This window comes from Paraburkholderia megapolitana (assembly GCF_007556815.1).
Taxonomy (GTDB): Bacteria; Pseudomonadota; Gammaproteobacteria; order Burkholderiales; family Burkholderiaceae; genus Paraburkholderia; species Paraburkholderia megapolitana.
This window is the reverse complement of sequence record NZ_CP041745.1, coordinates 1382074-1439112: the sequence shown is the minus strand read 5'-3', so window position 1 is coordinate 1439112 and position 57039 is coordinate 1382074. Positions and strand designations below refer to the sequence as shown.

The 57039-nt window shown below is 62.5% G+C and carries 55 protein-coding genes and 1 tRNA gene (1 of these 56 only partly in view); 15 read left to right on the top strand and 41 right to left on the bottom strand.

What is annotated here, in order from left to right:
• The 26 genes from FNZ07_RS19870 to FNZ07_RS19745 form a co-directional block, all read right to left on the bottom strand.
• Positions 1–141, bottom strand: partial view of an acyl-CoA dehydrogenase family protein gene (locus tag FNZ07_RS19870; RefSeq protein WP_091018272.1) — the beginning only. 987 nt of this gene lie to the left of the window's left edge; the window shows 141 of its 1128 coding nt (coding positions 1–141); its start codon is at positions 139–141; its stop codon lies beyond the left edge, outside the window.
• 10 nt (positions 142–151) lie between these two features.
• Complete coding sequence (locus tag FNZ07_RS19865; protein ID WP_091018275.1) at positions 152–1348, bottom strand: acyl-CoA dehydrogenase family protein; 1197 nt, start codon at positions 1346–1348, stop codon at positions 152–154.
• Positions 1349–1397: 49 nt separating this feature from the next.
• On the bottom strand, positions 1398–1826 hold the full coding sequence (locus tag FNZ07_RS19860) for a DUF1178 family protein (protein ID WP_091018279.1): 429 nt from the start codon (positions 1824–1826) through the stop codon (positions 1398–1400).
• Between the two features lie 296 nt (positions 1827–2122).
• Positions 2123–2713 carry an NUDIX domain-containing protein gene (locus tag FNZ07_RS19855; protein ID WP_091018282.1) on the bottom strand — a complete coding sequence of 197 codons (591 nt, stop codon included), beginning with the start codon at positions 2711–2713 and terminating at the stop codon, positions 2123–2125.
• A gap of 41 nt (positions 2714–2754) precedes the next feature.
• Positions 2755–3051, bottom strand: coding sequence for a DUF2818 family protein (locus FNZ07_RS19850; protein WP_091018284.1), 297 nt, complete (start codon positions 3049–3051; stop codon positions 2755–2757).
• Positions 3052–3054: 3 nt separating this feature from the next.
• On the bottom strand, positions 3055–4527 hold the full coding sequence (nuoN, locus tag FNZ07_RS19845; RefSeq protein WP_091018287.1) for an NADH-quinone oxidoreductase subunit NuoN: 1473 nt from the start codon (positions 4525–4527) through the stop codon (positions 3055–3057).
• A gap of 25 nt (positions 4528–4552) precedes the next feature.
• Positions 4553–6043, bottom strand: coding sequence for an NADH-quinone oxidoreductase subunit M (locus FNZ07_RS19840; protein WP_091018289.1), 1491 nt, complete (start codon positions 6041–6043; stop codon positions 4553–4555).
• Positions 6044–6057: 14 nt separating this feature from the next.
• Entirely contained in the window at positions 6058–8136 is a 2079-nt protein-coding gene (gene nuoL, locus FNZ07_RS19835) for an NADH-quinone oxidoreductase subunit L (protein ID WP_091018291.1), read from the bottom strand.
• 17 nt (positions 8137–8153) lie between these two features.
• Positions 8154–8459 carry an NADH-quinone oxidoreductase subunit NuoK gene (gene nuoK, locus FNZ07_RS19830; RefSeq protein WP_091018293.1) on the bottom strand — a complete coding sequence of 102 codons (306 nt, stop codon included), beginning with the start codon at positions 8457–8459 and terminating at the stop codon, positions 8154–8156.
• A 17-nt stretch (positions 8460–8476) separates the two neighbouring features.
• Positions 8477–9160 (bottom strand): NADH-quinone oxidoreductase subunit J, encoded by a 684-nt coding sequence (locus FNZ07_RS19825; RefSeq protein WP_091018295.1) that lies wholly within the window; start codon positions 9158–9160, stop codon positions 8477–8479.
• A gap of 156 nt (positions 9161–9316) precedes the next feature.
• Positions 9317–9808: an NADH-quinone oxidoreductase subunit NuoI gene (gene nuoI, locus FNZ07_RS19820; protein WP_091018297.1), complete on the bottom strand. Its 492-nt coding sequence runs from the start codon at positions 9806–9808 to the stop codon at positions 9317–9319.
• 15 nt (positions 9809–9823) lie between these two features.
• The gene (nuoH, locus tag FNZ07_RS19815; RefSeq protein ID WP_091018298.1) at positions 9824–10888 is read right to left on the bottom strand and encodes an NADH-quinone oxidoreductase subunit NuoH; all 1065 of its coding nucleotides are present in this window, start codon (positions 10886–10888) and stop codon (positions 9824–9826) included.
• Positions 10889–13231, bottom strand: coding sequence for an NADH-quinone oxidoreductase subunit NuoG (nuoG, locus tag FNZ07_RS19810; RefSeq protein WP_091018300.1), 2343 nt, complete (start codon positions 13229–13231; stop codon positions 10889–10891).
• Positions 13232–13321: 90 nt separating this feature from the next.
• On the bottom strand, positions 13322–14650 hold the full coding sequence (gene nuoF / locus FNZ07_RS19805; RefSeq protein WP_091018302.1) for an NADH-quinone oxidoreductase subunit NuoF: 1329 nt from the start codon (positions 14648–14650) through the stop codon (positions 13322–13324).
• Positions 14647–15132, bottom strand: a complete 486-nt coding sequence (nuoE, locus tag FNZ07_RS19800; protein ID WP_091018304.1) for an NADH-quinone oxidoreductase subunit NuoE — start codon at positions 15130–15132, stop codon at positions 14647–14649. Before nuoE ends, nuoF begins: the two co-directional genes overlap by 4 nt.
• Before the next feature lie 144 nt (positions 15133–15276).
• Complete coding sequence (locus FNZ07_RS19795; RefSeq protein ID WP_091018306.1) at positions 15277–16530, bottom strand: NADH-quinone oxidoreductase subunit D; 1254 nt, start codon at positions 16528–16530, stop codon at positions 15277–15279.
• Between the two features lie 9 nt (positions 16531–16539).
• Complete coding sequence (locus FNZ07_RS19790; protein ID WP_091018308.1) at positions 16540–17142, bottom strand: NADH-quinone oxidoreductase subunit C; 603 nt, start codon at positions 17140–17142, stop codon at positions 16540–16542.
• 20 nt (positions 17143–17162) lie between these two features.
• The gene (locus FNZ07_RS19785) at positions 17163–17642 is read right to left on the bottom strand and encodes a NuoB/complex I 20 kDa subunit family protein (protein ID WP_006052903.1); all 480 of its coding nucleotides are present in this window, start codon (positions 17640–17642) and stop codon (positions 17163–17165) included.
• Between the two features lie 62 nt (positions 17643–17704).
• On the bottom strand, positions 17705–18064 hold the full coding sequence (locus FNZ07_RS19780) for an NADH-quinone oxidoreductase subunit A (protein ID WP_091018311.1): 360 nt from the start codon (positions 18062–18064) through the stop codon (positions 17705–17707).
• Between the two features lie 160 nt (positions 18065–18224).
• A tRNA-Leu gene (locus FNZ07_RS19775) sits at positions 18225–18309 on the bottom strand.
• Between the two features lie 113 nt (positions 18310–18422).
• A complete protein-coding gene (secG, locus tag FNZ07_RS19770) occupies positions 18423–18800 on the bottom strand; it encodes a preprotein translocase subunit SecG (protein WP_091018313.1) in 378 nt (125 codons plus the stop codon).
• An 83-nt stretch (positions 18801–18883) separates the two neighbouring features.
• Entirely contained in the window at positions 18884–19654 is a 771-nt protein-coding gene (gene tpiA, locus FNZ07_RS19765; protein ID WP_091018316.1) for a triose-phosphate isomerase, read from the bottom strand.
• Between the two features lie 99 nt (positions 19655–19753).
• Positions 19754–20767, bottom strand: coding sequence for an NAD(P)H-quinone oxidoreductase (locus tag FNZ07_RS19760; RefSeq protein WP_091018318.1), 1014 nt, complete (start codon positions 20765–20767; stop codon positions 19754–19756).
• A gap of 149 nt (positions 20768–20916) precedes the next feature.
• Positions 20917–23061 (bottom strand): polyribonucleotide nucleotidyltransferase, encoded by a 2145-nt coding sequence (gene pnp, locus FNZ07_RS19755; RefSeq protein WP_091018320.1) that lies wholly within the window; start codon positions 23059–23061, stop codon positions 20917–20919.
• Between the two features lie 350 nt (positions 23062–23411).
• Complete coding sequence (gene rpsO, locus FNZ07_RS19750; RefSeq protein ID WP_091018322.1) at positions 23412–23684, bottom strand: 30S ribosomal protein S15; 273 nt, start codon at positions 23682–23684, stop codon at positions 23412–23414.
• Positions 23685–23862: 178 nt separating this feature from the next.
• A complete protein-coding gene (locus FNZ07_RS19745; protein WP_245811713.1) occupies positions 23863–25257 on the bottom strand; it encodes a branched-chain amino acid ABC transporter substrate-binding protein in 1395 nt (464 codons plus the stop codon).
• A gap of 121 nt (positions 25258–25378) precedes the next feature.
• On the opposite strand from FNZ07_RS19745, the gene FNZ07_RS19740 reads away from it, so the two are divergent.
• From FNZ07_RS19740 to FNZ07_RS19725, 4 genes are all read left to right on the top strand, one after another.
• On the top strand, positions 25379–25909 hold the full coding sequence (locus tag FNZ07_RS19740; protein WP_091018686.1) for a hypothetical protein: 531 nt from the start codon (positions 25379–25381) through the stop codon (positions 25907–25909).
• A gap of 33 nt (positions 25910–25942) precedes the next feature.
• The gene (locus tag FNZ07_RS19735; RefSeq protein ID WP_091018688.1) at positions 25943–26773 is read left to right on the top strand and encodes an AraC family transcriptional regulator; all 831 of its coding nucleotides are present in this window, start codon (positions 25943–25945) and stop codon (positions 26771–26773) included.
• Positions 26774–26949: 176 nt separating this feature from the next.
• Complete coding sequence (locus tag FNZ07_RS19730) at positions 26950–27606, top strand: carbonic anhydrase (RefSeq protein WP_091018327.1); 657 nt, start codon at positions 26950–26952, stop codon at positions 27604–27606.
• A gap of 132 nt (positions 27607–27738) precedes the next feature.
• The gene (locus FNZ07_RS19725; protein WP_091018329.1) at positions 27739–29310 is read left to right on the top strand and encodes a SulP family inorganic anion transporter; all 1572 of its coding nucleotides are present in this window, start codon (positions 27739–27741) and stop codon (positions 29308–29310) included.
• A gap of 109 nt (positions 29311–29419) precedes the next feature.
• Here FNZ07_RS19725 and FNZ07_RS19720 read toward each other — a convergent pair whose 3' ends face one another.
• The 6 genes from FNZ07_RS19720 to FNZ07_RS19695 form a co-directional block, all read right to left on the bottom strand.
• Positions 29420–30964, bottom strand: a complete 1545-nt coding sequence (locus FNZ07_RS19720; RefSeq protein WP_091018331.1) for a 2-isopropylmalate synthase — start codon at positions 30962–30964, stop codon at positions 29420–29422.
• Positions 30965–31043: 79 nt separating this feature from the next.
• Positions 31044–31916: a CDP-diacylglycerol--serine O-phosphatidyltransferase gene (pssA, locus tag FNZ07_RS19715; RefSeq protein ID WP_091018334.1), complete on the bottom strand. Its 873-nt coding sequence runs from the start codon at positions 31914–31916 to the stop codon at positions 31044–31046.
• Between the two features lie 20 nt (positions 31917–31936).
• A complete protein-coding gene (locus FNZ07_RS19710) occupies positions 31937–32575 on the bottom strand; it encodes a phosphatidylserine decarboxylase (RefSeq protein WP_091018336.1) in 639 nt (212 codons plus the stop codon).
• Between the two features lie 130 nt (positions 32576–32705).
• On the bottom strand, positions 32706–33722 hold the full coding sequence (gene ilvC, locus FNZ07_RS19705; protein ID WP_091018338.1) for a ketol-acid reductoisomerase: 1017 nt from the start codon (positions 33720–33722) through the stop codon (positions 32706–32708).
• A 123-nt stretch (positions 33723–33845) separates the two neighbouring features.
• Positions 33846–34337 carry an acetolactate synthase small subunit gene (ilvN, locus tag FNZ07_RS19700; RefSeq protein WP_091018340.1) on the bottom strand — a complete coding sequence of 164 codons (492 nt, stop codon included), beginning with the start codon at positions 34335–34337 and terminating at the stop codon, positions 33846–33848.
• 130 nt (positions 34338–34467) lie between these two features.
• Complete coding sequence (locus FNZ07_RS19695; RefSeq protein WP_091018342.1) at positions 34468–36231, bottom strand: acetolactate synthase 3 catalytic subunit; 1764 nt, start codon at positions 36229–36231, stop codon at positions 34468–34470.
• A gap of 457 nt (positions 36232–36688) precedes the next feature.
• On the opposite strand from FNZ07_RS19695, the gene FNZ07_RS19690 reads away from it, so the two are divergent.
• From FNZ07_RS19690 to FNZ07_RS19645, 10 genes are all read left to right on the top strand, one after another.
• Positions 36689–37252 (top strand): RNA polymerase sigma factor, encoded by a 564-nt coding sequence (locus FNZ07_RS19690; protein WP_091018345.1) that lies wholly within the window; start codon positions 36689–36691, stop codon positions 37250–37252.
• Positions 37249–37671, top strand: a complete 423-nt coding sequence (locus tag FNZ07_RS19685) for a DUF3619 family protein (RefSeq protein WP_091018347.1) — start codon at positions 37249–37251, stop codon at positions 37669–37671. Before FNZ07_RS19690 ends, FNZ07_RS19685 begins: the two co-directional genes overlap by 4 nt.
• A gap of 16 nt (positions 37672–37687) precedes the next feature.
• Positions 37688–38434, top strand: coding sequence for a DUF3106 domain-containing protein (locus FNZ07_RS19680; protein ID WP_091018349.1), 747 nt, complete (start codon positions 37688–37690; stop codon positions 38432–38434).
• Positions 38435–38537: 103 nt separating this feature from the next.
• Positions 38538–38978, top strand: coding sequence for an RDD family protein (locus tag FNZ07_RS19675; RefSeq protein WP_091018691.1), 441 nt, complete (start codon positions 38538–38540; stop codon positions 38976–38978).
• Positions 38979–39135: 157 nt separating this feature from the next.
• Entirely contained in the window at positions 39136–40077 is a 942-nt protein-coding gene (locus FNZ07_RS19670; RefSeq protein WP_091018351.1) for a UDP-2,3-diacylglucosamine diphosphatase, read from the top strand.
• Between the two features lie 39 nt (positions 40078–40116).
• Positions 40117–41148, top strand: coding sequence for a glycosyltransferase family 4 protein (locus FNZ07_RS19665; RefSeq protein ID WP_091018354.1), 1032 nt, complete (start codon positions 40117–40119; stop codon positions 41146–41148).
• Positions 41149–41162: 14 nt separating this feature from the next.
• On the top strand, positions 41163–41831 hold the full coding sequence (locus FNZ07_RS19660; RefSeq protein ID WP_170275799.1) for a diacylglycerol kinase: 669 nt from the start codon (positions 41163–41165) through the stop codon (positions 41829–41831).
• Positions 41832–42052: 221 nt separating this feature from the next.
• Positions 42053–42778 (top strand): TetR/AcrR family transcriptional regulator, encoded by a 726-nt coding sequence (locus tag FNZ07_RS19655; protein WP_091018356.1) that lies wholly within the window; start codon positions 42053–42055, stop codon positions 42776–42778.
• A 3-nt stretch (positions 42779–42781) separates the two neighbouring features.
• A complete protein-coding gene (locus FNZ07_RS19650) occupies positions 42782–43366 on the top strand; it encodes an LOG family protein (RefSeq protein ID WP_091018358.1) in 585 nt (194 codons plus the stop codon).
• A gap of 86 nt (positions 43367–43452) precedes the next feature.
• On the top strand, positions 43453–44199 hold the full coding sequence (locus FNZ07_RS19645) for an SDR family oxidoreductase (protein ID WP_091018360.1): 747 nt from the start codon (positions 43453–43455) through the stop codon (positions 44197–44199).
• A gap of 142 nt (positions 44200–44341) precedes the next feature.
• Here the strand turns inward: FNZ07_RS19645 and FNZ07_RS19640 are convergent, their stop codons facing one another.
• From FNZ07_RS19640 to FNZ07_RS19600, 9 genes are all read right to left on the bottom strand, one after another.
• Positions 44342–44950 (bottom strand): DUF924 family protein, encoded by a 609-nt coding sequence (locus FNZ07_RS19640; RefSeq protein ID WP_091018362.1) that lies wholly within the window; start codon positions 44948–44950, stop codon positions 44342–44344.
• On the bottom strand, positions 44947–45678 hold the full coding sequence (locus tag FNZ07_RS19635) for an alanyl-tRNA editing protein (RefSeq protein ID WP_091018364.1): 732 nt from the start codon (positions 45676–45678) through the stop codon (positions 44947–44949). Before FNZ07_RS19635 ends, FNZ07_RS19640 begins: the two co-directional genes overlap by 4 nt.
• A 124-nt stretch (positions 45679–45802) precedes the next feature.
• Entirely contained in the window at positions 45803–47473 is a 1671-nt protein-coding gene (locus tag FNZ07_RS19630) for an FAD-dependent oxidoreductase (RefSeq protein WP_091018366.1), read from the bottom strand.
• A gap of 59 nt (positions 47474–47532) precedes the next feature.
• Positions 47533–47967 carry a group II truncated hemoglobin gene (locus FNZ07_RS19625; protein WP_091018369.1) on the bottom strand — a complete coding sequence of 145 codons (435 nt, stop codon included), beginning with the start codon at positions 47965–47967 and terminating at the stop codon, positions 47533–47535.
• Positions 47968–48010: 43 nt separating this feature from the next.
• The gene (locus FNZ07_RS19620) at positions 48011–50500 is read right to left on the bottom strand and encodes an ABC transporter permease (protein ID WP_177228331.1); all 2490 of its coding nucleotides are present in this window, start codon (positions 50498–50500) and stop codon (positions 48011–48013) included.
• 80 nt (positions 50501–50580) lie between these two features.
• Positions 50581–51198 (bottom strand): DUF4126 domain-containing protein, encoded by a 618-nt coding sequence (locus FNZ07_RS19615; RefSeq protein ID WP_091018696.1) that lies wholly within the window; start codon positions 51196–51198, stop codon positions 50581–50583.
• 484 nt (positions 51199–51682) lie between these two features.
• Positions 51683–52888, bottom strand: coding sequence for a glycosyltransferase family 4 protein (locus tag FNZ07_RS19610; protein ID WP_091018373.1), 1206 nt, complete (start codon positions 52886–52888; stop codon positions 51683–51685).
• Positions 52889–53246: 358 nt separating this feature from the next.
• Complete coding sequence (locus FNZ07_RS19605) at positions 53247–54191, bottom strand: AEC family transporter (protein ID WP_091018375.1); 945 nt, start codon at positions 54189–54191, stop codon at positions 53247–53249.
• 42 nt (positions 54192–54233) lie between these two features.
• Positions 54234–55952 carry an NAD-dependent malic enzyme gene (locus FNZ07_RS19600; protein WP_091018377.1) on the bottom strand — a complete coding sequence of 573 codons (1719 nt, stop codon included), beginning with the start codon at positions 55950–55952 and terminating at the stop codon, positions 54234–54236.
• Between the two features lie 328 nt (positions 55953–56280).
• Between FNZ07_RS19600 and FNZ07_RS19595 the strand changes: the two genes are divergently transcribed.
• Positions 56281–56706 carry a PRC-barrel domain-containing protein gene (locus tag FNZ07_RS19595; RefSeq protein ID WP_091018379.1) on the top strand — a complete coding sequence of 142 codons (426 nt, stop codon included), beginning with the start codon at positions 56281–56283 and terminating at the stop codon, positions 56704–56706.
• Positions 56707–57039: the final 333 nt, after the last annotated feature.

The following is a 57039-nucleotide window of genomic DNA, read 5'->3' as shown; positions in this document are numbered from 1 at the left end:
GAGCGCCTGCCATTGCGGAGCCGACACGCCCGCTTCCGAACGCACGATAGTCTGACGCGCTTCGAAGCCGTAACTCTTGTCCAGATAGCGGCGCAGTGCGTCGGCGAATTGCTGCTGTTCGTCGGTGAAAGTGAAGTTCATGCGCCGCTCCTCAGAGTCCCAGAATCATCTGCGCGATGATGTTCTTTTGAATTTCGTTCGAGCCGCCGTAGATCGACGTCTTGCGGAAATTAAAGTAGTACGCGGCCAGCGGTGCCGCGTCGTCGTCGCCGGCTGCGCTATGCGCGTGCTCGCCTTCGAGGAACGGCACATCGAATGGCGCGGCGAGCGGACCGACCGCTTCGACCATCAGCTCGGTCAGTGCCTGCTGAACCTCCGTTCCCTTGATCTTCAGCATCGATGCTTCGGGACCGGGCCCACGACCGCCCGTCTCGCTCGCGACGACGCGCTGCACCGTGACTTCGAGTGCCATCAGTTCGATTTCGAGGCTGGCGACTTTTGCGGCAAACACCGGATCGTGCAGCAGCGGTTTACCGTTCTTCTGCTGATCGAGCGCGACGCGCTTGAGGAACGCCAGCTCGCGTTTCGAACCGCCGACACGCGCGATACCGGTGCGCTCGTGACCGAGCAGATATTTCGCGTAGGTCCAGCCGCGATTTTCTTCGCCGACCAGATTTTCCAGCGGTACCTTCACGTCTTCGAAAAACACCTCGTTAACCTCATGCTCTTCGTCGAGCATGATGATCGGGCGCACGGTGATGCCGGGCGTCTTCATGTCGATCAGCAGGAACGAGATGCCCTCCTGCTTCTTGGCACCGCTGTCGGTGCGCACGAGACAGAACATCATGTCCGCGAATTGGCCAAGCGTGGTCCACGTCTTCTGGCCGTTCACGATGTAGTGATCGCCGGCCCGCTCTGCGCGCGTGCGCAGCGACGCCAGATCCGAGCCCGAGCCCGGCTCCGAATAACCCTGGCACCACCAGTCGGTCCCATCGAGAATGCGCGGCAGATAATGGCGTTGCTGCGCCTCGTTGCCGTACTTCATCAATACCGGCGCCACCATCGATACGCCGAACGGCAACACGGGCGGCGCACCGATCAGTGCGCATTCCTCGTCCCAGATATGGCGCTGGGTCGCGTTCCAGCCCGGCCCGCCGAATTCGACCGGCCATGCAGGCGCCGACCAGCCGCGCTGGCCGAGCACTCGATGCCAGTGCGCGAAGTCTTCGCGGGCGAGACGTTTGTGATTGAGTACCTTCTCGCGCACCTCGTGGGGGAGGTTGGCTTCGAGCCAGGTGCGGATGTCGGCGCGGAATGCGTCGTCGGCGGGGGAGTAATCCAGATCCATGCGCAGTGTCTCCTGAGCGCACCGGTCTCCGCCGCGAACGAACCGTGCGCTATTGCAGCGGTTCTTTCAATGCGGCCGGGATCGGCAGCGACATGATTTCGATGCCTTCTTCGACCAGGGCTTTCGCATCTTCGGGCGTGGTGACACCCCGAATACTGCGTGCGGGCGCTTCATCGTAATGAATGCGCCGCGCTTCCTCGGCGAAGCGATCGCCCACGTTCTCGGTTTTTTCCAGCACCTCGCGCAAGGCGCGCATGACGCGCGCCTGCTGTTCACCGGTGTCCGCCGCGACCTGCTGCGCGTCGCTCGCCCCCGACAGATTCAGCCGGGGCGCCGACGGCAAACGGCTTACCTCAGTTGCCCCACAGATCGGACATTCGACGAGCTTGCGGGACAACTGCGATTCGAAATCGTCGGTGGAAGCGAACCAGCCTTCGAACCGATGGCCGTGCGGGCACTGTAAATCGAGGACCTTCATGTGGAATCAGGGCTTGCGTGTGAGTTTAGCGCAAAATGGAATTTTGTGAACGACCGTTCGTAAATATTGGCGTGGTCCGGTGGTATCGATTCTGCGCACGATCGCCGGAACGGGTTGCCCGGACACGGTCACCCGGAACGGTTGCCGGATTCTAGCGCGTCAGAACAAAGCGTGCCGACGGGGGCTTGGCTGCATGTCGTGTCGTATAAGCTGTGGCGGCCCCGCAGAAGCAACAACGGCAGCCTGCATGGCTGCCGTCGTGGTTCGTTCATCGCCGTCGCTGCGCGAGCGCTCCGTCAGCCCTGCGCCGGCTCCGTCGCCGACCATGCGCCCGACAACACCTTCTCGAGCCAGAACGTCCCGATGATCGTCTTCACATCGGTGACCTTGCCGGTGCGAACCCACTCGGACATGTCCGCAGGCGTCGCCGTGAACAGTTCGAGAAACTCGCCTTCATCGAGCTTGCGCTCGCCCGCAGTCAACCCACGCGCGAGGTAGATGTCGATGAACTCGGTCGAGTACGAGATGATCGGATGGATGCGCGTGAGGAACAGATATTCGCGCGCGGTGTAGCCCGTTTCCTCGAGCAGCTCGCGCTTCGCACAGGCGAGCGACCCTTCGCTCGGATCGAGCTTGCCGGCCGGATATTCGACCATCACCTTGCCGATCGGATAGCGGAACTGGCTTTCGAGCAGCACATGACCGTCGTCGAGCAGCGGAATCACCATCACCGCTCCCGGATGCTTCACATACTCGCGCGTTGCGTGCTTGCCGTCCGGCAATTCGACGGTATCGCACTTGAGCGTCAGGAAGTGGCCCTGATGCAGCGTCTTGCTCTCGATGCACTTCTCGGTAAGCGCAGCGGTGTGATCGGGAACTTCAGCCATATGCGACCTCGGAACAGCGTGGTGCGCGACGGCGTGAGCCGTCAGCGGCGTTTGAGAAGATACTGGAAAGTGAAGCCGGGGAACGCGAACACGACGAACAGGCTGAACGTAATTGCATAGAACTGCCAGCCCTGCTCGAAACGATTACCGGCCCGCGCTTCGAGCATGAAGCCCAGTGCGCCGACCGCGAAATACAGCACGATCAGTTCGCCGATCCGGATCCACGCGCTCTTCTTCACGACCCCGAAGGGCACACAAGCGAAGATGCGCTGATTCAGGAACGGCAGGTTGGCGCCGACCAGCGCCAACAACACGATAAACCAGCCCGCCGCCGACATCGATTAGTGCGGCAGCGAGTGCGAGATGGCCTGCAGGCAGATCGCCATCAGCGGGCCCGGCACGATACCCAGCGCCAGAACCGCGAGGCCGTTCAGCGTCAGCAGTGCGCGCTTGCAGGTATCGGCCGAGATCGGCGCCGTGTCCTGCGGCTCGTCGAAATACATCACCTTCACGATGCGCAGGTAGTAGAACGCGCCGAACAGCGACGTGATCACCGCCAGCACCGCAAGCCACGTCAAGCCGGCGTTCATCGTCGCTTCGAGCACGGAGAGCTTGGCGTAGAAGCCGACGGTCGGCGGAATGCCCGCGAGCGAGAACATCAGCACCATCATCACGAACGCGAATACCGGGCTGCGCTGGTTGAGGCCCTTGAAGTCGTCGATGGTTTCCGCTTCGAAATCGCGGCGAGCCAGCAACATCACCACGCCGAACGAACCGAGCGTCGTCACCAGATAGACGATGCTGTAGAACATCGCCGAACCATACGCGCTCGCCGCACCGCCCGACTTGCCGTCGACCACGCCCGAGAGCAGGCCGAGCAGCACGAAGCCCATGTTCGAGATGGCCGAGTAAGCGAGCATCCGCTTGATGTTGCGCTGAACGATACCGGTGATATTACCGACGATCATCGACAGCGCCGCGAGGATGACGAGCATCTGCTGCCAGTCGACTGCGAGCGGCAGCAATCCCATGACGAGGAAGCGCAGGCCCCACGCGAACGCAGCCACCTTCGGGCCGCCGCCGGTGAGCAGCGTCATCGCAGTCGGTGCGCCCTGGTAGACGTCCGGCACCCACATGTGGAACGGCACCGCGCCCATCTTGAACGCAATCCCCGCGACGATGAAGATCACGCCGAACAGCATCACGCCCTTGTCGAACGATTGCGTGCTCAACACCTTCCACACTTCGCCGAGTTCGAGCGAGCCGGTCGCGCCGTACAGCATCGAGATGCCGTACAGCAGGAAACCCGATGCGAGCGCGCCCAGCACGTAGTACTTCATCGCCGCTTCGTTCGACTGCGGCGCATCGCGACGCAGTGCGATCACTGCGTACAGCGACAGCGACATCAGTTCGAGACCGAGGTACAGCGTCAGGAAGTTGTTGCCCGAGATCATCACGAGCTGCCCGAGCAGCGAGAACATGCCGAGCAGGAAGAAGTCGCCGCGGAACAGGTCGCGGTCCTCGAGATACTTGCGCGAGTACACGATCGACACTGCATAACCCAGCGACACCACCGCTTTCATCGCGCTGGCGAACGAATCGACCACCACCATGCGCGAGAAAAAGTAGTACTGGTTCGGATCGAGGGCGTTCACGGCGAACCACACGCCGGCAACCACCGAGCCGAGCAGCGCGATGAAGTACGTGGTGCGGCGGCCGGCCTGGCCGACGAAGGTGTCGTTGAGCCACGCGACGATGACGGCAAGCATCACCAGCGCGTCGGGCAACAGGGCACTCATAGGGGCGTTTTGCATGATCTTTAGATTCCTCCGCTCGGCATTACTGTGGCAACGGCAGCTTCGACTGCGCGACGTGGGAGAGGAGGTTTTCCACGGATACGTGCATCACATCGGTAAAGGGCTTCGGATACAGACCCATGAACAGCGTCAAGACAGCCAGTACGGCCAGCATGAAGAACTCGCGGCGGTTGATGTCGAGCAGGTTCTTCACGTGGTCGTTGGCGACCGCGCCGAAGTAGACGCGCTTGTACATCCACAGCGTGTAGGCCGCGCCGAGAATCAGCGTGAATGCCGCGCCGAAACCGATCCAGAAGTTGAACTGGACGGAGGCGAGAATCACCATGAATTCACCGACGAAACCCGAGGTACCCGGCAAGCCGCAGTTGGCCATTGCGAACAGCATCACGAACGCCGCGAACTTCGGCATCACGTTCACGACACCGCCGTAGTCGGCGATCTGGCGCGAGTGCATACGGTCGTACAGCACACCGATACACAGGAACATCGCGCCCGACACGAAACCGTGCGAAATCATCTGGATGATCGCGCCTTCCACACCGAGCTGATTGAAGATGAAGAAACCGAGCGTGACGAAGCCCATGTGCGCGATCGACGAATACGCGACCAGCTTCTTCATGTCGGCCTGCACCAGCGCGACGAGACCGATGTAGATCACCGCGATCAGCGACAGCGTGATGACGACCGGCGCGAGGTAGTGGCTTGCGTCCGGTGCGATCGGCAGCGAGAAGCGCAGGAAACCGTACGCACCGAGCTTCAGCATGATCGCGGCCAGCACGACCGAGCCGCCCGTCGGCGCTTCCACGTGGGCATCCGGCAACCACGTGTGGACCGGCCACATCGGCACCTTGACCGCGAACGCGAGGAAGAACGCTATGAACAGCAGGATCTGCGGCGTCATCGCAATCTTCGCGGCGTGCCACGTGGCGAGATCGAACGTGCCGGTCTGCGTGTACAGGTACAGCAGCGCGATCAGCATCAGCAGCGAGCCCATCAGCGTGTACAGGAAGAACTTGAACGCCGCGTACACGCGGTTCGGTCCGCCCCACACACCGATGATGATGTACATCGGAATCAGCGTTGCTTCGAAGAACACGTAGAACAGCAGGCCGTCAGCGGAGCTGAACACGCCGACCATGATCCCCGAGAGAATCAGGAACGCGGCCAGATACTGCGCGACGTTCTTCGTGATGACTTCCCACGCGGCGATCACGACGATCACCGTGATCAGCGCGGTCAACACGACGAACCACATCGAGATGCCGTCGACACCGAGGTGATACGTGATGTTGAAGCGCTCGATCCAGTTCGCCTGTTCGACGAACTGCAACGCTGCACTGCTGTCGTCGAACTGCGTGAACAGCGGAATCGTGACGAGCAGGCTGAGGATCGAGCCGATCAGCGCAAGCCAGCGCGCGGGCGCCGGGTTCTTGTCTGAGCCGATGGCGAGGACCAGGATACCGAAGACGATCGGCATCCAGATCGCAATACTGAGAATCGGATAAGTGTGCATTCGTGTCCCTCGCCTTATTTGCCGCCGAGCGTTACAAACAGGGTCAGGAGCCCCAGCATACCGATGATCATGGCAAACGCGTAGTGGTAGATGTAACCGGATTGGAGGAAGCGGATCACGCCGGCAAACCACCCGACGAAGCGCGCGCTTCCGTTGACGAGACCGTCGATGACCACGACGTCGCCCTCTTTCCAGAGGCCACGGCCGATTGCGACCGCGCCCTTGGCGAAGACGACTTCGTTGATCTTGTCCATGTAGTACTTGTTGTCGAGCAGCGTGTAGATCGGGCCGAACGCGCGCTTGACGACAGCCGGCAGATCGGGACGCTTCAGGTACAGGAACCACGCCACGACCACACCGGCAAGCGCCAGCCAGACCGGCAGCCCCTGCACCGAATGCACGCCCATCTCGGCCCAACCGTGGAATTCTTCGGCCATTTCGCGCAGCGCCGGGTGGTTCTCGCCGATGAAGATGACCTTATCGAACACAACGCCGTGCGAGAAGAAGTCGCCGTACAGCATCGGGCCAATGGCAAGCGCACCGATGATCACCGACGGAATGGCTAGCAGCACCAGCGGCAGCCATACCACCCACGGCGTTTCGTGCGGTTCGTGCGCGTGGCCGTGATCGTCGTGCCCATGGCCATGACCGTGATTGTCATGCCCGTGGTCGTGCGCGGCAGCAGCCGCTGCGATGCCCATCGGCGACTCAGGATGCTTCGGCTTGCGGAAACGCTCTTCGCCGTGGAACACGAGGAAGTACATACGGAAAGAGTACAGCGCCGTGACGAACACGCTCGCCACCACCGCGAAGTACGCGAAGCCCGAACCCGGCAGATGCGAGAGTTTCACCGCATCGATGATCGAATCTTTCGAGTAGAAGCCCGAGAAGAACGGCGTACCGATCAGCGCAAGCGAACCGATCAGCGACGTGATCCACGTGATCGGCATGTACTTGCGCAGGCCGCCCATGTTGCGCATGTCCTGGTCGTGGTGCATGCCGATGATCACCGAGCCTGCGCCAAGGAACAGCAACGCCTTGAAGAACGCGTGCGTCGTCAGGTGGAACACAGCGACCGGGTACGCGGACACACCGAGTGCGACCGTCATGTAACCGAGCTGCGACAGCGTCGAATACGCGACGACACGCTTGATGTCGTTCTGCACGATGCCGAGAAAGCCCATGAAGAGCGCGGTAATCGCGCCGATGACCGTGATGAACGACAGTGCGCTATCCGACAGCTCGAACAGCGGCGACATACGCGTCACCATGAAGATACCGGCCGTCACCATGGTCGCCGCGTGAATCAGCGCGGAGATCGGCGTCGGACCTTCCATCGAATCGGGCAGCCACACGTGCAGCGGAAACTGCGCCGACTTACCCATCGCGCCAATGAAGAGGCAAATACAGGCAACCGTCAGCAGGCCCCAGCTCGTGCCCGGGAAATTCAGCGCCGCGAGTTCGTGGCTCTTCGCGAACACGTCGCCGTAGTTCATCGAACCGGCAAACGCGAGCAGCAAGCCGATTCCGAGCAGAAAACCGAAGTCGCCGACGCGGTTCACGACGAACGCCTTCATGTTCGCGTAGATCGCGCTTTCACGCGTGTAGTAGAAGCCGATCAGCAGGTACGACACGAGGCCCACCGCTTCCCAGCCGAAGAACAGCTGCAGGAAGTTGTTGCTCATCACGAGCATCAGCATCGAGAACGTGAACAGCGAGATGTACGAGAAGAAGCGCTGGTAGCCGATCGGTTCGTCGGCCATGTAGCCGATCGTGTAGATGTGCACCATCAGCGACACGAAGGTCACCACGCACATCATCATCGCGGTCAGCGAGTCGACGAGGAAGCCGACTTCGAACTTCAGCTTGCCGACCGACATCCATTCGTAGACGGTCGCGTTGAAGCTCGCGCCGTTCATGACGTCGAGCAGCACCATCGCTGACAGGATGAAGGAGATCGCGACGCCGAGTATGGTGACCGAGTGAGCGCCCTTGCGCCCCACTGCGTTCCCGAACAGCCCCGCAATCAGCGAGCCGGCCAGCGGTGCCAGCGGTATCGCGAGCAGCAGGTTTTCGTTGAGTGTCGTTGACATAACAGCTTTGCCTGAATTTAACCTTTGAGCTGATCGAGATCCTCGACGTTGATCGTGTCGAGGCTGCGGAACAGGGTCACCAGAATGGCGAGGCCAATCGCCGCTTCAGCGGCGGCGACGGTCAGCACGAAGAACACGAAGATCTGGCCGTGCAGGTCGCCGAGGTAATGCGAGAACGCGACGAAATTGGTGTTCACCGCCAGCAGCATCAGTTCGATCGCCATCAGGATGATGATCACGTTGCGGCGGTTCAGAAAGATGCCGACGATGCTGATCGCAAACAGGATCGCGCCGAGGACGAGGTAATGGGCAAGGGTCAACATGTTTTTCTCCTGTGCGCTCAGGCTTTGCTGGCCGGAGCCGCGCCGGGGGCCGCATCCGCAGCCGGGGCTGGTGCAGCTTCCGGCTCGCTCTTTTCGGATGCCATCTTCACGATCCGCACGCGGTCCTGGCTGCGTACCTTGACCTGGTCGGAAATCTTCTGGCGCTTGCTGTCTTTCGCGTGGCGCGTGGTCAGTGCAATGGCCGCGATGATCGCGACAAGCAGCACGAGACCGGCAATTTCGAACGCGAAGATGTAGTCGGTGTAGATCAGCTTGCCGATCAGGCGCGTGTTCGACCAGTCGGCCGTCGCACCGGCAACACCCGCCGATACGTCGCGCACCGGCGTCAGCGTGTTGCCGTAGCCGTGCAGCAGGATCAGCGCGGTTTCGACCACGATGATCGCGCCGACCACCGTCGCCGTCGGCACGAAGCGTTTGAAGTCGCGTCGCAGCACGTCGAGGTTGATGTCCAGCATCATCACGACGAACAGGAACAGCACCATCACCGCGCCGACGTAGACGAGCACCAGCAGGATGGCGAGGAATTCCGCCTCCAGCAGCATCCAGATCGCGGCCGCGTTGAAAAACGCGAGCACGAGGAACAGTGCGGCAGCCACCGGGTTGCGCGAAGTGATCACCTTCAGCCCTGACACAGTCAGTAGCAGCGCGAAGATGTAGAACAGTACGGTCGTGAATTCCATGATTACCGGTTCATCGTTAGGCCATCGTCAGGCGTTGTTCGTGGGCGTTGCGCCCTGCAGCGCGCGCCTTCCTGGGCACAAGCGTTGGGCACAAGCGCGCCGTGCCGCGGCGGCAAGCCGCGGCACCGACCCAGCTGCGGGCCGGTATAGCGTGCATCAGCGGTACTTTGCGTCGGCTTCCTTGTTCGCCGCGATTTCCGCTTCGTAGCGGTCGCCGACGGCCAGCAGCATGTCCTTCGTGAAATACAGATCGCCGCGCTTTTCGCCGTGATATTCGAGAATGTGCGTCTCGACGATCGAATCGACGGGGCAGCTTTCTTCGCAGAAACCACAGAAAATGCATTTGGTCAGATCGATGTCGTAGCGCGTCGTGCGGCGCGTGTTGTCCGCGCGCGTTTCCGATTCGATCGTGATGGCGAGTGCCGGGCACACCGCTTCGCACAGCTTGCAGGCGATGCAGCGCTCTTCGCCGTTCTCATAGCGGCGCAGCGCGTGCAGCCCGCGAAAGCGCGGCGAAATCGGCGTTTTCTCTTCCGGGAACTGCACGGTCACCTTGCGCTTGAACGTGTAACGTCCGGTCAGCGCGAGACCCTGCAACAGCTCGGTCAGGAAGAATGTCTTGAAGAAGTTCTGGATTGGGTTACTCATTGCGGGATCCGTCCATTATTTCCAGATGTTCCACGGCGACATGATCCAGAAGCCGACCACCACCAGCCACACCACGCACACCGGAATGAAAATCTTCCAGCCGAGACGCATGATCTGGTCATAGCGATAGCGCGGGAACGTTGCACGCACCCAGATGAACACCGACAGCAGGAAGAAAATCTTCGCGACGAGCCAGACGATGCCCGGAACGAAGGACAGGAACCCGAACGGCGCGCTCCAGCCACCGAGGAACAGCGTCGCAGCGAGCGCCGAGATCACGATCATGTTGATGTACTCGGCGAGGAAGAACAGCGCGAACGCCATCCCCGAGTAATCGATCATGTGACCGGCGACGATTTCCGACTCCCCTTCCACCACGTCGAACGGGTGGCGGTTCGTTTCGGCAATGCCTGAGACGAAATAGACGACGAACATCGGCAGCAGCGGCAGCCAGTTCCACGACAGGAAGTTCACGCCGTGCGCCGCGAAGAAGCCGCGCTCCTGCGAACCGACGATATCCGACAGGTTCAGCGTACCGGCGGTCATCAGCACGACGACGAGCGCGAAGCCCATCGAGATTTCGTACGACACCATCTGGGCCGCCGCGCGCATCGCGCCGAGGAACGCGTACTTCGAGTTCGACGCCCAGCCGGCGAGAATCACGCCGTACACGCCAACCGACGAAATCGCCATCGCGTACAGCAGACCGGCGTTAATGTTGCCGAGTACCGCGCCCGCCTGGAACGGAATCACCGCCCACACCGCGAACGCCGGCACCACCACCATGATCGGCGCGATCAGGTAGATCCAGCGGCTTGCCTGGGTCGGCTGAATGACTTCTTTCAGCAGCAGCTTCAGCACGTCGGCGATAGGTTGCAGCAAGCCGGCGGGGCCTACGCGATTCGGGCCGAGCCGCACGTGCATCCAGCCGATCAGCTTGCGCTCCCAGAGAATCAGGTACGCCACGCACAGCAGGATCACGACGGACACCACGAGGATGCGGATCAGTGCCCACACCGTGGGCCATGCCACGCCGAGAAGCTGGGTGCCGCCCGAGTTGATCGTATCGAACAAGCTCATTTACGCCTTCTCCACCACCAGTTCACCGAACAGGCTGCCCAGCGCTGCACCGGCAGGCGTAGCCGCCGATACGCGGACGACCGTCTCCGCAAGATTCGCATCGCGCACGGCCGGCAACTGCACCGAGCGCTCACCCTGACGAACGCGCACTGCGTCGCCATCCTTCAAACCCAGCTTGTCGAACAGCGCCGCCGGCAGGCCGACCGTGTTCGCGGCGCGTGCCGCGGCGGTCAGATGCAGCGACTCGGCGCGACGCACGAGTGCATCCGCGTGGTAGATCGGCACATCGGCGATGCGCTCGAACGCGCCGTTTGTCGTTGATGCCGCCGCTGCCGCGCCACGTGCGAGCGCGGTGTCCGTACGGTTCGACAGACGCGCCGTGAAGTCGCCGTCGAGTGCCGCTGCACGTACTTCTTCCGCGGTATCGAAGTCGAAGCCCGACGCACCGAGCAGATTGCCCAGCACGCGCAGCACCTTCCACGCCGGACGCGTTTCGCCGAGCGGGCGCACGACGCCGTTGAAAGTCTGTACCGAGCCTTCCGCGTTGACGAAAGTACCGGAGGTTTCCGTGAACGGTGCAACCGGCAGCAGTACGTCGGCATAGTCGGCGCCGGTCTGGAACGGCGACATCACGACAACCATCTCTGCCTGGTTCAACGCTGCGAGCGCTTGAGCCGGGTTCGCCGTATCGAATTCAGGTTCGAGGTTCAGCAGCAGATAGCCCTTGCGCGGCTGCTCAAACGCTTCGCGTGCGTTCAGGCCGCCTGCGCCCGGCAATGCGTTGACCAGATGCGCACCGACCGTGTTCGCGGCTTCCGGCAGGAAGCCGAGCGTCGCGCCGGTCTGCTCTGCAATCCACTGCGCAGCGGCGTGGATACGGGCGAATTCCGGATGCTGGACTGCGCTGTTACCGAGCAGCACGAAGCGATGCTCATCGCTAGCGCTAGCCAGCGACGCAGCGACCTGCTTCGCGGCGGCGCTCGCCTGCACGCCGGCAAACGCTTCGGGCAACGCGACGCTACGCGCTTCCGACACGGCGGCAGCGATGCCCGCGAGTTCGTTGAGCCATGCCGACGGCGCTGCAGCGATACGCTGCGCTTGCGGAATCAGTGCGTCGTCTTTCGTGGCCTGCAGCAACGTCAGCTTCGCGCCCGACTTCGCCGCCTGGCGCAGACGCGCGGCCAGCAGCGGATGATCGCGGCGCAGGAACGAGCCGATCACGAGTACCGCATCGACGTTCGACAGTTCGGCGATCTTCGTGCCGAGCCACGGCGTGCCGGTAGCGGCTGCCGAGAAGTCCGACTGACGCAGACGGAAATCGATGTTCGGGGTACCGACTGCCTGCGCGAGTTGCTTCAGCAGGAACAGTTCTTCGACGGTGCTGTGCGGGCTGGCGAGCGCGGCCAATGCATTTGCACCGTGGTCGCCCTTGATGCCGTTCAATCCCTTCGCGACGTATTCAAGCGCGGTTTGCCAGTCGGTTTCGACCCACTTGCCGCCCTGCTTCAACATCGGTTGCGTCAGGCGCTCGGGGCTGTTCAACCCTTCGTACGAGAAGCGGTCCTTGTCCGAGATCCAGCATTCGTTGATCGCTTCGTTCTCAAACGGCAGCACGCGCATCACGCGGTTGTTCTTGACCTGGACGACGAGGTTCGCGCCGACGGAATCATGCGGGCTCACCGACTTGCGACGCGACAGTTCCCACGTACGGGCGCTGTAGCGGAACGGCTTGCTCGTGAGCGCACCGACCGGGCACAGGTCGATCATGTTGCCCGACAGTTCGGAGTCGACCGTCTTGCCGACGAACGACGTGATTTCCGAATGCTCGCCGCGACCCAGCATACCGAGTTCCATCACACCGGCCACTTCCTGGCCGAAGCGCACGCAGCGCGTGCAGTGGATGCAGCGCGTCATCTCTTCCATCGAGATCAGCGGGCCGACGTTCTTGTGGAACACGACGCGCTTCTCTTCGCTGTAGCGCGACGACGACTTGCCGTAACCGACCGCCAGATCCTGCAACTGGCATTCGCCGCCCTGATCGCAGATCGGGCAGTCGAGCGGGTGGTTGATCAGCAGGAATTCCATCACGGACTGCTGGGCCTTCACCGCCTTGTCGGACTTCGTGCGCACGATCATGCCCGCCGACACCGGCGTGGCACACGCGGGCACCGCCTTCGGCATCTTCTCGACTTCGACGAGGCACATACGGCAGTTGGCCGCAATCGACAGCTTCTTGTGATAGCAGAAGTGAGGAATGTAGGTGTCGACCTTATGCGCAGCCTGGATCACCATGCTGCCTTCGGCCACCTCGACCTTCTTGCCGTCTATTTCAAGTTCAACCATGATGGTCAATCTTCCTTAACCTGATACCGCTCAATCGTTCGCTCGCTGATCAGCGTGATGCCGACCTGCGCGCGGTTGCCGTGATGCCGCTCAAGCAGCGACCGTTTCCGGTGCCGCTGCTGCCCCGGCGTGACCGCCGACGAGGCAACGCTTGTTGGCAACGTGATATTCGAATTCGTCCCAGTAGTGCTTCAGCATGCCGCGCACCGGCATCGCCGCCGCATCGCCGAGCGCACAGATGGTGCGGCCCATGATGTTTTCAGCCACCGAGTTCAGCAGGTCGAGATCTTCCTTGCGACCCAAGCCGTGTTCGATGCGATGCACGACGCGATACAGCCAGCCCGTGCCTTCGCGGCACGGCGTGCACTGACCGCACGATTCTTCGTAGTAGAAGTACGACAGACGCAGCAGCGAGCGCACCATGCAGCGCGTCTCGTCCATCACGATCACCGCGCCGGAGCCGAGCATCGAGCCGGCCTTCGCGATGGCGTCGTAGTCGAGGTCGGTCTGCATCATCAGGTCGCCCGGAATGACCGGTGCCGACGAACCGCCAGGAATCACTGCCTTGATCTTGCGGCCGCCGCGCATGCCGCCGGCCAGTTCCATCAGCGTGGCGAACGGCGTGCCGAGCGGCACTTCGTAATTGCCCGGGCGCTCGATGTCGCCAGAGATCGAGAAGATCTTCGTGCCACCGTTATTCGGCTTGCCGAGTTCGAGATACGCTTGCGGACCGATCTCGAGCAGGAACGGCACAGCGGCGAAAGTCTCGGTGTTATTGATAGTGGTCGGCTTGCCGTACACGCCGAAGCTCGCCGGGAACGGCGGCTTGAAGCGCGGCTGGCCCTTCTTGCCTTCGAGCGATTCGAGCAGCGCGGTTTCTTCGCCGCAAATATAGGCGCCGTAACCGTGGTGCGCATGCAGTTCGAACTTGAAACCCGAACCCATGATGTTGTCGCCGAGGAAACCCGCGCGGCGCGCTTCGTCGAGCGCTTCTTCAAAGCGCTTGTAGGTTTCCCAGATTTCGCCGTGGATATAGTTGTAGCCGACCGTGATACCCATCGCGTACGCACCGATCGCCATGCCTTCGATCAGCGAATGCGGATTCCAGCGCAGGATGTCGCGGTCCTTGAACGTGCCCGGTTCGCCTTCGTCCGAATTGCAGACGAGGTACTTCTGCCCCGGAAACTGGCGCGGCATGAAGCTCCACTTCAGGCCGGTCGGGAAGCCCGCACCGCCACGGCCACGCAGACCCGATGCCTTGACGTCGGCGATCACCTGCTCGGGCGGAATTTTTTCTTCGAGGATACGGCGCAGCTGCTTGTAGCCACCGCGCGCGACGTAGTCTTCGAGATGCCAGTTGTCGCCGGTTAGATTGGCGAGAATCAGCGGTTTGATGTGACGATCGTGTAAAGACGTCATTTCGAAAGTTCCTCGAGCAACTGGTCGATCTTCGCGCGGCTCATGAAGCTGCACATGCGGTGGTTGTTCACCAGCATCACCGGCGCGTCGCCGCACGACCCCATGCACTCGCCTTCTTTCAGCGTGAACTTGCCGTCGGCGGTGGTTTCGCCGAAGTCGATGCCGAGCTTCTGTTTCAGATAGCTGGCGGCGTTCTCGGAGCCGCCGTCCGGGCCGAGCTGGCACGGCAGGTTGGTGCAGAGCGTGATCTTGTAGCGACCGACCGGCGAGGTCTCGTACATCGTGTAGAAGGTCGCGACCTCCTGCACGGCGACCGCCGGCATGCCGAGATAGTCCGCGACGAACTGCATCAGTTCGGGCGACAGCCAGCCGTGCTCTTCCTGAGCGACGGCAAGCGCCGACATCACGGCGGACTGTTTCTGATCGGCGGGATACTTCGTCAGCGCACGATCGATTTCTTTCAGGCCTTCAGCTGAGATCATTTTCAGACACGACTCTTTCAATTCCTACCGAACGAAAACCTGCCGCGCACCACGTGTTGCGACAGACCCGGCGTTCCTTTGCTGAACGCGCGCCTTGAAGCTACGGCGGCACGCGCCTTGATGATGATCGCCTAACGATCCAACCTAGCGATCTACTTCGCCAAACACGATGTCCTGCGTACCGATGATCGTCACGGCGTCGGCGATCATGTGGCCGCGCGCCATTTCGTCGAGTGCCGACAAATGTGCGTAGCCCGGTGCGCGGATTTTCAGACGATACGGCTTGTTCGCGCCATCCGAAATCAGGTAGATGCCAAACTCGCCCTTCGGGTGTTCAACCGCCGCGTACGCTTCGCCTTCCGGTACGTGAAAACCTTCGGTGAACAGCTTGAAGTGGTGAATCAGATCTTCCATGTTCGACTTCATGCCCACTCGCGACGGCGGCGCAACCTTGTGATTGTCGATCATCACAGGGCCGGGATTCTTCCGCAGCCACTCAATACACTGTTTCACGATCCGCGTGGACTGGCGCATTTCTTCGACGCGCACCAGATAGCGGTCGTAGCAGTCACCGTTCACGCCAACCGGGATGTCGAAGTCGAGCTTGTCGTAAACCTCGTACGGCTGCTTCTTGCGCAAATCCCACTCGATACCCGAGCCGCGGAGCATCGCACCGGTCATGCCGAGTTGCAGCGCACGTTCCGGGCTCACCACACCGATACCGACCAGCCGCTGCTTCCAGATCCGGTTGTCGGTGAGGAGCGTTTCGTATTCGTCGACGCAGGTCGGGAAACGGTTGAAGAAGTCTTCGATGAAATCGAGCAACGAACCCTGGCGCGTTTCGTTCATCCGCGCCAGCGCCTTCGCATTGCGAATCTTCGACGCCTTGTATTGCGGCATTGCGTCAGGCAGATCGCGATAGACACCGCCCGGACGATAGTAGGCCGCGTGCATCCGGGCACCGGACACCGCCTCGTACACGTCCATCAGGTCTTCGCGTTCGCGGAATGCGTAGAGGAACACCGCCATTGCGCCGACGTCGAGCGCGTGGGCGCCGATCCACATCAGGTGGTTCAGCACGCGCGTCACTTCGTCGAACATCACGCGGATGTACTGGGCGCGGATCGGCACGTCGATGCCGAGCAGCTTTTCGATCGCCATCACGTAGCCGTGTTCGTTGACCATCATCGACACGTAGTCGAGACGGTCCATGTACGGCACGGACTGGATGAAGGTTTTGCTTTCCGCGAGCTTTTCGGTCGCGCGGTGCAACAGGCCGATGTGCGGATCGGCGCGCTGGATCACTTCGCCGTCGAGTTCGAGCACGAGGCGCAGCACACCGTGCGCTGCCGGGTGCTGAGGGCCGAAGTTGAGCGTGTAGTTCTTGATCTCTGCCATGGCGTTCTCTTAGTGTTTCAGACCGCCATAGTGATCCTCACGGATCACGCGCGGCGTGATTTCCCGCGGCTCGATCGTCACCGGCTGATAGACGACGCGCTTCTCTTCCGGGTCGTAACGCATTTCGACGTAGCCGGAAACAGGGAAATCCTTGCGGAACGGGTGACCGATGAAACCGTAGTCGGTCAGGATGCGGCGCAGGTCAGGATGGCCTTCGAAGACGATGCCGAAGAGGTCGAACGCTTCGCGCTCGTACCAGTTGGCTGAACTCCAGATGTCGACCACCGAAGCGAGGATGGGTACTTCGTCGTCCGGTGCGAACGCGCGCACGCGCAGACGCCAGTTGTTCGCCACCGACAGCAGATGCAGCACGGCCGCGAAACGCGGGCCTTCGTAGGCACCGTCGCCGTACGTCTGATAATCGACGCCACACAGGTCCATCAACTGCTCGAAGCGCAGCGTGGGATCGTCGCGCAGACGCTTCACCACATCAAGGTATTCGCTTGCCTTGACGACGATCGTCAGCTCGCCGATCGCTTCGGTGACGCTCACCAGACGGCCGCCGAACGCCGCCTCGAGGTTCGCTTTCAGGGTCTCGAGTTTGCTTGCCATATTGTGGGGGGGCTCTGGCCTTATTGTCGGGCGATGGTGTTGGTGCGGCGGATCTTCGCCTGCAGCTGGATCACACCGTAGACCAGCGCCTCCGCCGTGGGCGGACAGCCCGGCACGTAGACGTCGACCGGTACGATACGGTCGCAGCCGCGCACCACCGAGTACGAGTAATGGTAGTAGCCGCCGCCATTCGCGCACGACCCCATCGAGATGACCCAGCGCGGCTCGGCCATCTGGTCGTAGACCTTGCGCAGAGCCGGCGCCATCTTGTTGCACAGCGTGCCCGCGACGATCATCACGTCCGACTGCCGCGGACTTGGACGAAACACGACGCCGAAACGGTCGAGGTCGTAGCGAGCAGCGCCCGCATGCATCATCTCGACCGCGCAACACGCGAGACCGAACGTCATCGGCCACAACGAGCCGGTGCGCGTCCAGTTGATCAGTTTGTCAGCCGTGGTGGTGACAAACCCTTCCTTCAAGACCCCTTCGATACTCATTTGCTTTCCACTCCAGACGGGCGGCTAGCCATGGCCGCCCATGCAAACCGGCATTTAACCCGTCATTCCCAATCGAGACCGCCCTTCTTCCAGATATAGGCGAAGCCCAGCAGGAATTCGAGCAGGAAAATCATCATAGCCATGAAGCCCGGCCAGCCGATGTCGCGCAGGGCCACGCCCCACGGGAACAGGAATGCCGTTTCCAGATCGAAAATGATGAAGAGAATGGCCACGAGGTAGTAGCGCACGTCGAACTTCATGCGTGCGTCCTCGAATGCCTCGAAGCCGCACTCGTACGGTGCGTTCTTCGCGGTGTCGGGCCTGTTGGGACCAAGGATCTTGCCAATGCCGACCAGTGCTACGCCTAAACCGGTACCCACGAGGAGGAACAACAAAACGGGGAAATAGGCTGCGAGGTTCAAGACTATCCTCAATCGGTTGGTTCTGTGTGTCGCCAGGAGCCGAGCAACCCGACGCGAAATTACTTCGGCCTGCTTGACGCTGTTAGCTCATGGTAAACAGCGAAGCGGAAGTAAAAATGCCAGCCGTAGCGAAGCAAGCGGCTGGCATTAAGAATAACATTGGTGCCGACGGCGAGACTCGAACTCGCACAGCTTTCGCCACTACCCCCTCAAGATAGCGTGTCTACCAATTTCACCACGTCGGCACTGTCTGCAATCCGGGAAAACTGCGTATAAAACCCGCGAATCGCTGCAAGACTTGAATTGTAACTGGTTTAAACAGTTTGTTCAACGCACAAAAGCGCGTCGTTCGAAAATTTTATTTCGGTACGTCCTGGCCCGGCTTCGATGCAGCAGCAGGTGCGGCAGGCGTCGAAACACCAGCCGGCACCGACGCTGCGGAAGCGGCCACCGGAGCGGTAACGGCTTCGCCGAGCACGCCTGCGGAAGGCCTCGATTTGTAGGCGCCAAGGTACGTGAGCGCCAGTGTCGTCACGAAGAAGACAGCGGCCAGCACCGCCGTTGTGCGCGACAGAAAGTTGGCCGAACCGGTCGCACCGAACAGGCTGCCTGAGGCACCGCTACCGAATGCCGCACCCATGTCGGCACCCTTGCCGTGCTGCAGCAAAACGAGGCCGATGACCCCCAGCGCCGACAGCAACTGAACCACGATAATCAACGTTTTCAAATACAGCATCACACCCACCTGAGTCTTTATTTAATCGGGCGACGCACTGTGCGCGCGCCGTCATGAGTCACCTCGCCCTGCCCGTCGCCCGCTCAAAGCGCCGCGGCCGCCGCACTGCAGATTGCGAGGAAATCCTGTGCCTTCAACGATGCGCCGCCAATCAGGCCGCCATCGATATCCTGCTGACCAAACAATTCTTGCGCATTCTCCGGCTTCACGCTGCCGCCATACAGCAGCGTCACGGCGCCGACCGCCGCGCCCTTCTGTGCGAGACGCGCACGCAGGAACGCGTGAACGTCCTGTGCCTGCGCCGCCGTCGCACTTTTGCCCGTGCCGATCGCCCAGACCGGCTCGTAAGCGACTACGATCCGCGCCGCGTCTGCCGGCGACAGTTTTGCGAGCACTGCATCGAGCTGCCCGCCGACTACCTGTTGCGCCAAACCGGCTTCGTGCTGCTCGAGCGTTTCGCCGACGCAGACGATCGGCGTGAGGCCTGCCGCCAGCGCCCGCTCCGCCTTGATCCCGACGACATCCGCGCTTTCGTGATGATAGCCACGCCGTTCCGAATGCCCGACGATGGCCAGCGTCGCAGCGAACTCCGCGACCATGTCCGCGGCGACTTCGCCGGTATAGGCGCCTTGCTCGTGCGCCGATACGTCCTGCGAACCCCACTGCACCGGACTGCCCGCGAGCAGCGCCTGCGTCTGCGCGAGATACGGATGCGGCACGCACACACCGACCTTCACCGCGCCCTGCAGACCGCGAACACCTTGCGCGACCGCTTCGAGCAGCACCGCGTTGTCGGCCAGCCGGCCATGCATCTTCCAGTTACCGACTACCAGTTTGGTTCGTTGTTTCGACATCGTCTCGTTCGGTCGGTGACAGCGGGCGCGCAAAACGCGCAATTTTACTGTGCGCGGCGGGATCGGGTCAAACCGCGTGCATCATGTATGTGCACCTTATTACGCGGCACGCCAGTCCAGCACGATCTTGCCCACGTGCGTGCTGCTTTCCATCAGCGTGTGGGCGTCCGCTGCCTGTGCCGCCGGAAACACCTGATACACGATCGGCTTGATGCGACCGCTCTCCAGATGCGGCCATACATGCTCTTTCAAACGCGCTGCAATCTTCGCCTTGAACTCGACCGGCCGCGGGCGCAGCGTCGAGCCCGTAATGGTGAGGCGCCGGCGCAGCACGTCGTTCAGATTGATCTCCGCCTTCGCACCGCCGAGCAGCGCAATCACCACCAGCCGGCCGCCGTCCGCAAGCGCCGTCAGTTCGCGCGGTACGTAGCTGCCGGCCACCATATCGAGAATGACGTCGACACCGCGGTCGTTGGTCAGCGACTTCACGACCTCGACGAAGTCTTCGGTCTTGTAGTTGATCGCACGTTCGGCACCGAGCGCTTCGCATGCACGGCATTTGTCGTCCGAACCCGCTGTGGCGAGTACGCGAAATCCAAGTGCGTGCGCGATCTGGATTGCCGTCACGCCGATGCCGCTCGAACCGCCCTGCACCAGGAACGTCTCGTTCGCACCACCCTCGCCGTTGCCCAGTTGCGCACGGTCGAACACATTGCTCCACACCGTGAAGAACGTCTCCGGCAACGACGCCGCTTCGACATCCGACAGTCCCTGCGGCACCGGCAGACACTGCGCAAGCGGCGCCACCGCATATTCCGCGTAGCCCCCGCCCGCAAGCAGTGCACACACGCGATCGCCGAGCTTCAGGCCAAACGGGTTGTGCTTCGCGTCGAACGTCCCACCGACGATCTCGCCCGCCACCTCGAGCCCCGGCAGATCGGACGCACCCGGCGGCGGCGCATAGGCGCCCTTGCGTTGAAACACGTCGGGCCGGTTGATGCCCGACGCCGCTACCTTGATCAGCACTTCGCCCGCCTTCGGCTCCGGCATCGGCCGCTCGGCGAGCTTCAAGACTTCCGGCGCACCGAATTCGGTGATCTCGATCGCTTTCATCTGTCGCTACTCCCAAGGTCTGGATTGCGCTGCTAACCGTGTCAGAAACGTGCATCGCGATGTCGCGCGCCCGGTTCGCACTGCAATCCGCCCTGCATGAAAAACGGCCGGCGCGCATGCGCGCTGCCGGCCGTTGCTTCACTACCGCGTTATTGCTGCGGCGTCGACTCGCCTTGCGGCGCACCCGACGGCGCTTCGTTCAACAAAGCCTTGGCCGACAGACGCACACGACCCTTCTCGTCCGTCTGGATGACCTTGACCTTCACTTGCTGGCCTTCCTTCAGGTAGTCGTTGATGTCCTTGATGCGCTCGTTGGCGATTTCGGAAATATGCAGCAGACCGTCCTTGCCCGGCAGGATGTTGACGATCGCACCGAAGTCGAGCAGCTTGAGGACCGCACCTTCGTACACCTGGCCCACTTCGACTTCCATCGTGATGTTCTCGATGCGCTTCTTCGCTTCGGCCATGCCTTCGCTGCTCGTGCTCGCGATGGTGACGATGCCGTCGTCGGAGATATCGATCGTCGTGCCGGTTTCTTCGGTCAGCGCGCGGATCACCGAGCCACCCTTGCCGATCACGTCGCGGATCTTTTCCGGGTTGATCTTGATCGTGATCATGCGCGGCGCGTAGTCCGACAGTTCGGTATTCGCACCCGACACAGCCGAGGTCATCTTGCCGAGAATATGCAGGCGGCCTTCCTTCGCTTGCGCGAGTGCAACCTGCATGATTTCCTTCGTGATGCCCTGGATCTTGATGTCCATCTGCAGCGCGGTCACGCCTTGTTCCGTGCCGGCTACCTTGAAGTCCATGTCGCCGAGGTGATCTTCGTCGCCGAGGATGTCGGTCAGCACCGCGAACTTGTTGCCTTCGAGAATCAGGCCCATCGCGATACCCGCGACGTGCGCCTTCATCGGCACGCCGGCGTCCATCAGTGCGAGGCAGCCGCCGCACACCGAAGCCATCGACGACGAACCGTTCGATTCCGTGATTTCCGATACGACGCGGATCGAGTAACCGAATTCTTCGGCGCTCGGCAGACACGCGACGAGCGCGCGCTTCGCGAGACGGCCGTGACCGATTTCACGGCGCTTCGGCGAACCGACGCGGCCCGTTTCGCCGGTCGCGAACGGAGGCATGTTGTAGTGGAGCATGAAGCGCTCGCGGTATTCGCCTTCGAGTGCGTCGATGATCTGCTCGTCACCCTTCGTGCCGAGCGTCGCGACGACGAGCGCCTGCGTTTCGCCGCGCGTGAACAGTGCCGAACCGTGGGTACGCGGCAGCACGCCGGTACGGATTTCGATCGGGCGCACCGTGCGCGTGTCGCGGCCGTCGATACGCGGCTCACCGTTCAGGATCTGCGAACGGACGATCTTCGCTTCGATGTCGAACAGCACGTTGCCGACGGTTGCCTTGTCGGCAGCGACGGTACCGCCCGCAGCGGCGTCCGCTTCCAGCGCGGCCGACGTAGCGGCGTAGATTTCCTTCAGCTTTGCCGAACGGGCCTGCTTGTCGCGGACCTGATAGGCGGCGAGCAGATTGGCCTCAGCCACTTCGGTCACGCGCGAGATCAGCGCTTCGTTCTTCGGCGCCGGCTTCCAGTCCCATTCGGGCTTGCCGCCTTCGCGCACGAGTTCGTGGATCGCGTCGATCGCGATCTGCATCTGGTCGTGGCCGAACACCACGGCGCCGAGCATCACTTCTTCCGACAGCTGTTGCGCTTCCGATTCGACCATCAGCACTGCGCGTTCCGTACCGGCAACCACGAGGTCGAGGCTCGATTCCTTGATCTGCGAACGCGTCGGGTTCAGCACGTATTCGTTGTTGATGTAGGCGACGCGTGCGGCGCCCACCGGGCCGTTGAACGGCAGGCCGGAGATAGCCAGTGCAGCCGAGGCGCCGATCAGCGCGGGGATGTCGGCTGGCACGTCCGGGTTGATCGACATCACATGGATCACGACCTGGACTTCGTTGTAGAAGCCTTCCGGGAAGAGCGGGCGCAGCGGACGGTCGATCAGGCGCGAGATCAGCGTCTCGCCTTCCGACGGACGGCCTTCGCGGCGGAAGAAGCCACCGGGGATCTTGCCTGCGGAATAGGTTTTCTCGAGGTAGTCGACGGTCAGCGGGAAGAAATCCTGACCCGGCTTCGCCGTCTTGGCACCGACGACCGTGGCGAGCACCACCGTATCTTCGATGTCCACGAGGACGGCACCGCTTGCCTGACGGGCGATCTCACCGGTTTCCAGGCGAACGTTATGTTGTCCCCACTTGAACTCTTTGACGATCTTATTGAACATTAGTCACTCCTTTACGCTTCGTTATGCCGCGCGGACTAGCAGCGGCGCGGCAACGCCATGACCGGAGCCACGCGGGAAGAGGTGTGTTATGCCATTCCAGAGAACCGCGCGACACGCGAACCGCTGGAATGACACAAAGCTCTGCCCCGCAGCCCGGCCGTGTTTCTGGTTGTGCCGCCGGATGTTTCGTCCCGTGCTGCCATGAACCGCAACAACTGCGACGGCGACAATCTGTGAGACGAACTATGGCGGACAACCTGTCGATGCACCTCAGTTAAAGCGCACCGTTGAAAAACAAAATGCCTGTATCAGCGGAACTGACACAGGCATCTTGCTGAAAGACCATCCGATTACTTACGCAGACCCAGCTTCTCGATCAGCGTGCGATAACGATCGGCGTCCTTGCCCTTCAGGTAGTCGAGCAGCTTGCGACGGCGGCTCACCATGCGCAGCAGACCGCGGCGGCTATGGTGATCCTTCGAATGGGCCTTGAAGTGAACGGTGAGTTCGTTGATACGGGTCGTGAGCAGCGCGACCTGAACTTCAGGGGAGCCGGTGTCGTTAGCAGCGCGTGCGAATTGCGCGACGACGTCGGACTTCTTGGTAACTTCAGCTACGGACATGTTGATTTCCTTAGAAACTAGACAGGCGGTCACGGAAGAAAGGCCGTGCCGTGGGTTTACAACGAAGCGCGCATTGTAGCACAGCACGATCGTACGGCGAACCCCTGTGGTTCGGTGTACTTCGGGGCGCCTTCGCCCGCGCTTCCTGCCGACCAGCCCTGCGACGGCACGGCGCCGGTTACGGCCGCTGCATCCGGCAGACAGTCGGCGGCACGGTGCGCTCCGCGGGCAGCGCCAGCACCGTCCTGAAGCCGTATCCGGAGCCTTCGTTGTCAAAGCGCACGCCCGGCGTGCCGGCCTTGTCCATCTCCATCACATAAAGGGGCTGGATAACCTGGTGGTCGTCGGCGCGCATCCACATCGGGTGGAAGCCGTTGTCGAACTTCATCCCTTCGAGCGCCCGCGCCACCGCCACAGGGTCGGCGCTGCCGGCCTTGTTCAGCGCCGCGGCGAGCATTTCGACCAGCAGTTCCATGCGCAGCACCGGGTAGTCGTCCTGGGCCGCCGGGAAGCGGGCGCGGTATGCGCGATACCACGCGTCCGAGGCCGTACCGCCGGCGTTCGGATGCCAGTCGGCGACCGCCAGCACGCGCTTCACGCCGGCATCGCCGAGCGCCGCCGGCGCGCCAAGGCTGTTGCCGTAGAACGTGTAGAACCGCGTGTCCAGCCCCTGTTCGCGCGCGGCCTTCACCAGCAGCGTCAGATCGTTGCCCCAGTTGCCGGTTACAACCGCGTCGGCGCCGCTCGCGCGGATCTTGGCGATGTAGGGCGCGAAATCCTTGACGCGACCGATCGGGTGGAATTCGTCGCCCACCACCGCGATGTCCGGGCGTTTGGCCGCCAGCGCCGTGCGCGCCAGCCGGCTCACGTCGTGGCCGAAGCTGTAGTCCTGATTCAGCAGATAGACCTTTTTCACCGACTGGTCGTGCTCGATCACGTCCGCCAGCGCGTCCATGCGCATGCCCGCGTGCGCATCGAAGCGGAAATGCCAGAAGCTGCAGTCCGCGTTCGTCAGGGCGGGATCGTCGGCGGAATAGTTGAGGAACAGTTCGCGATTGTCGGGCTCGCGGGTGTTCTGGCGGTCGATCGCGCCGAGCAGTGCCGCCGCGACCGCCGAGCTGTTGCCCTGCAGGATGAAACCGATATGGCGGTCCGCGGCCGCGCGCAGCTGGACCAGCGCTTCTTCGGTGCTGCCCTTGCTGTCGAGCACGACGAGTTCGAGCGGATGCGCGCCGTCGTTGAGCTTGACGCCGCCGCGCGCGTTGACCTGTTCGATGCCGAAGCGCAGGTTGCGCTCGACCGCCGCGCCGGCGTTGGCGAACGGGCCGGACATTCCTTCGATTAGCGCGAGCTGGACCGGCTTGCCGGTGGGACGCGCCGTCGTCTGGGCCGTCTGGGCCGCTTGCGCTGCCGACACCGTCAACAGCGCCAGAGTCGCCACCACCGCCCACGCCAGCGCCGCACGACCGTAGCGAGCCTTACCGCACCCTTCGCGCCGCGTTCCACGTTGCGCCCTTTCCCACCACCCGAATTCCATCTCTCGCTCCGCTCGATCCATCAGAGCGCGGATCATAGGACACCGCCGGGCGCGAGGGCAAGCAAACGCGCGGCGCGCCGGTCTTTTGTCGGGCCGCGTGTCAAAATACCGCATCTCGATACCGCGAGCCCGCTATCGAATGTCATCGGAGGAATTCATGTCTACCCGTCTTTCATCGGCGCCGCGTGCGCGGTTGCGGCGCGCCGCGGTGGTCTGCCTGAGCGCACTGGCGCTGGCCGGCTGCGCACAACCGTGGCAACGTTTTCAGCCGGGCGAGGACCAGTCGACCATCGTGACCGGGCTCGGGCCCCCGCGCGAAGTCTACGACCTGCCGAACGGCGGCAAACGGCTGATGTGGCCGACCCAGCCGATGGGCGAAACCACGATCGCCGCCGATATCGATGCGTCCGGCAAGATCCTCAACGTGCGCCAGGTGCTGCAGCCCAACGAGTTCTATCGCGCGGAAATCGGCAAATGGACGAAGAACGACGTGCTCGTCAATTTCGGGCGCCCAGAGGAAACCTCGTATTTCCCGCTGATGAAGAAAGAAGTCTGGACCTACCGCTACCTCGAAGACAACGTCTGGTACATGATGTACAGCTTCTATTTCGACGATCAGGGCATCGTGCGACTCACGCAGAAAACCCCGGACCCGCTGCACGATCCGGATCGCCGCAGTCTGTTCTGATGGCATCGGTCCGGACTGGTGGATGATTCGAACATGACGAAAGCGACCTCTCGAAACGACGCTCACTACTGGCGCTCCGCGCTGATTCCCGGTGGCGACATGGTGACGGCCCGATTCACCGATCACGTCTACTCGCCCCACTGGCATGACGCGTACACCGTGTCGGTCATCGAGCAAGGCGCTGAACGTTACGATTATCGCGGCACGCGGTTCGTCGCCGATGCGGGTTCGTTGCCCATCATCAACCCTGGGGAGATCCACACCGGATCGAGCGCGGGCGACGCCGGGTGGCAATGTCGCACCTTCTACCTACCGGTCGATTTCGTACAGACCGTAGCTAGCGAGACAGGCCTCTCCCGACACGCCATACCATGGTTCAACACGGACATCATTAAAGATGCCGACCTGGTAAGGCGCGCCCTGCTGGCTCACCGCACGCTGGAAGCGAGCAGTGACCTGCTCGCTTCCGAGTATGCACTGCTCGACGCCGTTTCGACCCTGCTCACGCGCCACGCGAGGCTACGCCCGCCGTCCCGGCCGATGACCCGCGACCGCGTGCGCGTCGAACGAATGAAAACACGCATGCTCGACGAATTGACCGCACCGCTCGATCTCTCCGAACTCGCCAGCACCGTCGGGCTGTCCAAGTTCCATGCGGCAAGAATCTTCACGCGCGAGGTCGGCATGGCGCCACATGCCTGGCGCAACCAGGTTCGACTATCCCGTGCGCGCGATGCCCTGCGGGCCGGCATGTCGGCAACCGAAGTCGCTGCAACAAGCGGCTTTACCGACCAGAGCCACTTCAATCGTCATTTCAAGAAGGCAAGCGGCGTATCGCCGGGTCGCTGGAGCGACAACCGTTAACCGGGATGTAGAGGCGGCTTTTTTTTATTTATGTCGCATGAGCCGCGATTTTTTTCTCTGACACGCCAATATTTTTTCGATAGAAAGCTATTGGTAAGGTTTGACGCGGCACCGACGTCCCCCACACCTGTCCCGGACAGGTTCGTCGCTCCGCATCACAGATGGAGTTGCTCTCGATGGATCGCCCCAAACGCATGCTGGTCGCCAATATCGCCTGGGCGCGGGAGGCCGCCGCCCGCGACCCGCAGGTCTTCAGCGGCCTGACGCAAGGCCAGAATCCCCACGTGCTGTGGATCGGTTGCTCCGACAGCCGGGTCCCGGCCGAAACCATCACACACTGCGAGCCCGGCGACCTGTTCGTCCATCGCAACATCGCCAACCTGTTCGATCCCGACGACGACAACGGTGCGAGCGTGCTCGAGTACGCCGTGCGCGTGTTGAAGGTCGGCCATGTGATTGTCTGCGGTCACTACGGCTGCGGCGGCGTGCGTGCCGCGCTGCTGCCGCCAGCGGCCGAACTGCCGCACGTGAACCGTCGCATCGCGCCGCTCTGCACGCTCGCGCACACACATCGCGACGAACTCGGCCAGTTGCCATCCGAAGCGAGCCGCGTGAACCGCCTCGCCGAACTGAACGTGCTCGAACAGGTACGCCAGTTGCGCGCCAGCCCGATCGTACGCGGCATGGACAAGCCGCCGCTCGTGCACGGCTGGGTTTTCTCGCTCGAAGACGGACGACTGAAAGTCATCGCCGACGGTTATGCCGACATCCCGGTTGAATCGTCCCCGAGCGCACACGCAACCCTGCCGCATCCGGTAAGCAACGACGCCTGATTCGCCGCGGTAGCCCCATCCGTTTAACGCACCGGCTGTTTCCTTGCGGGAACAGCCGGGTGGTAACGCTCGCGCTCCGCAAACACGAACACCGATTTCCGCCCACCCACACCACCCACTCCACTCGAAACCATGAACGCCAGACTTCGCTTCTCCACGTTCCCGCGCGATCTGTTCGCGGGCACCGTCGTGTTTCTCGTCGCGCTGCCGCTGTGTCTCGGCATTGCGAATGCATCCGGCGTCGAGCCGTTCGCGGGGCTGGTCTCCGGGATCGTCGGCGGGCTGGTCGTTGCTGCGTTGAGCGGCTCGCGGCTCAGTGTCAGCGGGCCCGCCGCGGGGCTCGTCGTGATCGTCGTCGATGGTATTGCGCGGCTCGGTAGCTTTCCGGCGTTCCTGCTCGCGGTGTTGCTGTCGGGCGTGATCCAGTTTGGTTTCGGCATGCTGAAGGCGGGACGCCTTGCCGCTTATGTACCGTCGCCGGTTATCAAAGGCATGCTCGCGGCAATCGGCCTCCTGCTGATCGTAAAGCAGATCCCGTTTGCGCTCGGGATAACTTCGGGCATCGACGATGCGACGACCGCGCAAATGGCCGGCGCAATCGCCACACCGTTCGGCGCGTTGTCGCTCGCAGCCTGTGTGCTTGCGGTGCTGTCGCTTGCATTGCTGGCCGCCTGGGAAACCCCCGCGCTGCGCCGCTTCGCGCTGGTGCGCGCGGTACCCGCACCGCTCGCCGTCGTGCTGCTCGGGATTGCTGCGACACTCATGCTCAGCATGTTTGCGCCGACGTTCGCACTGCCCGCCGAGCATCGCGTTGCGTTGCCGGTGCTCGAGTCGTTCGCGGCGTTGCGCTCGGCACTCGCGCTCGCCGACTTCGGCCCGAATCTCGCCCAGCTCGCGAATCCCGATGTGTGGCGTGTCGCGATGACATTGGCCATTGTCGCGAGTCTCGAAACGCTGCTGAGTCTCGAAGCCGTCGAGCAGATCGATCCGAAGCGGCGCGCCGCTCCGCCCGATCGCGAACTGAAGGCGCAAGGCGTAGGCAATCTGATTGCGGGCGCGATCGGCGGTTTGCCGATTACTTCGGTGATCGTGCGCAGTTCCGCGAACGTCCATGCGGGCGCGCAGAGCCGGTTGTCGGCGGTGATTCACGGCGTGCTGCTGCTCGTCAGCGTGTTCGCGCTGACGAGCGTCATCAATCTGATTCCGCTGGCCTGTCTCGCCGCGATCCTGATTTTCACCGGCATCAAGCTCACGAAGCCGTCGCTGTTCGCGGCAACCGCCAAACAGGGCTTTGCAGTGTTTGCGCCGTTCATCGTGACACTGGTGGGCGTGTTCGCCACCGATCTGTTGATCGGCATCGTGCTCGGCATGCTGTGCAGCGTGCTGCTCGCGCTCCACGCAAACCTGCAGCGACCGATCACTTTGGCTCAGCACGATGACCACTATCTGCTGTCGTTCCGCAAGGACGTGTCGTTTCTCGGCAAGGTATCGCTCAAGCGTTATTTGCAGCAGATTCCCGACGGCGCGACGTTAATCGTGGATGCGATGCGCGCCGATTTTGTCGATCACGACGTGCGTGAGTTAATCGAGAGGTTCGTGGCCGATGCACCGCGCCGGGCGATCGCGGTCGATGTGCGGCAGCCCGTACGCGCTGCGCGGCGCACCGGGCGCGAATGGATGTGGCGCCGCGAGGCAGCGGAATAACACGCGCTAATCGCGCATGCGCGCACCGCAGATGCGAAAAACCCCGCGTTCGTAGTTCTACGACACGCGGGGTTGACTCAATCGTCAGGGGCAGTCGCCGCCCCATCGATTACGAACGCTGCGGGTTCAGCTTGTCGACGTTCGAATACAGCTTGTTGAGCGCGGAGATATACGCCTTCGCCGAAGCGGCGACGATATCCGGATCGGTCCCGACGCCGTTCACGATGCGACCGCCCTTCGACAACCGCACCGTCACTTCGCCCTGCGCCTGGGTGCCGGTCGTGATCGCGTTCACCGAGTACAGCAGCAACTCGGAACCGCTGCCCACTTCCGATTCGATCGCGTTCAGCGTCGCGTCGACGGGGCCGTTACCCTTCGCGTCGCCGGCCACTTCCTTGCCGTCGACCGAAAACACGATCCGCGCCTGCGGCTGTTCGCCGGTTTCCGAATGCTGCGACAGCGAGACGAATTTGTAGTGTTCCTTTTCCTGCGCTTCAGCGGACTCTTCAGTGACGATCGCGATGATGTCCTCGTCGAAGATCTCGGCCTTGCGGTCCGCGAGTTCCTTGAAGCGCGCGAACGCGGCGTTCAACTCGCCTTCGCTGTCGAGCGAAATACCCAGTTCCTGCAAACGCTGCTTGAATGCATTGCGGCCCGACAGCTTGCCGAGCACGATCTTGTTCGCGCTCCAGCCCACGTCTTCGGCACGCATGATTTCGTAGGTATCGCGCGCCTTCAGCACGCCGTCCTGGTGAATCCCGGACGCGTGCGCAAACGCATTTGCACCGACTACGGCCTTGTTCGGTTGCACGACGAAACCGGTGATCTGCGACACGAGCTTCGACGCCGGCACGATCTGCGTCGTGTCGATGCCGAGTTCGAGGCCGAAGTAGTCCTTGCGCGTACGCACGGCCATCACGATTTCTTCGAGCGACGTATTGCCCGCGCGCTCGCCGAGCCCGTTGATCGTGCATTCCACCTGCCTCGCGCCGCCGATCTGCACGCCCGCCAGCGAATTCGCCACCGCCATCCCGAGATCGTTATGGCAGTGCACGGAAAACACCGCCTTGTCCGAATTCGGAATGCGTTCGCGCAGTGTCTTCACGAGATTGCCGTACAGTTCCGGCACGCCGTAGCCGACGGTGTCGGCGATATTGATGGTCGTCGCGCCTTCGGCGATCACTGCTTCCAGCACGCGGCACAGAAAGTCGAGGTCGGAGCGGCTGCCGTCTTCCGGCGAGAACTCGACGTCGTCGGTGAACTTGCGGGCGAAGCGCACGGCAAGCTTTGCCTGCTCGAACACCTGGTCCGGTGTCATGCGCAGCTTCTTTTCCATGTGCAACGGCGACGTTGCGATAAACGTATGGATACGGAAGTGATCGGCGGGTTGCAACGCGTCGGCCGCGCGCTGGATGTCCTTGTCGTTCGCGCGAGCGAGCGAACACACCGTGCTGTCCTTGATCATCGACGCGATCGTGTGGATCGAATCGAAATCGCCGTTCGAACTGGCCGCGAAGCCGGCTTCGATCACGTCGACCTTCATCCGCTCAAGCTGCTTCGCGATACGGATTTTTTCTTCCTTCGTCATCGACGCACCGGGCGACTGTTCGCCGTCGCGCAACGTCGTGTCGAAAATGATGAGCTTGTCTGCCATGTCTGGGCTCCGTGGGGGATCGTCTAGGAATAATAGTAAAGATGGAATTCGGGTGCTCACGCCACCGCAGGCGCGCCGCTCAGTGTTCGCGTTGCGACGAGCGGGCCGGATTCAGACGGCCGCGCACGGTTTGCCACGCCCAGAACACGTAACCCGACAGGCCGTACAGCACGAACAGGCCGAACAACATCAACGGCGGATCGGACGACACGAGCACGAACGCGACCACGACGAGCAGGATGGCCGCGAACGGCACGCGGTGCCGGACATCGAGCGCCTTGCCGCTGTAGAACGGCGCATTCGACACCATCGTCACGCCTGCGTAGACGGTCAGCGCGAAGGCGACCCACGGCAGCCAGACGAGCTGGAGCGGGACGCGGTTGTCGGTGGCGAGCCAGACGAAGCCGGCGATCAAGGCTGCGGCGGCCGGGCTCGGCATCCCCTGGAAGAAGCGCTTGTCGACGACGCCGATGTTCGCGTTGAAACGCGCGAGCCGCAGCGCCGCACCGGCGCAGTAGACGAACGCTGCGAGCCAGCCCCAGCGCCCCAGGTCCTTCAGGACCCACTCGTACATTACGAGCGCGGGCGCGACACCGAACGAGACCATGTCCGACAGGCTGTCGAACTGCTCGCCGAACGCGCTTTGCGTGTGCGTCATGCGCGCAACGCGACCATCCATACCGTCGAGCACCATCGCGACGAAGATCGCGATCGCCGCGATTTCGAAGCGCACGTTCATCGCCTGCACGACGGCGAAAAAGCCGCAAAAGAGCGCAGCGGTCGTGAACGCATTGGGCAACAGATAGATGCCGCGCTTGCGCAGGAACTGCTGGCGCGCTGCCCGGCGGCTGTCCGATACGACCGGCTCCGGCCCGACCGGCTTGTTGCGGCGGAACGGTCGCGGCAGCGGAGCGCCGCTGCGACGGGGCCGGCGCGGTTTGAATGCGGCCATCGAAAGCTCCTTATGCCGACTTATAGTTCGGCGAGGATCGTCGACGAGGCAGAGACCTTTTCGCCGATCGAGACGCGCGGACGGCTGCCGACCGGCAGATACACGTCGACCCGCGAACCGAAGCGGATGAAGCCGTAGCGCTGGCCGCGCGTGAGCGGTTCGCCCGCCCGCACGTAGCAAAGGATGCGGCGCGCGATCAAACCGGCGATCTGCACCGACGTGACCGTGTGGCCGCTGGCCGTATTGATGACGACCGCGTTACGTTCGTTTTCTAGCGAGGCTTTATCGACGGCCGCGTTCAGATACGCGCCCGGAAAATATTCGACCTTCGAGATCGCGCCGTCCACCGGCGAGCGTTGCGAATGGACGTTGAACACGTTCATGAACACGCTGATCTTCAGCGCATCGCGATTGGCGTACGGGTCACGGGTGGTTTCGACCGCGACGATACGGCCGTCGGCCGGGCACAGCACCGCATTCGCCTGGGTGGGAATGGGTCGCGCCGGATCGCGGAAGAACTGCACCACGAAGATCAGCAGCAGCCAGAAGATCCATGCGAAGCCAAACCCCGCGACGGCATGGATCAGCAGCGCGGCAACGGCTGCGATAGCGATAAACGGCCAGCCTTCGCGCGCAATGATCGGATGAGGGTAATTCATGATTGGCTTCTGTATTTTTGTAAAACCGTAGGATAGCAAAAGCCGTCCAGGGTTCAGCACGCCTGGACGGCTTTTTGCGCGAACCGGTGCGCAAGACTTCTTGCGCACCGGACCGAAGCGGCGTACAGCCTTAGTTCTTCGACTGGTCGACCAGCTTGTTCTTCGCGATCCACGGCATCATCGCGCGCAGCTTTGCACCGACCTGTTCGATCTGGTGCTCGGACGTCAGGCGGCGGCGCGATTGCAGCGTCGGCGCACCGGCGCGATTCTCGATGATGAAGCTCTTCGCGTACTCGCCGGTCTGGATGTCCTTCAGAACGTCCTTCATCACCTTCTTCGTTTCGTCGGTGATGATGCGCGGGCCCGTCACGTACTCGCCGTATTCGGCGTTGTTCGAGATCGAGTAGTTCATGTTCGCGATGCCGCCTTCGTAGATCAGGTCGACGATCAGCTTCAGTTCGTGCAGGCACTCGAAGTACGCCATTTCCGGCGCGTAGCCCGCTTCCACCAGCGTTTCGAAGCCGGCCTTGATCAGGTCGACGGTACCGCCGCACAGCACGGCTTGCTCGCCGAACAGATCGGTTTCGGTTTCTTCACGGAAGTTGGTTTCGATGATGCCGGCACGGCCGCCGCCGTTGGCCACTGCGTACGACAGCGCGATGTCGCGAGCCGCGCCCGACTTGTTCTGTGCCACGGCGATCAGGTGCGGCACGCCGCCACCTTGCGTGTACGTACCGCGCACCGTATGACCCGGCGCCTTCGGCGCGATCATGATGACGTCGAGGTCCGCACGCGGGATCACCTGGCCGTAGTGGACGTTAAAGCCGTGCGCGAATGCGAGGGCTGCGCCCTGCTTGGCATTGGCGTGCACTTCCTTGCTGTAGACCTCGGCGATCTGCTCGTCGGGCAGCAGCATCATGACGACGTCCGCGCCCTTCACCGCTTCCGCGACTTCCTTGACCGCGAGGCCGGCGTTCTCGGCCTTGCTCCACGAAGCGCCGCCCTTACGCAGGCCGACCGTCACGTTGACGCCGCTGTCCTTCAGGTTCAGCGCGTGCGCGTGGCCTTGCGAGCCGTAACCGATGATCGTGACCTGCTTGCCTTTGATGAGGGAGAGGTCGGCGTCCTTGTCGTAGAAAACTTTCATGTCTGTTCCTTGGCGATATACAAAATCAGTGAAATTCGAATACTGCGGAATGCTGCGTTATGTGCTGCACGGCCGGGTGTGCGGATACAGTTGATACGCACCCCGGCTTCGATCGATACGACGTCACACCTTCAGAATGCGCTCGCCGCGCCCGATACCCGAGCCGCCGGTGCGGACAGTTTCGAGAATCGCAGTGGCGTCGAGTCCTTCGAGGAATGCGTCGAGCTTGTCGCTCGCGCCCGTCAGTTCGATCGTATAGGTCTTTTCGGTGACGTCGATGATGCGGCCGCGGAAAATATCCGCCATCCGTTTCATCTCTTCACGCTCCTTGCCGACCGCCCTTACCTTGATCAACATCAGCTCGCGCTCGATGTGGGCGCCCTCAGTCAGGTCGACCACTTTCACCACCTCGATCAGGCGGTTCAGATGCTTCGTGATCTGTTCGATCACGTCGTCCGAGCCAATGGAAACGATGGTCATGCGCGACAGCGAATGGTCTTCGGTCGGGGCCACCGTCAAGGTTTCGATGTTGTAGCCGCGTGCGGAAAAAAGACCGACCACGCGCGACAGCGCGCCCGGTTCGTTTTCCAGCAGCACGGAAATAATGTGTCTCATAGTGCGTTCTCGCGTGTTTTCCGGTTAATCCAGAGTCGATGAGCAACCTGTTGCAAACGCTCCGCGCCGCCTTCGTGTGAGCGCGTCTTTTATGAAGACGCGGACACGGGGCTTCGCGCGGCGCGCCGCGTTACAGGTCTTCCGAACCGAGCAGCATCTCCGTGATGCCCTTGCCGGCCTGAACCATCGGCCAGACGTTTTCGGTTGGATCGGTCTGGAAATCGAGAAACACTGTGCGATCCTTCAGACGCAGCGCTTCCTTGAGCGCCGGCTCCACATCGGACGTCTTTTCGATGCGCATGCCGACGTGGCCGTACGCTTCGGCGAGCTTCACGAAATCCGGCAGCGCATCCATGTACGAATGCGAATAGCGCTTGCTGTATTCGATCTGCTGCCACTGGCGCACCATGCCCAGGTAGCGGTTGTTCAACGAAATGATCTTCACGGGCGTCTCGTACTGCTTGCAGGTCGAGAGTTCCTGAATGCACATCTGGATCGAGCCTTCGCCGGTGATACAGAGCACGTCGTCGTCGGGGTGTGCCATCTTCACGCCCATCGCCGCCGGCAGGCCGAAGCCCATCGTGCCGAGACCACCAGAGTTGATCCAGCGACGCGGCTTGTTGAAGCGATAGAACTGCGCGGCCCACATCTGATGCTGGCCGACGTCGGAACACACGAAGGCATTGCCGTCGGTCAGCTCCCACGCCTTTTCCACCACGTACTGCGGCTTGATGATCTCGCTCTTGCGATCGAACTTGAGGCAGTCTTTGGCGCGCCAGGCTTCGATGTCCTTCCACCAGTCGGCAAGCGCCGCGGTGTCCGGGCCATGTTCCGCGACCTGCAACTGCTCGATCAGCTCCTTCAGCACTTCCTTCACGTCGCCGACGATCGGAATGTCGACCTTCACGCGCTTGGAAATGGACGAAGGATCGATGTCGATGTGAATGATCTTGCGCGGCCGCGATGCGAAGTGCTCCGGATCGCCGATCACGCGGTCGTCGAAGCGCGCACCGATCGCGATCAGCACGTCGCAGTGCTGCATCGCCATGTTGGCTTCGTACGTACCGTGCATGCCGAGCATGCCGAGAAACTTCTTGTCCGACGCGCGATAGCCGCCAAGTCCCATCAGCGTATTCGTGACCGGGTAGCCGAGCAGATCGGCGAACTGGTTCAGCTCGCGCGATGCATCGGCGAGGATGATCCCGCCGCCGGTGTAGATGTACGGACGCTTCGCCGTCAGCAGCAGCGCGACGGCCTTGCGGATCTGGCCGGAGTGGCCTTTGGTAACGGGGTTGTACGAGCGCAGCGAAACGGTCTTGAGCGGCTCGTAGCGGCACGGCGTCTTCGACACGTCCTTCGGGATGTCGATCAGCACCGGGCCGGGCCGGCCGGTACGGGCGATGTAGAACGCTTTCTTGACGGTTGCCGCGAGATCGCGCACGTCCTTCACGAGGAAGTTGTGCTTCACGCAGGGCCGCGTGATACCGACCGTATCGCACTCCTGGAAGGCATCCTGACCGATCGCGGCCGTCGGCACCTGGCCGCTGATCACAACGATCGGAATCGAATCCATGTAGGCGGTGGCGATACCGGTCACCGCATTGGTGACACCGGGGCCGGAAGTCACGAGGCACACGCCGACCTTGCCGGTCGAGCGCGCATAGGCGTCCGCCGCATGGACGGCACCCTGCTCGTGGCGCACGAGGATGTGCTGGAATTTGTCCTGCTTGTACAGCTCGTCGTAGATGTAGAGTACCGAGCCGCCGGGATAACCCCAGACGAATTCAACGCCTTCGTCGGCCAGTGCCTTCATGAGCACGGTGGCGCCGATGGATTCAGATTCGTGGGAGGGAGTGGTATCCGACGTGGAGAATTCCGCGCTGGGCATATTCATTATTCACCTTTCGAATTTTCGGCAAAAAATTGATCGGGTGCTCTCTGCCGGGCTTGTGGCTCGGGTTCAAGCGGCGCGTCCAGTTGACAGGCGAGCTTCTTGGGCTACACCTCAATTGAGACAGTCACTTATGTTGCGAACCAGCGACGATATCTGCTGCTCGTGTCGCGGTCAAGTCATTGTTGCCGTTTTTTGCGGCAACGCGGCGTAAAGCGCGCGAAAGCCGGTAATAAGCGCGATCGGCACGTGTCTGGGCGCATTTGTCGGTGTGTTACAAGTGGCCTCAGCACAACTGCGCAACTTACCGTACGCTTTCGTTTTTCTTTCGCGACACCCATCAGCAGGGGCTGTTGGTGCGGTGTTCCAACCCGGCACCGCGAAAATTTGCTAGCATCCGCGGGTTTTACGACATTTTTCGAACGTTTACGCGCACGCTCGCTGCGCTAATCCCCAACGGATGGCATCAGACAAGGAACTCGCCGACTTTCTGGCGGGCGTCGAAAGGCGCGCGTTCAAGCAAACGGTCTACGCCGTGCGGGACGACGACGCCGCGCTCGATATCGTGCAGGATGCGATGATCAAGCTCGCCGAAAAATACGCCGACCGTCCTGCTGCCGAGTTGCCGCTGCTGTTTCAGCGTATTCTCCAGAATGCGACGCATGACTATTTCCGTCGCCAGAAGGTGCGCAACACGTGGGTCAGTCTGTTTTCGTCGCTCGGCAGCGCCGACGATGACGAATTCGACCTGCTCGAAACGTTCGAGTCCCAGGATGGTTCGGTCGGCGCCGAAAGCGGCGAGCAGAAAATCGAACGCGAACAGATCCTGCAGTTGATCGACGACGAGATCCAAAAGTTACCGGCACGTCAACGGGAGGCGTTTCTGATGCGTTACTGGGAGGATATGGATGTCGCCGAGACTGCCGCCGCAATGGGCTGCTCCGAAGGCAGCGTGAAAACGCACTGCTCCCGGGCCACTCACACGCTGGCGCACGCGCTCAAGGCCAAAGGAATTACGCTATGAGCTCCGCTCTCGAAACTAAAGAACTCGAGTTTGCGCGGCAGGTGCGTCGTGCGCTGGACGAAAGCGCCGCCGGCATCCCGCCCGCTACCGTCGATCGACTCGCTCTCGCGCGTCGTACTGCCCTCGCCCGCAGAAAACCGGAACCGGTGGCTGCACCTGTGTTCGTGCCGGCTTTCGCCGGGATGCCGGCGGCGGGTCCTGTACCGGGCCCGCAACATCGTCCGTCGCGGCTGCGCCGCTTCGCGCTTGCGTGGCCGCTCGTCGCACTGGTGGTCGGCCTCGTGGCGATCGGCTACTGGGAAGACCAGCAACGCACCGCGGAACTCGCGGACATCGATGCAGCCATGCTGAGCGACGATCTGCCGCTCAACGCATATCTCGATCACGGTTTCAACGCGTATCTTTCGCGCGCGCGCTGAGCGGGAGACTCTACGGGTGAGTTACAAGCGCGGCCTCGCCGTTGTCTTCGGATGCGCAATCGCGGCCCTGGTGGCGTTCGCCGCCACCTATCCGCGCTTCTATCCGAGCTCGCCCCGGGCGGCTTCGCCAGGCGTGCCGCCTGTGAAACAGGGCACGCCGTCGCTATCCGTCGAACTTCCCCGTCTACCGAGCAACAACAATCCGCTCGCGTGGTCGCGCCTGAGCAATGCCGAACACCTCGCGCTCGCACCGTTTGAAAGCCAGTGGGATACCTTCAGCGACGCGCGTCGCCGCAAGTGGCTGAAAATCGCCTCGCGCTATTCGAAGCTCTCGCCAGACGCGCAAAAGCAGCTGCATGACCGCATGACCGAATGGGCCCGGATGACCCCGGAGCAGCGGCGCGTCGCCCGCGAAAATTACCAGGTCTCCAAAGAACTGCCGCGCGAGGCGCGTCAGAAAGCGTGGAAGGCCTACGAGCAATTGCCGGAAGAACAGAAGGAGCGCCTCGCCGCCAGCGAGCACAAGCGGCGGCCGAGCGTCGTCAGCGCGCCGCCTTCCGGCAAGAGCGAAGTCACCGATCTCGACCGTCTGATCGACGCGAAGCAACGCGGCGCCAGCGGCGTGCTGCCGGCTAACGGCGCATCGGGAGCGGGCGCTCTGCTGCCGGGCGCTCCGGCCATTCCGAACGCGGGAAGCTTCGTGCCCGCGACGCCGATTCCGGTTTCGCCGTCCGAGGCGCCGTCCATTTTCAACGGCTCCTGATCCGTTCCCTCCGCTCTCGCTCGTGACCGACTCTTCCGCCACTGTCTCCGTCTTGCCCGCAACCACCTTCATCGCACCGACCGTGCGGCGCCGACTCGCCACGATGGCCTATGAAGGCGTGATCCTGTTCGGCATCGTGTTCATCGCGGGCTACCTGTTCAGCACGTTGACGCAGCAGCGCAACGGCCTCACGCATCACAACCTGCTGGCGGCGTGGATCGGGTTTGTCGTCGGTGCGTACTTCGTCTGGTTCTGGACCCACGGCGGCCAGACGCTACCGATGAAAACCTGGCGTCTGCGCGTCGTCGATACAGAAGGCGCGCCGCTGTCGGCGGTGCGTGCGATCGCACGCTATGTGCTCGCGTGGCTGTGGTTCCTGCCACCGCTCGCGCTGCATCCGCTGCTCGGGCTCAAGCTGCCGCAGACCTTGATGATCGCCGGGGTGTGGTTCGTCATCTGGGCGGCGAGCGGGCTGTTCGGCACGCAACGGCAATTCCTGCACGACCGGCTGGCCGGCACGCGGATCATCACGGCGACGCGTTAGTCCACTGTCGTTCGCGGTTTATTACATCCACACGTCCGAGTTTCCCCCGCCGCACCGTCGCACAAGCGAGACAGCGTAATAAGAACTTCTCGTGACTGTCACGGCACAGTCACGTGCCAATGGCGCAATGCGGGTACTGCAACTCGACGCGTGAGCCATGGACTCCAAAACGTCCGCGACTTCCCTGTTCCGCCAGATTGGCCCGAGCGTCGACCCCGTCGCGTTCCGCCCAGACTCCTCTCCTGGCAGCGCCCTGCCGCTGCCGCTTCCACCCGAGATACCCGCCACGCATGGGGCGCATCACGACGAAGACGTCGAAGCCTCGCATCGCTACCGGACCATCTGGCTGTCCGACCTTCACCTCGGCACGAGCGGCTGCCAGGCGCCCTATGTACTCGACTTCCTGCGTCACAACGAATCCGAGTACCTGTACCTCGTCGGCGACATCATCGACGGCTGGCAACTGAAGAAAGGCTGGTACTGGCCGCAGGCGCATAACGACGTCGTGCAGAAGATCCTGCGCAAGGCGCGCAAGGGCACCCAGGTCGTCTACATCCCGGGCAATCACGACGAAGCCGCGCGGCAGTTCTGCGACCTCGCATTCGGCGACATCCACGTGCGCGGCGAAGCGTTCCACACGACGCTCGCGGGCAAACGCCTGTGGATCGTGCACGGCGATCTGTTCGACGGTGTGATCCAGCACGCGAAGTGGCTCGCCTATCTCGGCGACACGCTGTACACGCTGATCCTCGTGCTGAACCGCTGGTTCAACCGCATCCGCAGCCGCTTCGGCTTCCAGTACTGGTCGCTGTCGCAGTACCTGAAGCACCAGGTGAAGAACGCGGTGAACTTCATCTCGTCGTTCGAACGCGTGATGACCGACGAAGCGCGCCGCCGCGGCTGCGACGGCGTGGTTTGCGGACACATTCACAAGGCTGAGATCCGCGACATCGACGGGGTCCTGTACTGCAACGACGGCGACTGGGTGGAAAGTCTGTCCGCACTCGTCGAGACGTTCGAAGGCGAACTCAAGGTGATCTACTGGACCGTGATGCGCTCGCCCGAAGCCAGCGTGCAGAAAGCCACCGCCACCGCGTAACTTCTGTTTATCCGATTCACTCCGACTGGGCCAGAACCGATGAAGATCATGATCGTCACCGATGCGTGGGAACCGCAGGTCAACGGCGTCGTGCGTACGCTGAAGAACACCACGCGGGAGCTCATCGCGCTCGGCCACCGCGTCGAACTGCTCACGCCACTCGAATTCAAAACGATTCCGTGCCCGACGTATCCGGAGATCCTGCTGTCGCTGTTCCCCAAGCGCAAGCTGAGCCGGCGCATCGACGAGTTCGCGCCCGACGCGCTGCATATCGCCACCGAAGGACCGCTCGGGCTCGCTGCGCGCCGCTATGCGCTCGCGCACAAGCTGCCCTTCACGACCGCGTATCACACGCGCTTTCCGGAGTACGTGCAGGCGCGCTTCGGTATTCCGCTGGCCGCGACCTATCGCTTCCTGCACTGGTTTCACAAGGCATCGCTCGCCGTGATGGCGCCGACGCCGGTCGTCAAGACCGACCTCGAAAAATTCGGCTTCACCAACGTCGTGCTGTGGACCCGTGGCGTCGACCTCGAGATCTTTCATCAGATGGAGTCGAAGGTGCTCAACAGTGCACGGCCGATCTTTCTGTACGTCGGACGCGTTGCTGTCGAGAAGAATGTCGAAGCATTCCTGAAGCTCGATCTGCCGGGTTCGAAGTGGGTCGCCGGTGAGGGGCCCGCGCTGGCCGAACTGAAGTCGCGCTATCCGCAGGCGAACTATCTCGGTGTGTTGACCCAGGCGGAACTCGCGAAGGTTTATGCCGCCGCGGACGTGTTCGTGTTCCCGAGTCGCACCGACACGTTCGGGCTCGTGCTGCTCGAAGCGCTGGCCTGCGGCACGCCGGTGGCGGCCTACCCGGTGACCGGTCCGATCGACGTGCTCGGCACCGGCGGTGCGGGCGCGATGCACGAGGACCTGCGCGAAGCCTGCCTCGAAGCGTTGAAGATCGATCGCCAGCATGCACGCGCGTGGGCCGAGCGGTTCTCATGGGCCGCCGCGTCCGCCCAGTTCGCCGCGCACCTGAAGCCGCTGCAGCGCGAATCGTTCGCCGAGAATAGCGCCGCCGCGTGAACAAGGCGCCATCGATGCGAGCCAGAACTTCGCCGGCACAGCGTGACACGGGCGCTGCACATACGGCCAGCGCCGAGCCGTTCGACGACGTGCGCGACGATACGCACAACGGCACGGCGCCCGCTGACGGTATCGCGCGTTCGCATGTCGCGTCGATACGCCGGGTCACGCGACCAGACCCGGATCACGCGCCGGCCACGCCCGATACCCACCGTACGCACGACGGACACGACCCGCACGAACATCACGAACCGCTCGGTCCCGACGATCCGCTCGCACCGTTGCCGTTCAATCCGTACAAGGGCAACCGCGGCGTCACGCGCGCCTGGCACGCGCTGAAGAATTCGCTGGCCGGCTTTCGGGTGGCGATTCGCGAGGAAAGCGCATTTCGCCAGGAGTTGACGCTCGCCGCGATCCTGCTGCCGTGCGGCGTGCTGGTCCCCGTCGAGCCGGTGTCGCGCGTGCTGCTGCTCGGTTCGGTGTTGCTTGTGCTGATCGTCGAGCTGCTCAATTCGAGCGTCGAAGCGGCAATCGACCGCATCTCGCTCGAGCGCCACGAACTGTCGCGACGCGCGAAGGACTTCGGTAGCGCCGCCGTGACGGTCGCGCTGTGCATCTGCGTGATGACGTGGGCGTTGCTGGTCGGCCCGCTTGCGTGGCACTGGATCGCGAGCTTCATCTGAGCATTCTCCGAAGACGCGCTAACCCTGCGCGGACATGCGTTGCAGTACGCCCGCAGGCTACGTTGTCGAAGGAAAACCCGGAATCCCGGTCTGGAAAGAGAACGGTCGGTTTATAATCGTCCGATACTCTTACATACCAACCGTGTCCGGGTGGCTTTTGCAGCAGCGGCAGCAACGGCTTGCCGCTACGTGCCAGCCCGGCGAAACCAGGGCCGGACGTCATGGAAGCCAAACCTCCCCGTCGCACCCGAGAACGGATTCTCGAACTATCGTTGAAGCTTTTCAACGACATTGGCGAGCCCAACGTCACGACGACGACGATCGCCGAGGAAATGGAGATCAGCCCGGGCAACCTGTACTACCACTTCCGCAACAAAGACGACATCATCAACAGCATCTTCAGCCAGTTCGAGCAGGAGATCGAAAAGCGTCTGCGTTTTCCGGACAATCACCGCGCGACCATCGATGAAATGTGGTCGTATCTGCAGTACATGAGCGATTTCACATGGCGTTATCGCTTCCTGTATCGCGATCTGAACGATCTCCTCGCGCGCAACCGGACGCTTGAGACCCACTTCAAGCAGATCATCAGCCACAAGGTGCGCTTCGCGAGCCAGTTCTGCGAGCAGCTCGTCACCGACGGCGAAATGATCGCGACCCCCGAAGAGATCGAGGTGATGGCGACCAACATCGGCGTCATCGCGACCTACTGGTTGTCGTACCAGTTCGTGATGAATCCGCGCAAGTACAACGACCAGCAGGCGATTCGCAACGAGCTCGACCAGGTGAGCGTGCAGGTGGTGTCGTTGATGGCGCCGTATCTGCGCGGCCGCTCGCGGCAGATCTTCGACGATCTGGTGTCGGGCAAGCTGCCCAAGCGTGAGTTCTACGATTATCTGCCGCCCAAGGAAGGCGCGGCACCGCGTAACGAACCGAAGGACGGTTAGAACATGAAGTCGGTGTGTGTGTATTGCGGCTCATCGAGCGGAGCCCGCCCGCTGTATGTCGAAGCGGCCCGCGCGTTTGGCCGGGCGCTCGTCGAGCACGACCTTGCGCTCATCTACGGCGGCGGCAAAGTCGGCCTGATGGGCACGATCGCCGATACGGTAATGGAGGCAGGTGGCCGCGCGATCGGCGTGATTCCCGAGCTGCTGGTCAGCAAGGAAATCGGCCACAGGGGCCTGACCGAGTTGCACGTCGTGCCCGATATGCATCATCGCAAGAAGATGATGGCCAATCTGTCGGATGCGTTTGTCGCAATGCCGGGCGGTGTCGGCACGCTCGAAGAACTGTTCGAGGCTTATACGTGGGCGCAGCTCGGCTATCACCAGAAGCCGGTCGCGCTCTTGAACATCGACGGCTTCTACGATCCGCTGATCGCGATGCTCGAGCACACGGTGCAGGAAGGCTTCATGCGGCAGACCTACCTCGATATGCTGCAGTTCGACAGCGACCCGACCGCGCTGATCGACAAGCTGCAGCGTCATCAGCCGATCGTGGCCGACAAGTGGGTTCAAACGCGTAACGCGGTATAAGTCGCGACGGCGGCGCATGGCACGGGGTGCGCTGCGCCCTTGCCCGCTTCACTTCTCTTCATTTCTCTTCTCCAGCGAGATCGCTCATGTCCAAGGTTGTCCTGATCACCGGTGCGAGCCGCGGTATCGGCCGCGCGACGGCACGTGCGCTAGGCGCGCTTGGATGGTCGGTCGGGGTCAACTATCGGCGCGATGCGGATGCCGCGCGCGTCACGGTCGAGGAAGTCGAGCACGCCGGCGGCCGGGCCGTCGCGATTGCCGGCGACGTGGCCGACGAAGCCGCAGTCATCGCGATGTTCGATGCCACCGAAAACGCCTTTGGCCGGATTAGCGCGCTCGTCAACAATGCCGGCATCGTCGCCCCGTCGATGCCGCTCGCCGACATGGACGCGGCACGCCTGAAGCGCCTGTTCGACGTCAATGTGTTCGGCGCCTATCTGTGCGCACGCGAAGCCGCGCGGCGCATGTCGACCGATCGCGGCGGCGCGGGCGGTGCGATCGTCAATCTGTCATCGGCGGCGGCGCGCCTTGGATCGCCGAACGAATATGTCGATTACGCGGGCTCCAAAGGCGCGATCGATACGCTGACGCTCGGCCTCGCGAAAGAACTCGGGCCGCGCGGCGTGCGCGTCAACGCGGTGCGCCCCGGCCTCATCGATACCGAGATTCACGCGAGCGGCGGCAAGCCCGAGCGCGCCGCGCAACTCGGCGCACAGACGCCGCTTGGACGGCCCGGCAGCGCGGACGAGGTCGCTGAAGCAATTGTCTGGCTGCTCACCGACGCGTCGTCGTACGTGAGCGGCACGCTGCTCGACGTCAGCGGCGGCCGCTGATTTATTGTCCTTTCCCTTCTTTGGCGGCAATCGTGTCTGCGGTTGCCCGGGCTTTGTTGTGTCAGGTGCGCGCCCCAGCGATACCGATGAACTGCTTCGAGTATTCGTGCACACGACACGAGAAACTACCGCGCTCGACAAATCAGAACGAAGAACCCGGTTGCCGCAAGAACGCGATCTCCGCTTCAGTAGACGGCCGGCCAAGCAACGCATTGCGATGCGGGAAACGTCCGAACCGCTCGATCACATCGGCGTGACGCACCGCGAACCGGTAGTAATCGGCGCGTGCGCCGTCGGGCTGGGCGTCGAGCTCTTTAAAAAGCCGCAGCGACTCCCGCTGGCTCGCCATCGATTCATCGTGTTCGAACGGCAGATAAGCGAATGCGCGGTGATGTACGGTGGGCAATTGCCTGTCGTCGCCGCACGCCACCATCCCGGTTGCGACTTGCAACGCCTTCGGGTCCGCAGCAAATGCACGCGCGGTGCCGCGATGGCAGTTGCGCGAGAACTGGTCGAGCACGATCACGAGCGCAAGCGCACCGACTGGCGTGCGCATCCAGTCGTCGAAGACGCCTTCGCGGGCCGCGTCGATCAATACGCCGAAGCGCTCGCGCAGCATCGTATCGAAGGCTTCGTCACGCGCGAACCATTGCTTGCGCGGCTCGCCGAAACCAGCGGCATCGGGCGCACCAAACCAGCATTCGAGCACATCGCGCGCACGCGGATCGAGCGTTGCGTCGCTATCGCTCATGCAAACTCCAGCACGAGACGACGCGTGCGCGCACTCTTTTTCTCCAGCTTCGCAACCCGCAACGCACCGATCTCCTGCGTGTTGCGAACATGCGTGCCGCCGCACGGCTGCAGATCGATTCCTTCGATGCGCAGCAGCCGCACACGCCCGAGACCCATCGGCGGCTTCACGCTCATCGTGCGTACGAGTTCCGGACGCTGCTGCATTTCTTCGTCGGTGATCCACTCGGTCGCGACGCTGTGCGCGCCGCCCACCAGTTCCGCGAGCCGCGCTTCAACGAGCTCGCGTTCGATCGGCTCGACGGTGGCGAAGTCGAGCCGCGCGTAGTCGATCGTGATGCTGCAGCCGTCGACCGGATAGGGCAGCACCGCGCACATCAGATGGCTCGCGGTATGCAGGCGCATGTGCCGGTAGCGGCGCGCCCAGTCGAGCGTTGCGGTCACGCGATCGCCGACGGAGAGACGTGCGAGCAATTCATCCTGGTCCGCAGCGGGCACGTGTACCGCGTCGTCCGGGGTCGCGCCTTCGAACTTCGCCTTGCGCGTATCGGCGATTGCAATGTGCGTACCGTCGGCGAGCGTCAAGGTGCCGGCGTCGCCGGCCTGACCGCCGCCGAGCGGATAGAACACCGTCTGATCGAGGTGGATGCCCTGCTCGTCGATCGCAGTGATCGCGGCATCGCAGTGCGTGAGATAGGCGTCCTCGCGAAAGAGTGCGCGCGTGGTCATGAGTGGGGTCTCCGTATTTCTGGTGCGAGCGGTCATTATGCCGACCGGGAGGCGCAGCGAAGAAGGCAACTGCACCCGCCCACGTCAGGACTGTACTGGGCGATTCGCCGGGCCAATCGCGTCGTCAGGGCCGGGCAAGGTATTGATGCACCGCCTGAATCGCAGCTGCTCCCTCCCCCACCGCGGCCGCCACTCTCTTGACGGAGCCGCTGCGCACATCGCCGACCGAAAAGACACCGGGCCGGCTGGTCTCCAGATCGTGGGGCGGCCGGTCTGCGGTCCAGTGTTCGCCGGTATCGGCACCGGTCAGCACGAACCCGTCCTTGTCCAGGGCGACGCAATCACCAAGCCAGCGCGTACTCGGCTCAGCACCCAGAAACAGGAAAACGTGCCGCATCGGCTTGTGTTCGATCTGCCCCTGCCGGTCCCAGCGTATCGCCTCAAGCCGCGATTCGCCGCACAATTCGACGATCCGCGTCTTCGTGTGCAACGTGATGTTGGCCGCCGCATCGATCCGCCGGATCAGATATGCCGACATGCTGGCGCTGAGCCCATCGCCACGCACCACGACGTGCACGTGGCGCGCGAATCTCGCGAGAAATACCGCAGCCTGCCCGGCCGAATTCCCGCCGCCAACGATGATCAGCTCTTCGTTCTTGCAGAACCCGCCCTCCATGAACGTCGCGCTGTAGTAGACGCCGCGGCCTTCAAAATGCTCGAGACGGGGTAGGTCCGGTTTCCGATAGCGCGCACCGGTAGCAATCACGACAGCACGCGCGTAAACACGCTCGTTGTGATTGAGGCCGATGTGAAACGATTGGGTATCCGTGCAATCGATCGTTAGTGCTTCTATCGGCACGCCAACCTCGGCGCCGAACTTGCGGCATTGCGACAGACCGCGGCCCGCTAATGCCTGCCCGGATATGCCCGTAGGAAAACCAAAGTAATTCTCGATCTTCGAACTCATGCCGGCCTGTCCGCCCGGGGCTTTGGCATCGAGCACCGCGACCGTCAATCCCTCGGATGCGGCATACACCGCAGCGGCGAGCCCTGCGGGTCCCGCCCCCACCACCACGAGGTCGAAGTGCTCGCCGTCGAGCCGGTCCGGACTCAGGCCGATGGCATCCGCGACGGCCCGGTGGCTCGGTTGCTTCAGCACGACGCCTTGCAGCGTGATCACGACCGGGATGTCGGCTTCGGTCGCGTCATAGCGCGTCAGCAGCTCCTGGGCCTCGCTGTGCTCGACGATATCGAAGTAAGCCGCAGGCTGACCGTTGCGACTCAGGAAATGACGCAGTCGTAGCGTAGTGATCGACGACGTACTGCCAATCACCATCAAACCCACTTGCTGGCCCTGGATGAAAGCGACCCGGCGCAGGATATAGGCGCGCATGATCGTTTCGCTCAACTCCGCTTCCGCAATGACGAGCGCGTGCAGCGATTCCTCATCGATCACGATGACCTCGCAATCGCTGATGGCGCGCACCGTCGCCACCGCTGCCCGGCCAGCGAGCGTGCCAACCTCGCCGGTAAAACTGCCGGGGCCATGTATGCCAAGCAGTCGGGGGCCGTCAATGGACCCCCTGCTCCCTTCGATGGTGCCGGACAGAATGGCGAACATGCTCGTGTGCCGGTCGCCTTCGGAATAAAGGACGTCGCCGGCCTTCAGCTTGCGCCGCTCGCCGTAGCGCTCCACTATTGCTAGTTGCGCTTCGTCGAGCGTGGGATGGATCTGATGATGGCGGCTGCCGCCTGACAACAGATCGCTGGGTTTGCCTAAAGAGTCTTTGTTCATGGTGGATTTCATCGAATCAACACAAGGCCCTTGATGTGGACCTGCTGCGTCCACCGGGCCTAAATCTTCTGTACTGGAGAGGGCTGGTTGCGCATCCAGTCTGCCGTATCGAAGAACGAGTGCAGCAGCCGTTCGCGCAACGCAGCGTCGAGGCCTACGTCTTCCATCGCCCACGCCATGCAGCGCAGCCACTGGTCGCGTTCGCTCTCGCCGATCGCAAACGGCAGGTGACGAGCACGCAATCGCGGATGGCCAAAGCGGCTGATGTAGTGGTCCGGGCCGCCCAGCCAGCCGCATAGAAACCAGAAAAACTTGTCGCGCGAACCGTCCAGTGTGGGTGGATGCAGCGAGCGAATGCCCGCGAATTCCGGTTCGATATCCATCAGGTCGTAGAAGCGGTCGATCAGTTCGCGCACACGCGCCTCGCCGCCTACGAGTTCGAACGCCGTGGTCTCGGCGGGTGCAGTTTCCGCTGCTTCGGTTGGTTCAGTCATACGGTTTTCTACTCGACAACAAAGTGGAACGAAAAAAGAAAAATCACGCGTCGCGCAGCGACTGCAACGCCGGACGCGACAGCACATGCCGCAGGCTCAGCCATCCGCCGAGCGCCGCGCACACGACACCGGCCGCCACACCGGCAGGCAGTAGCCACGGATCGAACGACAGATAGAACTCGAAGACGCGTGTGGCCAGCACCCAGCCGATCACCTGCGCGCCGATGGCCGCCATCAACCCCGATAGCGCGCCCACCGCGACGAACTCCGCGATCTGCACCGCCCGCACCTGGCGATGCGACGCGCCGAGCGCGCGCAGCAGCGCGGATTCTCGCATGCGTTCGTCGCGTGTGCCGGCCAGCGCCGCGTACAGCACGAGCACGCCGGCCGCCAGCGTGAACGCAAACAGGAACTGCACGGCGCCGATCACCTGTTCGAGGACGTTCTGCACCTGCGCCAGAATCGGCCCCATATCGATCGCGGTGAGCCCCGGCCAGGTCGCGATCAGGTTGTCGATCACGCCCTGCTGGCTCGGCGCCAGATGGAAGCTCGTGATGAACGTTGCCGGAAAATCGCGCAACGCACTGGGCGGCATCAGCACGAAGAAGTTCACCTTGAACGAACCCCAGTCGAGCTTGCGCACGCTTGTCACGGGCGCATCGACGGTCAGGCCCGTCACGTCGAAACGCAGCACGTCGCCGGGTTTCACGTTGATCAGCTTCGCAAGGCCCTGCTCGATCGAGATCTGCGGCTTGTCGCTGTTGCCGTACCACTCGCCGGCGGCGATGCGGTTGTCGCTCGGTAGTGTCGTCGTGTACGACAGGTTGAACTCGCGATCGACGAGCCGGCGCGCGTCCTCGCTCTTGTACGAATCCGGGTTCACCGCTTTACCGTTGATCGCGACGAGCCGGCCACGCACCATCGGCGACAGCGTCGCGTCGGGCCAGCCGTGCGTCGTCAGATACTGCGTGACGGCCGCGCGCTGATCGGGCTGGATGTCGATGATGAATTCATTCGGTGCATCGGGCGGCGTTGATTTGCGCCAGCCATTCACGAGATCGTTGCGTGTCATCGCGATCAGCAGCAGACACATCAGGCCGATGCTCAACGCCGTGATCTGCAGCGCGCTCGCGCCGCTGCGCCGTTCGAGCGAGGCGAGCGCATAACGCCAGCCGATCCCCGCGTTCAGACGCTCGCTGCGTACGAGCCGTGCCGACGCCCACAACGCCACACGCGCCACGCACATGAACACGAGCAGCCCGCCTGCAAAACCACCCGCGACAATACCGCCGAGCTTCAACTCGCCCGCCGCGACGATCAGCAGTGCGGCGAACAGTACGATGCCAAGCGCGTATGCCGCCCACGCAGTGCGTTCCGCTTCGCCCCACTCGCGCCGTAACACGCGCACCGGCGGCACACGCGTGAGCGGCAACAGCGGTGGCAACGCGAAGCCGAGCAGCAGCACAAGGCCCGCGGCAATCCCTTCGAGCGCCGGCAATACGCCAGGCTGCGGCAGCGTGACATCGATCAGACTGCCGAGCCACGCCAGCAGTGCAAGATGCCCTGCGTAGCCGAGCGCCACGCCGAGCGCGCCACCGAGCAGACCGAGCGCCACGAATTCGATCGTGAAGAGCGCGCGCAGCGTGCGCTGGCTCACACCGAGACAACGCATCGCCGCGCAACCGTCGAGATGCCGGCGCATGTAGCGATGCGCAGCCATCGCGATCGCAACGGCCGCGAGCAGCGCGGTCAGCAGCGAGACGAGCGTAAGGAAGTGACTCGCGCGATCGAGCGTCTGCCGTACTTGCGGCTGGCCGTCCTGTAGCGATTCGAGCGCGACGCCGCGCAGCTTGCCGCCGTCGATCTGTTGATGCGCCCATTGCGAGAACGTCGCGACCGACGGTTCGGCACCGGCCACCAGTAGCCGGTACGTGACGCGGCTGCCGTAGGTGATGAGACCGGTCGACGGCAGATCGTCGAAACGCAGCATCAGGCGTGGCGAGAAATTGACGAAGGCAAAGCCGCGATCGAGTTCGCGCGTAATCACCGCGCCGATCGTGAAGCTGCGGCTGCCGACCCGCACCGCGTCGCCGACATTCAGCTTCAGCGCCTCGAGCAGCGCGGGATCGACCCAGACGACGCCAGGCGGTGGAATCGATGTGGCGGGATGGTCGGCGGCGGTCGGTGAAGAGGCGATGCGCAGTTCGCCACGTAACGGATAACCCGTCGAGACAGCCTTCAACGCAGCGAGGCGCGAGAGTGGCTGAGCGCCACCTGTACCGACCATGCTCGGAAAGATTGCGGTGGTAGCGGTCTCGAGATCGAGCGCCTTCGCCTGCTGGAAGAACTTCGGCTCGACCGGATGATCGGCGCGCACGATGAAGTCGGCCGCGAGCATCTTGCGTGCGTCGCGCTCCAGTCCCTTCTGCAACCTGTCACCGAGAAAGCCCACGCTGGCGAGCGCGGCGACGGCCAGCACGAGCGCCAGCAGCAGCATCGTGAGTTCGCCCGCGCGCCAGTCGCGTGCGGTCATCCGCCACGCCTGACGCAGCAGATCGGGCCATGCAAGGCGATGCGCCGCGGTGCGCGGCAAGGGGGTCTGCGCAGCGTCGCTCAATCGTGCCTGCCTCTGAGCGAGCCGAAGCGCGTCACCATATGCGTCGCCATCCCGCGATAACTGCCTTGCACGCCGCGCCACAGACGCGGCAATGCCCAGCCGGCGAGCGCGAGGAAGCCGATCAGCAGCACGAGGAACAGCAGCGGGACAAACAACGCGAGCAGCAGGCCGCCGAACACGAGGCCATCTTCGGCCGTCGACGTCACGATGTTCGACACCGGTTCAGGTGACAGGTTGATCAGTGCCCGCGTGCCCGCCTTCGCGAGATGGGCAGTGCCGGCGAGCGTGCCGCCGGCCAGCGCCGCGACCGTCAGCAGCGCCGGATCGGCATGGCCGAACGCGCCGACCGCGAGTACGGCGCCGGCGGGAATGCGGATAAACGTGTGTACGGCATCCCAGAGGGAATCGAAAGCGGGGATCTTGTCGGCGAGAAACTCGGTGACGGTGAGCACGGCGGCCGCACCGATGACCCACGGCGACGACAGCACGGACAGCGTATCGGGCAGATGGATGAAGCCGAGGCGTTCGAACACGCCGGCAAGCAGGACCGTCAGATAGAGGCGCAGGCCGCTACCCCACGACAGACCTGCTGCAAGAGAAAGAGGTTCAAGCATGGCCGCCTCCTGGCGCGCGCTGCATGCCGGGTGCTTCGGCCGGTTCGCGGGATCTCCGCTGCTCGTGCATGGAATCGCATCGATTAGCATGGAAAACGCGTGGAACCCGCCGCGCCGAAGCCGCCGATCCCGCGCAAAGCCCGTCTGCCATAGCGGACCGCGAGCGCGGGGAAGTTCAGGTTATTCAGGTAAATATGGCTTTCATTATAGCCACGTTAATTCGCGGCCCACTGGAGAACGGCTGGCGGGTGGTGTGCGCAGCGGACTCATCATCCGCTTGCAGCAGTTCATGGCGACTTCGGCGACCACCCGCCCCGCCAATGGCGACAAGGCTTCCGAGGATTTAACCTTGTCGCACCGCCGCGCACGGCGTGGCGGTTTTCGGGCGAATCGAACGCTGACACTAACGGGCAAATAAGGGGGAAATAAGGGGAAAACGATAGGCCGATCAATGCGAAGCGGGCCTGATCCGCGACGTGCGACATCATTGTCGCGCGGTGTTTGCAATCTCTTGTGTCATCTTGCGCAGAAAACCGTCGAGCGAAAAATCGCGCTGTGCATCGGCACGCCCCTGATCGGCGAGACGTTGCGCGAGGTCCGGCGATGCACGCAAGGTACTCACCGCATCGGCGAGTTCCTTCTCGTCACCAAGCTGGACAAGCCAGCCATTGTGCCGGTGCCGGATGATTTCGGTGACGCCGCCTGCCGCAGTCGCGATGACCGGCTTCGTGGCCGCCATGCCCTCGACGATCACGCGCCCAAACGGCTCCGGTTCCGTCGACGTATGTACGATGACGTCCATCGCCTTCATCCATGCAGGCACATCGTCGCGAAAGCCGACGAAGTGCACGCGCTCGGTGACGCCGAGGCGCTGCGCGAGGCTATGTAGCTCCTGCGCGTAGGCGTGCTCGCCATACAGCGCATCGCCGACCAGTACCAGATGCACGTCGTGCAGACGGGCCAGCGCGGCAATGGCAACGTGCTGCCCCTTCCACGGTGCGATCCGGCCAAAAAGTCCAGCGAGCCACACGTGTTCGGGCAAACCGAGACGCCTTCGCAGAGCTGCGATGTCACCGGCATCGAGCGTGCCGAAACTATCGAAGATGCTCGTGTCGATGCCGTTGTGCACGACGGCCAGTGTGTCGGTCGCGCACCCGGTAAGTGCAGCAAGCGCTTGCGCGGACGCGTGCGAATTCGCGACTACGCGATCGACCATATGGCGAACCATCCATTTGACGATGACACGCTGGACGAAGCCGAAGTGTTGCGCCGACATGATGTCGTGCAGGTACCAGATGACGGGCCGGCGGTGAAACGGCTTACCGAGCGCGCCGAGTACGAGTGCCTTTTGCGTATTCAGAAACAGGACGTCGAAACGTTTTGCCTCCGCGGCGATTGCCCGCACCTGGCTCGCGATACCTGGTAGCGCGCGCAACCAGCCGAAGCGCATCGATTGCCGATGAATGTTCGACACATGCTTGCTGCCGATCACCTGCACGTGCACGCCAAGCGCTTCGAGCCGCGTGCGAAACGGTCCCTCCGACAACAACACCACCTTGCCACGAGACGCATACAGGCCTGCCAGCGACAGCAGTGCAAACTCCGCCCCACCGAGCTGGCCGCTCTGATCGACGAACAGTACCGTGAGCGCCTGGGTGCCGGCGTTCTCCGCAGGCTGAGGTAGGTTCATAACGGCTCCCGTGTGCACAGGCAAGCCGTTTCTTGCGAATACGATGCATCACTAAGCGCTCTCATCGCGGATCGTCCGTTCGCTTTACTCCGAGAATGCTGACAGACTCACCCGCTATATCTGGGCAAGTGTCAGCGGCCGGCTAGAAGCGTAATCACAAGAGCCGATCTTGTGTGTCGCGATTTGTAGCGAACCATCGAACGCGTATGTGTTGTCCGCCAGGTCGGTGGCTCAGATGTCCCGGCCGCTATTCCACCAGCATGACGCGAAGCGCGTCGAATGGGGCGAGGCGGTTTGCCTGGCGCTGTCGCGCCAGGCGTTTGCAGCGTTACAGCAGAACGCAGCAGGTTGCCGTCGATCAGAAGAAATAAGCAATCAGCAACCCTTCCGTCAGCACGCCCAACAGGGTGCTGACGAGAATCGTGGCCGTTGCATCGGTGGTGTAGGTGTTGCTCTTCAACGCGAACATCGCGGCAGCCGTTGCAGTCGGCACCGCCCCGGTGATCACGGCTTGATGCGCAGGCGCGCCGACCACACCGAACAGCACCGCACCGAGTGCCATCAGCGCCGGCTGCAGGAGATTCTTGATCCCGAGGTTGGTCAGCACATTGGCATTGATGACGAAGCGCTCGCCGTACAGCATCAGTCCGAGTGCAAATAACGACGTCCCGCCGGCGGCCTTCGCTATCAGGTCGACAGACGTGAGCACCGGTCCGGGCAACGTGACGTGCGCGAAGCTCAGCACCATGCCGAGGATAGGCAGCCAGACAATCGGATTGATCACCGCACGCACGATGCTCTGCCAGAACACCTTCAGCGCCTCCTGCCATCCGTTTCCTTCGGTGCCTTTACCGTGCAGATTCGTCAGCACGATAGTCAACGGCAGCATGAAGATACTGGTGATCAGATTACCGACCAGCACGGCGAGAAACCCCTCGGGTCCGAACACCGCCGCCAGAATGGGCGCACCGAAGTAAGCCATATCGGGAAACGCGCACACCAGCGCCTGCATCGTAGCCGTACGCAGATCGTGTTTGAACACATAGCGACCGACGAGCAACGCAATCACATAAGTGCCCATCAACCCGAGCGTCAGGCAGGCGGCAAAGCCCACGTTCTGCAGTTTGTCCGGCGAGGTCTTGACTGCGCCTTCGAACAGCGCGAAAGGCAGAGCAAAACGAATCACCAGAGTGGCAAGCACGCCGGCATCGGCGTGCTTCAGCAGACCGAGCCGGCACGATAGCCAGCCAAGCCCGATGACGAACGCGACCGGCAACAACCCATTGAGAATGGTGTTGAGCACAGCAATACCCCCTTTTTTCTGCTTTGACTGCTTCGGGCTGGCTTAAACGGCGCTGCTTTTGGTCCGGCTATACGGGACGTAGTGCGGAGCCCAGATCTTCGCGCGGATGAGGCCTTCTATCTGATCGGTATCGACGCCCTTGGTCAGTCCGTCCTTATGCGCCTGAAGCGCCACCGCAAGCGCCACCGTCACCGACACTTCGCGCAGCGAAGTCACAGGCGGCAGCAGATTGCTGCGCGGATCGTTGCGCGCAGGCGATGCTGCGGCCAATGCTTTCGCCGCGACCATGAACATCGCGTCGGTGACGCGTTCGGCCTTGACGGCAATAGCACCCAGACCGACGCCAGGGAAGATATACGAGTTGTTGGTCTGGTCCACCTTGAACTTCGCGCCATTGCGGGTGAGCGGCGGGAACGGGCTACCCGTGCCGATCACAGCCCGGCCCTCGCTCCACGCTTCGAGGTCTTCGGGAGTCGCCTCGGCACGTGAGGTTGGATTCGAGAGCGGGAAAATGACGGGCCGCTTGTTGAACTCGGCCATCGCGCGCACCACCGGTTCGGAAAACGCGCCCGGCTGCCCCGACACACCGATCAGCACAGTCGGCTTCGCGTTGCGCACGACGTCGAGCAGCGCGATCTTGTCCGGATGATCGAGCGTCCAGCCACCCACCGCCGACTTCTGCTGCACGAACGGTTGCTGGAACGAAGCCAGACCCTCCATGCCCTCGACCAGCAACCCATCGCGATCGACCATGAAGAAGCGTTGCCCAGCTTCGCTGTCCGACAGACCCGCGTCCGTCATCGCCTGGCGAATCAGGCTCGCAATCCCGCAGCCGGCCGAACCGGCGCCCATCACCGCAATGCGTTGCTCGGTGAGCGGCACACCGGTGACGTTGATCGCCGACAGCAGCGTGCCGGTCGCGACGGCCGCGGTGCCCTGGACATCGTCGTTGAATGTGCAAAGGCTGTCGCGGTAGCGCTCGAGCATACGGGTCGCGTTATTCTTCGCGAAATCTTCCCATTGCAGCAGCACGTGCGGCCAACGCTTGATGACTGCCTGAACAAACGCGTCGATGAAATCGTCGTACTCCTGTCCGCGCACGCGTTCGTGGCGCCAGCCGATATAGAGCGGATCGCTCAGGCAATCGGGGTTGTCGGTGCCGACGTCGAGCATGATCGGTAGCGTGGTGGCCGGATGAAGACCGCCGCAGCCCGTATAGAGCGCGAGCTTGCCGATCGGAATGCCCATGCCGCCCGCGCCCTGGTCGCCAAGGCCGAGAATGCGCTCGCCGTCGGTGACGACGATCGCCTCGACGTTATCGAAACGCGGATGCGCGAGGATCGCTTCGATACGGTTCTTGTGCGGCAAACTGAGGAACAGTCCGCGCGGCTTGCGGAACAGCTTGCTGAATTGCTGGCAGCCGGCGCCGACTGTCGGTGTGTACACGACCGGCAACAACTCTTCGAGGTTCTGCACCAGCAGTGCGAAAAACAGCGTTTCATTGCTGTCCTGCAGTTCTCTGAGAAACGCATAGCGTTCGAGATCGGTTGCGAAACTACGCAGCACCTGCAGGCGGCGCGAGACCTGTTCTTCGAGCGTGCCGATATTCGGAGGCAAGAGCCCATGCAGATCGAAGAGATCGCGTTCGGCTTCGCTGAATGCCGTGCCCTTGTTGAGTAGCGGATCGGCGAGCAACTCATAACCGGAGAGCGACGTTATCAGGTCGGATGAAGCCGCTGCGTTGCGAGAGGCGTTGGGCATCGTAATCTCCTCGAATGGATCAACGGAAAGAATAAGCGATCGCGATAGTCCGCGCATTCAAGATGCGCAGCGCGTTCGTGCAGCATCCATGAAGTAACGATGAACGACAAACAGTGCATTCTTGTGACAGGCCCGTGATGCAGGGTCATTCCCACTTGACTGCATGCCGATCCGGGAGCCGGTATGATGCCAAAGCCGCGACCGATGGTATTGCTTCACAGAATGCGCATTGCGCGCAGTGTCGAAGCAATGTCGCAGGTTGGAAGCGGCCCTATGCGGCACAGAAGATGTGCCTGACAGCAGAGATCCCGATACGGAGCGAATCAACATGACTTTGCGCAAGGCAATATTGATTACGGTCGCACTCGCATCCAGCATCGGCGCTCACGCGCAGGTCGCTGGCACGCAACCGCTCAGCGTCACCGTCGAGCAATCGCAGGCCCTGTTGCAGGGCTGGAGCGTGAAGAAGAGCATTCTCGGCAAGGCGGTCTACAACGATCAGAATCAGAAAATCGGTTCGATCCGCGACCTGATCGTCGCACCCGACGGAACGGTCAGTGCGGCTATCGTTGCAGCGGGCGGCTTTCTCGGTGTTGCGACGCACGATGTCGCGGTGCCTGTCGCTGCGCTAGACATTCGCGACGGCAATCTGTATCTGGCGGGCGCGACAAAAGAAGCGCTGAAGGCAACGCCTGCGTTCCAGTACACCAAGGTACAGACGCCGCCGAAGCCGAAGGCCGATCAGAAGCATTGAGGATGATTCGACCGTAATCCATCCATGCTGACGAATGGAATTGTCAGCTCGATGGGATGGTCTCGTAAGGTGCCGTGATGAAGGCGATGAAGCAATCGCTTTATCACGGCCGCCGTTGCGATATAGCTCAGTGACCTGAAGAAAGTTTCAGACCGTTTTGTCTGGGTCGCAAAAACTGGCCAGCGGGCGCCAACCCACAGCGTGACCCAGACAGAACACAAGCAGTGGGAAATATCCATCCTGCATTAAAATCCTGATGCACGGCCGCGAGTACGAACTTTGAAACATCTCGACTTGAAATCTGGAAAATCAGAGACGCACGGACAAACCGCT

Coding starts and splice junctions, on each gene's coding strand:
- FNZ07_RS19675 (WP_091018691.1), top strand. CDS start 38,538: ATGGCCTATGAAGGCGTGATCCTGTTCGGCATCGTGTTCATCGCGGGC.
- FNZ07_RS19630 (WP_091018366.1), bottom strand. CDS start 47,473: ATGAACAAAGACTCTTTAGGCAAACCCAGCGATCTGTTGTCAGGCGGC.
- FNZ07_RS19840 (WP_091018289.1), bottom strand. CDS start 6,043: ATGCACACTTATCCGATTCTCAGTATTGCGATCTGGATGCCGATCGTC.
- pssA (WP_091018334.1), bottom strand. CDS start 31,916: ATGGCCGCATTCAAACCGCGCCGGCCCCGTCGCAGCGGCGCTCCGCTG.
- FNZ07_RS19615 (WP_091018696.1), bottom strand. CDS start 51,198: ATGCTTGAACCTCTTTCTCTTGCAGCAGGTCTGTCGTGGGGTAGCGGC.
- FNZ07_RS19695 (WP_091018342.1), bottom strand. CDS start 36,231: ATGAATATGCCCAGCGCGGAATTCTCCACGTCGGATACCACTCCCTCC.
- FNZ07_RS19865 (WP_091018275.1), bottom strand. CDS start 1,348: ATGGATCTGGATTACTCCCCCGCCGACGACGCATTCCGCGCCGACATC.
- FNZ07_RS19745 (WP_245811713.1), bottom strand. CDS start 25,257: ATGATCCGCGCTCTGATGGATCGAGCGGAGCGAGAGATGGAATTCGGG.
- FNZ07_RS19640 (WP_091018362.1), bottom strand. CDS start 44,950: ATGAGCGATAGCGACGCAACGCTCGATCCGCGTGCGCGCGATGTGCTC.
- FNZ07_RS19635 (WP_091018364.1), bottom strand. CDS start 45,678: ATGACCACGCGCGCACTCTTTCGCGAGGACGCCTATCTCACGCACTGC.
- FNZ07_RS19790 (WP_091018308.1), bottom strand. CDS start 17,142: ATGGCAAGCAAACTCGAGACCCTGAAAGCGAACCTCGAGGCGGCGTTC.
- nuoI (WP_091018297.1), bottom strand. CDS start 9,808: ATGAGTAACCCAATCCAGAACTTCTTCAAGACATTCTTCCTGACCGAG.
- nuoG (WP_091018300.1), bottom strand. CDS start 13,231: ATGGTTGAACTTGAAATAGACGGCAAGAAGGTCGAGGTGGCCGAAGGC.
- rpsO (WP_091018322.1), bottom strand. CDS start 23,684: ATGTCCGTAGCTGAAGTTACCAAGAAGTCCGACGTCGTCGCGCAATTC.
- FNZ07_RS19690 (WP_091018345.1), top strand. CDS start 36,689: ATGGCATCAGACAAGGAACTCGCCGACTTTCTGGCGGGCGTCGAAAGG.
- FNZ07_RS19650 (WP_091018358.1), top strand. CDS start 42,782: ATGAAGTCGGTGTGTGTGTATTGCGGCTCATCGAGCGGAGCCCGCCCG.
- nuoH (WP_091018298.1), bottom strand. CDS start 10,888: ATGAGCTTGTTCGATACGATCAACTCGGGCGGCACCCAGCTTCTCGGC.
- FNZ07_RS19625 (WP_091018369.1), bottom strand. CDS start 47,967: ATGACTGAACCAACCGAAGCAGCGGAAACTGCACCCGCCGAGACCACG.
- secG (WP_091018313.1), bottom strand. CDS start 18,800: ATGCTGTATTTGAAAACGTTGATTATCGTGGTTCAGTTGCTGTCGGCG.
- FNZ07_RS19825 (WP_091018295.1), bottom strand. CDS start 9,160: ATGGAATTCACGACCGTACTGTTCTACATCTTCGCGCTGCTACTGACT.
- FNZ07_RS19645 (WP_091018360.1), top strand. CDS start 43,453: ATGTCCAAGGTTGTCCTGATCACCGGTGCGAGCCGCGGTATCGGCCGC.
- FNZ07_RS19850 (WP_091018284.1), bottom strand. CDS start 3,051: ATGTCGGCGGCGGGCTGGTTTATCGTGTTGTTGGCGCTGGTCGGCGCC.
- FNZ07_RS19660 (WP_170275799.1), top strand. CDS start 41,163: ATGCGAGCCAGAACTTCGCCGGCACAGCGTGACACGGGCGCTGCACAT.
- FNZ07_RS19785 (WP_006052903.1), bottom strand. CDS start 17,642: ATGAGTATCGAAGGGGTCTTGAAGGAAGGGTTTGTCACCACCACGGCT.
- FNZ07_RS19670 (WP_091018351.1), top strand. CDS start 39,136: ATGGACTCCAAAACGTCCGCGACTTCCCTGTTCCGCCAGATTGGCCCG.
- pnp (WP_091018320.1), bottom strand. CDS start 23,061: ATGTTCAATAAGATCGTCAAAGAGTTCAAGTGGGGACAACATAACGTT.
- FNZ07_RS19795 (WP_091018306.1), bottom strand. CDS start 16,530: ATGGCAGAGATCAAGAACTACACGCTCAACTTCGGCCCTCAGCACCCG.
- ilvC (WP_091018338.1), bottom strand. CDS start 33,722: ATGAAAGTTTTCTACGACAAGGACGCCGACCTCTCCCTCATCAAAGGC.
- nuoL (WP_091018291.1), bottom strand. CDS start 8,136: ATGTCAACGACACTCAACGAAAACCTGCTGCTCGCGATACCGCTGGCA.
- FNZ07_RS19595 (WP_091018379.1), top strand. CDS start 56,281: ATGACTTTGCGCAAGGCAATATTGATTACGGTCGCACTCGCATCCAGC.
- nuoK (WP_091018293.1), bottom strand. CDS start 8,459: ATGTTGACCCTTGCCCATTACCTCGTCCTCGGCGCGATCCTGTTTGCG.
- FNZ07_RS19610 (WP_091018373.1), bottom strand. CDS start 52,888: ATGAACCTACCTCAGCCTGCGGAGAACGCCGGCACCCAGGCGCTCACG.
- FNZ07_RS19725 (WP_091018329.1), top strand. CDS start 27,739: ATGAACGCCAGACTTCGCTTCTCCACGTTCCCGCGCGATCTGTTCGCG.
- FNZ07_RS19600 (WP_091018377.1), bottom strand. CDS start 55,952: ATGCCCAACGCCTCTCGCAACGCAGCGGCTTCATCCGACCTGATAACG.
- FNZ07_RS19710 (WP_091018336.1), bottom strand. CDS start 32,575: ATGAATTACCCTCATCCGATCATTGCGCGCGAAGGCTGGCCGTTTATC.
- FNZ07_RS19730 (WP_091018327.1), top strand. CDS start 26,950: ATGGATCGCCCCAAACGCATGCTGGTCGCCAATATCGCCTGGGCGCGG.
- FNZ07_RS19720 (WP_091018331.1), bottom strand. CDS start 30,964: ATGGCAGACAAGCTCATCATTTTCGACACGACGTTGCGCGACGGCGAA.
- FNZ07_RS19665 (WP_091018354.1), top strand. CDS start 40,117: ATGAAGATCATGATCGTCACCGATGCGTGGGAACCGCAGGTCAACGGC.
- FNZ07_RS19855 (WP_091018282.1), bottom strand. CDS start 2,713: ATGGCTGAAGTTCCCGATCACACCGCTGCGCTTACCGAGAAGTGCATC.
- FNZ07_RS19655 (WP_091018356.1), top strand. CDS start 42,053: ATGGAAGCCAAACCTCCCCGTCGCACCCGAGAACGGATTCTCGAACTA.
- FNZ07_RS19735 (WP_091018688.1), top strand. CDS start 25,943: ATGACGAAAGCGACCTCTCGAAACGACGCTCACTACTGGCGCTCCGCG.
- FNZ07_RS19740 (WP_091018686.1), top strand. CDS start 25,379: ATGTCTACCCGTCTTTCATCGGCGCCGCGTGCGCGGTTGCGGCGCGCC.
- FNZ07_RS19620 (WP_177228331.1), bottom strand. CDS start 50,500: ATGACCGCACGCGACTGGCGCGCGGGCGAACTCACGATGCTGCTGCTG.
- FNZ07_RS19685 (WP_091018347.1), top strand. CDS start 37,249: ATGAGCTCCGCTCTCGAAACTAAAGAACTCGAGTTTGCGCGGCAGGTG.
- tpiA (WP_091018316.1), bottom strand. CDS start 19,654: ATGTCGAAACAACGAACCAAACTGGTAGTCGGTAACTGGAAGATGCAT.
- FNZ07_RS19860 (WP_091018279.1), bottom strand. CDS start 1,826: ATGAAGGTCCTCGATTTACAGTGCCCGCACGGCCATCGGTTCGAAGGC.
- ilvN (WP_091018340.1), bottom strand. CDS start 34,337: ATGAGACACATTATTTCCGTGCTGCTGGAAAACGAACCGGGCGCGCTG.
- nuoF (WP_091018302.1), bottom strand. CDS start 14,650: ATGACGTCTTTACACGATCGTCACATCAAACCGCTGATTCTCGCCAAT.
- nuoE (WP_091018304.1), bottom strand. CDS start 15,132: ATGATCTCAGCTGAAGGCCTGAAAGAAATCGATCGTGCGCTGACGAAG.
- nuoN (WP_091018287.1), bottom strand. CDS start 4,527: ATGCAAAACGCCCCTATGAGTGCCCTGTTGCCCGACGCGCTGGTGATG.
- FNZ07_RS19760 (WP_091018318.1), bottom strand. CDS start 20,767: ATGAAAGCGATCGAGATCACCGAATTCGGTGCGCCGGAAGTCTTGAAG.